The 57,671-nt window shown below is 46.7% G+C and carries 50 protein-coding genes and 1 pseudogene (2 of these 51 cut by a window edge); 24 read left to right on the plus strand and 27 right to left on the minus strand.

Going from position 1 to position 57,671, the window contains the following annotated elements:
* The 3 genes in view from ftsX to ftsY are tightly spaced (at most 2 nt apart) and all read right to left on the minus strand, a layout consistent with a single transcriptional unit that may run on beyond the window.
* Positions 1-265, minus strand: the start of a protein-coding gene (gene ftsX / locus FH968_RS10530) for a permease-like cell division protein FtsX (protein ID WP_139879151.1). The gene continues 791 nt to the left of window position 1, outside the view; only the first 265 of its 1,056 coding nucleotides appear in the window; the start codon lies at positions 263-265; the stop codon falls past the left edge of the window.
* Positions 258-926: a cell division ATP-binding protein FtsE gene (ftsE, locus tag FH968_RS10535; protein WP_139879153.1), complete on the minus strand. Its 669-nt coding sequence runs from the start codon at positions 924-926 to the stop codon at positions 258-260. Before ftsE ends, ftsX begins: the two co-directional genes overlap by 8 nt.
* 2 nt (positions 927-928) lie before the next feature.
* Positions 929-2,518, minus strand: a complete 1,590-nt coding sequence (gene ftsY, locus FH968_RS10540; RefSeq protein ID WP_139879155.1) for a signal recognition particle-docking protein FtsY — start codon at positions 2,516-2,518, stop codon at positions 929-931.
* Between the two features lie 160 nt (positions 2,519-2,678).
* Here ftsY and rsmD point away from each other — a divergent pair, with 160 nt between their 5' ends.
* Together rsmD and FH968_RS10550 are read left to right on the plus strand one after the other, a co-directional pair.
* A complete protein-coding gene (rsmD, locus tag FH968_RS10545; RefSeq protein WP_139879157.1) occupies positions 2,679-3,275 on the plus strand; it encodes a 16S rRNA (guanine(966)-N(2))-methyltransferase in 597 nt (198 codons plus the stop codon).
* Positions 3,265-3,534 carry a DUF1145 family protein gene (locus FH968_RS10550; RefSeq protein WP_139879159.1) on the plus strand — a complete coding sequence of 90 codons (270 nt, stop codon included), beginning with the start codon at positions 3,265-3,267 and terminating at the stop codon, positions 3,532-3,534. The genes rsmD and FH968_RS10550 overlap by 11 nt, the downstream gene beginning before the upstream one ends.
* Before the next feature lie 2 nt (positions 3,535-3,536).
* Here the strand turns inward: FH968_RS10550 and FH968_RS10555 are convergent, their stop codons facing one another.
* Complete coding sequence (locus FH968_RS10555; RefSeq protein ID WP_139879161.1) at positions 3,537-3,893, minus strand: DUF2500 domain-containing protein; 357 nt, start codon at positions 3,891-3,893, stop codon at positions 3,537-3,539.
* Between the two features lie 144 nt (positions 3,894-4,037).
* On the opposite strand from FH968_RS10555, the gene FH968_RS10560 reads away from it, so the two are divergent.
* Together FH968_RS10560 and zntA are read left to right on the plus strand one after the other, a co-directional pair.
* Positions 4,038-4,664, plus strand: a complete 627-nt coding sequence (locus FH968_RS10560) for a lysoplasmalogenase (RefSeq protein ID WP_139879164.1) — start codon at positions 4,038-4,040, stop codon at positions 4,662-4,664.
* A gap of 106 nt (positions 4,665-4,770) precedes the next feature.
* Complete coding sequence (gene zntA / locus FH968_RS10565) at positions 4,771-6,978, plus strand: Zn(II)/Cd(II)/Pb(II) translocating P-type ATPase ZntA (RefSeq protein ID WP_139879166.1); 2,208 nt, start codon at positions 4,771-4,773, stop codon at positions 6,976-6,978.
* 49 nt (positions 6,979-7,027) lie between these two features.
* On the opposite strand, the gene FH968_RS10570 is transcribed toward zntA, so the two are convergent.
* The 4 genes from FH968_RS10570 to tusA all read right to left on the minus strand — a co-directional run bounded on the left by FH968_RS10570 (position 7,028) and on the right by tusA (position 10,302).
* Entirely contained in the window at positions 7,028-8,317 is a 1,290-nt protein-coding gene (locus tag FH968_RS10570; protein WP_139879168.1) for a TRAP transporter large permease, read from the minus strand.
* A 14-nt stretch (positions 8,318-8,331) separates the two neighbouring features.
* Positions 8,332-8,841, minus strand: a complete 510-nt coding sequence (locus FH968_RS10575) for a TRAP transporter small permease (protein WP_139879170.1) — start codon at positions 8,839-8,841, stop codon at positions 8,332-8,334.
* A 31-nt stretch (positions 8,842-8,872) separates the two neighbouring features.
* On the minus strand, positions 8,873-9,856 hold the full coding sequence (locus tag FH968_RS10580) for a TRAP transporter substrate-binding protein (protein WP_139879173.1): 984 nt from the start codon (positions 9,854-9,856) through the stop codon (positions 8,873-8,875).
* Between the two features lie 200 nt (positions 9,857-10,056).
* Positions 10,057-10,302: a sulfurtransferase TusA gene (gene tusA / locus FH968_RS10585; protein ID WP_064514924.1), complete on the minus strand. Its 246-nt coding sequence runs from the start codon at positions 10,300-10,302 to the stop codon at positions 10,057-10,059.
* A 199-nt stretch (positions 10,303-10,501) separates the two neighbouring features.
* Here tusA and FH968_RS10590 point away from each other — a divergent pair, with 199 nt between their 5' ends.
* On the plus strand, positions 10,502-11,167 hold the full coding sequence (locus FH968_RS10590; RefSeq protein WP_139879175.1) for a 7-cyano-7-deazaguanine/7-aminomethyl-7-deazaguanine transporter: 666 nt from the start codon (positions 10,502-10,504) through the stop codon (positions 11,165-11,167).
* Between the two features lie 72 nt (positions 11,168-11,239).
* On the plus strand, positions 11,240-11,794 hold the full coding sequence (locus tag FH968_RS10595) for a DcrB family lipoprotein (protein WP_139879177.1): 555 nt from the start codon (positions 11,240-11,242) through the stop codon (positions 11,792-11,794).
* Here the strand turns inward: FH968_RS10595 and FH968_RS10600 are convergent, their stop codons facing one another.
* Positions 11,795-13,018 carry an MFS transporter gene (locus FH968_RS10600; protein WP_139879179.1) on the minus strand — a complete coding sequence of 408 codons (1,224 nt, stop codon included), beginning with the start codon at positions 13,016-13,018 and terminating at the stop codon, positions 11,795-11,797.
* A 142-nt stretch (positions 13,019-13,160) separates the two neighbouring features.
* On the opposite strand from FH968_RS10600, the gene FH968_RS10605 reads away from it, so the two are divergent.
* The gene (locus FH968_RS10605) at positions 13,161-14,210 is read left to right on the plus strand and encodes an AI-2E family transporter (protein WP_139879181.1); all 1,050 of its coding nucleotides are present in this window, start codon (positions 13,161-13,163) and stop codon (positions 14,208-14,210) included.
* A gap of 66 nt (positions 14,211-14,276) precedes the next feature.
* Positions 14,277-15,674, plus strand: a complete 1,398-nt coding sequence (locus FH968_RS10610; RefSeq protein WP_139879183.1) for a Xaa-Pro peptidase family protein — start codon at positions 14,277-14,279, stop codon at positions 15,672-15,674.
* A gap of 42 nt (positions 15,675-15,716) precedes the next feature.
* Here the strand turns inward: FH968_RS10610 and FH968_RS10615 are convergent, their stop codons facing one another.
* From FH968_RS10615 to FH968_RS10635, 5 genes are read right to left on the minus strand one after another with little or no spacing between them, the layout of a single operon-like run.
* Positions 15,717-16,064: a hypothetical protein gene (locus FH968_RS10615; RefSeq protein ID WP_139879185.1), complete on the minus strand. Its 348-nt coding sequence runs from the start codon at positions 16,062-16,064 to the stop codon at positions 15,717-15,719.
* A 16-nt stretch (positions 16,065-16,080) separates the two neighbouring features.
* Positions 16,081-17,034, minus strand: a complete 954-nt coding sequence (locus tag FH968_RS10620) for a fimbrial protein (RefSeq protein ID WP_139879187.1) — start codon at positions 17,032-17,034, stop codon at positions 16,081-16,083.
* Entirely contained in the window at positions 17,025-19,478 is a 2,454-nt protein-coding gene (locus FH968_RS10625; protein ID WP_139879189.1) for a fimbria/pilus outer membrane usher protein, read from the minus strand. Before FH968_RS10625 ends, FH968_RS10620 begins: the two co-directional genes overlap by 10 nt.
* A gap of 15 nt (positions 19,479-19,493) precedes the next feature.
* Positions 19,494-20,201, minus strand: a complete 708-nt coding sequence (locus tag FH968_RS10630; protein WP_139879191.1) for a molecular chaperone — start codon at positions 20,199-20,201, stop codon at positions 19,494-19,496.
* Positions 20,202-20,255: 54 nt separating this feature from the next.
* Positions 20,256-20,825, minus strand: a complete 570-nt coding sequence (locus tag FH968_RS10635) for a fimbrial protein (RefSeq protein ID WP_139879194.1) — start codon at positions 20,823-20,825, stop codon at positions 20,256-20,258.
* 434 nt (positions 20,826-21,259) lie between these two features.
* On the opposite strand from FH968_RS10635, the gene FH968_RS10640 reads away from it, so the two are divergent.
* A complete protein-coding gene (locus tag FH968_RS10640) occupies positions 21,260-21,895 on the plus strand; it encodes a LuxR C-terminal-related transcriptional regulator (RefSeq protein WP_139879196.1) in 636 nt (211 codons plus the stop codon).
* A gap of 210 nt (positions 21,896-22,105) precedes the next feature.
* On the plus strand, positions 22,106-22,960 hold the full coding sequence (locus FH968_RS10645) for an AraC family transcriptional regulator (RefSeq protein ID WP_139879198.1): 855 nt from the start codon (positions 22,106-22,108) through the stop codon (positions 22,958-22,960).
* 3 nt (positions 22,961-22,963) lie between these two features.
* Here FH968_RS10645 and FH968_RS10650 read toward each other — a convergent pair whose 3' ends face one another.
* Positions 22,964-24,208: an MFS transporter gene (locus tag FH968_RS10650; protein ID WP_139879201.1), complete on the minus strand. Its 1,245-nt coding sequence runs from the start codon at positions 24,206-24,208 to the stop codon at positions 22,964-22,966.
* 175 nt (positions 24,209-24,383) lie between these two features.
* Between FH968_RS10650 and FH968_RS23660 the strand changes: the two genes are divergently transcribed.
* The 7 genes and pseudogenes from FH968_RS23660 (at position 24,384) to FH968_RS10680 (ending at position 34,569) form a co-directional block, all read left to right on the plus strand.
* On the plus strand, positions 24,384-24,530 hold the full coding sequence (locus tag FH968_RS23660; protein WP_189389071.1) for a hypothetical protein: 147 nt from the start codon (positions 24,384-24,386) through the stop codon (positions 24,528-24,530).
* Between the two features lie 975 nt (positions 24,531-25,505).
* Entirely contained in the window at positions 25,506-27,692 is a 2,187-nt protein-coding gene (glgB, locus tag FH968_RS10655; protein WP_139879203.1) for a 1,4-alpha-glucan branching enzyme, read from the plus strand.
* Positions 27,693-27,745: 53 nt separating this feature from the next.
* Complete coding sequence (gene glgC / locus FH968_RS10660) at positions 27,746-29,029, plus strand: glucose-1-phosphate adenylyltransferase (RefSeq protein WP_139879290.1); 1,284 nt, start codon at positions 27,746-27,748, stop codon at positions 29,027-29,029.
* A 142-nt stretch (positions 29,030-29,171) separates the two neighbouring features.
* Entirely contained in the window at positions 29,172-31,619 is a 2,448-nt protein-coding gene (glgP, locus tag FH968_RS10665) for a glycogen phosphorylase (protein WP_139879206.1), read from the plus strand.
* A gap of 139 nt (positions 31,620-31,758) precedes the next feature.
* Complete coding sequence (locus FH968_RS10670; protein WP_189389074.1) at positions 31,759-32,610, plus strand: helix-turn-helix domain-containing protein; 852 nt, start codon at positions 31,759-31,761, stop codon at positions 32,608-32,610.
* A gap of 146 nt (positions 32,611-32,756) precedes the next feature.
* Positions 32,757-32,858 (plus strand): annotated as a pseudogene (locus tag FH968_RS23860) (IS5/IS1182 family transposase); the annotation flags it as partial.
* A 205-nt stretch (positions 32,859-33,063) separates the two neighbouring features.
* Entirely contained in the window at positions 33,064-34,569 is a 1,506-nt protein-coding gene (locus FH968_RS10680; RefSeq protein ID WP_189389078.1) for an EAL domain-containing protein, read from the plus strand.
* Here the strand turns inward: FH968_RS10680 and FH968_RS10685 are convergent.
* The 3 genes from FH968_RS10685 to FH968_RS10695 all read right to left on the minus strand — a co-directional run bounded on the left by FH968_RS10685 (position 34,543) and on the right by FH968_RS10695 (position 36,542).
* Positions 34,543-34,941, minus strand: coding sequence for a helix-turn-helix domain-containing protein (locus FH968_RS10685; RefSeq protein WP_189389081.1), 399 nt, complete (start codon positions 34,939-34,941; stop codon positions 34,543-34,545). The genes FH968_RS10680 and FH968_RS10685 overlap by 27 nt on opposite strands.
* A 28-nt stretch (positions 34,942-34,969) precedes the next feature.
* Entirely contained in the window at positions 34,970-36,106 is a 1,137-nt protein-coding gene (locus FH968_RS10690) for an HlyD family secretion protein (protein WP_139879215.1), read from the minus strand.
* Positions 36,107-36,230: 124 nt separating this feature from the next.
* The gene (locus FH968_RS10695; protein ID WP_139879217.1) at positions 36,231-36,542 is read right to left on the minus strand and encodes a DUF3302 domain-containing protein; all 312 of its coding nucleotides are present in this window, start codon (positions 36,540-36,542) and stop codon (positions 36,231-36,233) included.
* Positions 36,543-36,938: 396 nt separating this feature from the next.
* Here FH968_RS10695 and FH968_RS10700 point away from each other — a divergent pair, with 396 nt between their 5' ends.
* The 3 genes from FH968_RS10700 (at position 36,939) to FH968_RS10710 (ending at position 39,748) form a co-directional block, all read left to right on the plus strand.
* On the plus strand, positions 36,939-37,730 hold the full coding sequence (locus tag FH968_RS10700; protein ID WP_139879219.1) for a winged helix-turn-helix domain-containing protein: 792 nt from the start codon (positions 36,939-36,941) through the stop codon (positions 37,728-37,730).
* Positions 37,731-38,204 (plus strand): hypothetical protein, encoded by a 474-nt coding sequence (locus tag FH968_RS10705; RefSeq protein WP_139879222.1) that lies wholly within the window; start codon positions 37,731-37,733, stop codon positions 38,202-38,204.
* A 953-nt stretch (positions 38,205-39,157) separates the two neighbouring features.
* Entirely contained in the window at positions 39,158-39,748 is a 591-nt protein-coding gene (locus FH968_RS10710) for a LuxR C-terminal-related transcriptional regulator (RefSeq protein ID WP_139879224.1), read from the plus strand.
* Between the two features lie 416 nt (positions 39,749-40,164).
* Here FH968_RS10710 and FH968_RS10715 read toward each other — a convergent pair whose 3' ends face one another.
* Positions 40,165-41,358, minus strand: coding sequence for an NAD(P)/FAD-dependent oxidoreductase (locus tag FH968_RS10715; RefSeq protein ID WP_139879226.1), 1,194 nt, complete (start codon positions 41,356-41,358; stop codon positions 40,165-40,167).
* Between the two features lie 229 nt (positions 41,359-41,587).
* Here FH968_RS10715 and pitA point away from each other — a divergent pair, with 229 nt between their 5' ends.
* Positions 41,588-43,090 (plus strand): inorganic phosphate transporter PitA, encoded by a 1,503-nt coding sequence (gene pitA, locus FH968_RS10720; protein ID WP_139879229.1) that lies wholly within the window; start codon positions 41,588-41,590, stop codon positions 43,088-43,090.
* A 73-nt stretch (positions 43,091-43,163) separates the two neighbouring features.
* Here the strand turns inward: pitA and uspB are convergent, their stop codons facing one another.
* Positions 43,164-43,499 (minus strand): universal stress protein UspB, encoded by a 336-nt coding sequence (uspB, locus tag FH968_RS10725; protein ID WP_139879291.1) that lies wholly within the window; start codon positions 43,497-43,499, stop codon positions 43,164-43,166.
* A 365-nt stretch (positions 43,500-43,864) separates the two neighbouring features.
* Between uspB and uspA the strand changes: the two genes are divergently transcribed.
* Entirely contained in the window at positions 43,865-44,302 is a 438-nt protein-coding gene (uspA, locus tag FH968_RS10730; RefSeq protein ID WP_034460563.1) for a universal stress protein UspA, read from the plus strand.
* 159 nt (positions 44,303-44,461) lie between these two features.
* Here the strand turns inward: uspA and rsmJ are convergent, their stop codons facing one another.
* The 3 genes from rsmJ to FH968_RS10745 all read right to left on the minus strand — a co-directional run bounded on the left by rsmJ (position 44,462) and on the right by FH968_RS10745 (position 48,678).
* On the minus strand, positions 44,462-45,214 hold the full coding sequence (gene rsmJ, locus FH968_RS10735) for a 16S rRNA (guanine(1516)-N(2))-methyltransferase RsmJ (RefSeq protein WP_139879231.1): 753 nt from the start codon (positions 45,212-45,214) through the stop codon (positions 44,462-44,464).
* An 8-nt stretch (positions 45,215-45,222) separates the two neighbouring features.
* The gene (prlC, locus tag FH968_RS10740) at positions 45,223-47,265 is read right to left on the minus strand and encodes an oligopeptidase A (protein WP_139879233.1); all 2,043 of its coding nucleotides are present in this window, start codon (positions 47,263-47,265) and stop codon (positions 45,223-45,225) included.
* Positions 47,266-47,406: 141 nt separating this feature from the next.
* Positions 47,407-48,678: a phosphatase PAP2 family protein gene (locus FH968_RS10745; RefSeq protein ID WP_139879236.1), complete on the minus strand. Its 1,272-nt coding sequence runs from the start codon at positions 48,676-48,678 to the stop codon at positions 47,407-47,409.
* 172 nt (positions 48,679-48,850) lie between these two features.
* Here FH968_RS10745 and FH968_RS10750 point away from each other — a divergent pair, with 172 nt between their 5' ends.
* Together FH968_RS10750 and gorA are read left to right on the plus strand one after the other, a co-directional pair.
* Positions 48,851-49,693 (plus strand): 23S rRNA (adenine(2030)-N(6))-methyltransferase RlmJ, encoded by an 843-nt coding sequence (locus tag FH968_RS10750; RefSeq protein WP_139879238.1) that lies wholly within the window; start codon positions 48,851-48,853, stop codon positions 49,691-49,693.
* Positions 49,694-49,906: 213 nt separating this feature from the next.
* Positions 49,907-51,259: a glutathione-disulfide reductase gene (gene gorA / locus FH968_RS10755; RefSeq protein WP_139879241.1), complete on the plus strand. Its 1,353-nt coding sequence runs from the start codon at positions 49,907-49,909 to the stop codon at positions 51,257-51,259.
* Positions 51,260-51,629: 370 nt separating this feature from the next.
* Here gorA and FH968_RS10760 read toward each other — a convergent pair whose 3' ends face one another.
* The 4 genes from FH968_RS10760 to FH968_RS10775 all read right to left on the minus strand — a co-directional run.
* Complete coding sequence (locus FH968_RS10760; RefSeq protein WP_139879243.1) at positions 51,630-52,196, minus strand: LuxR C-terminal-related transcriptional regulator; 567 nt, start codon at positions 52,194-52,196, stop codon at positions 51,630-51,632.
* 110 nt (positions 52,197-52,306) lie between these two features.
* Complete coding sequence (locus FH968_RS10765; RefSeq protein WP_139879245.1) at positions 52,307-53,236, minus strand: hypothetical protein; 930 nt, start codon at positions 53,234-53,236, stop codon at positions 52,307-52,309.
* 9 nt (positions 53,237-53,245) lie between these two features.
* Positions 53,246-54,034 (minus strand): OmpA family protein, encoded by a 789-nt coding sequence (locus tag FH968_RS10770; protein ID WP_139879247.1) that lies wholly within the window; start codon positions 54,032-54,034, stop codon positions 53,246-53,248.
* Between the two features lie 81 nt (positions 54,035-54,115).
* Positions 54,116-57,671, minus strand: the 3' portion of a protein-coding gene (locus tag FH968_RS10775) for a YadA-like family protein (RefSeq protein ID WP_139879249.1). 923 nt of this gene lie beyond the right edge of the window; the window shows 3,556 of its 4,479 coding nt (coding positions 924-4,479); the start codon falls outside the window, past its right edge — the gene reads right to left on this strand; its stop codon occupies positions 54,116-54,118.

Raw genomic sequence — 57,671 nt, forward strand, 5'->3', positions numbered from 1 at the left:
CGCTTGGCAGCGTCAGTGAAATGGCGATAACCATCACCGTCAGAAACGTGGCTAAAGGTTTGCTGCGTAAGTCTTGTAAAGCGCCCTGCCAGGCATAGCGGAACTGCTCATTCACGCCGCCTTTAAGAGATTTGCTTTTTGATTGAGGCCCTTTGCTGCGTTTTTTCACCGAGCGGCCTAAATCTCCTAACTTATTCAGCGAGTTGATTTTATCCAGCTTATTGCTAAAACGCTTTATTTGATTGAGCGCGCTGCGTTTATTCACCTGCAAGGCCTCCATGCAAATGGCCGTCACTTAACGTCAACATGCGGTAATTACGGCGAGATATCAGCCCAATGTCATGCGTCGCCATCAGAACGGTTACACCAACGCGGTTAAATTCCTCAAACAGACGTAAAATCCCTTCCGAGAGCGCATCATCAAGGTTACCGGTTGGTTCATCCGCCAATAGTACAGCAGGTTTGTTCACCACCGCACGGGCAATACCTACACGTTGCTGCTCGCCGCCGGAGAGTTGAATCGGAAGATTCTTCGCTTTATCAAGCAGGCCTACTTTATCCAGTGCTGCTGACACACGGCGGCGAATATCTTCACCGCTGGCACCCGCAATGATCAGCGGGATTGCCACGTTGTCGTACACGGTTCTGTCCATCAACAAATGGTGATCCTGAAAGATCATTCCAATCTGGCGGCGCAAGAACGGCACTTCGCGGCTCTTGAGGCGGCTAATATCATGGCCGCCAAAAGCTATCTTCCCGGCACTTGGCCGTTCAATACCGCAGATAAGCTTGAGCAGGGTACTTTTCCCCGCGCCAGAGTGGCCGGTCAGAAAAGCCATCTCGCCAGGTTGCATGTGGAAGGTGACTCCCTGCAACGCTTGTCTCCCACCGAGATAGGCCTTACTAACGTGTTCAAAGCGAATCATGGTTAATCCTCTCGGGCAAAAAGTGCCTCAATAAAATCGCCCGCATTAAACGGACGCAAGTCCTCAATACGCTCGCCGACACCAATGTAACGGATCGGAATACCAAACTGATCGGCAACGGAGAAAATCACGCCGCCTTTGGCTGTACCATCCAGTTTGGTTAGCGTAATGCCTGTCAATCCAACGGCTTCATGGAACAATTTAGCCTGACTAATCGCATTCTGCCCGGTGCTGGCATCAAGAATGAGCATAATCTCATGCGGCGCATCCTCGTCCAATTTTTTCATGACACGGACGATTTTCTTCAACTCTTCCATCAGGTGCGCTTTGTTCTGCAAACGCCCAGCGGTATCAGCCAAAAGAACGTCGACATTGCGCGCTTTTGCCGCCTGAATAGCATCGAAAATCACCGATGCAGAATCAGCACCAGTATGCTGAGCCACAACAGGAATATTGTTGCGCTGCCCCCATACCTGCAATTGTTCTACCGCTGCGGCACGGAACGTATCGCCCGCGGCCAGCATCACAGATTTACCTTCTTGCTGGAACTGGCGAGCCAGCTTGCCAATGGTGGTGGTTTTACCCACGCCATTAACGCCAACCATCAAGATGACGAACGGTGTTTTGCCTTCAACTTTCAGTGGCTCATCTACTTTAGCCAGAATTTCGCCCATATCTTCTTTCAGCAGACCGTACAACGCTTCCGCGTCACGTAACTCTTTACGGCTCGCGCCTTCTGTCAGATTAGTGATGATTTTACGCGTTGTTTCAACACCAACATCCGCGATAAGCAGCTGCTCTTCCAGCTCTTCAAAGAGATCATCGTCGATTTTCTTGCCACGGAAAAGACTGATAAATCCGGAACCGAGGTTTTGTTTAGTCTTAATTAAGCTGCGTTTAAGACGCGCAAAGAAACCTTCTTTGGTTGGTCTCTCCTGTTCTTGCTGAGTTTCTTCGGCTCGAGATTCTTCGACGGCTTCTTCAGGTTCCAGCTCTTCGTGCGTTTCTTCAACGACAGCGGCTGCAACAGGTACGTCTTCAGCAATCACTTCTTCGACAGCAACGTCTTCAACAATTACGTCTTCAACTACAATTTCTTCAACCGGAACAACAGCGACTTCTTCGGGTTCAATGACCGTTTCAGTCTCAATTTCGGCGACAACAGGTTCTTGTTCTGGCTGCCATTCTTCTGGCTGCTGTACCTGTACATCGTCTGGAATGATATCTTCAGGAACAGACAATTCTTCATGTTCAACGGCAACTTGCGCAGTGACTTCTGGCTCAGGCTCCGGCTCTGGAATAATTTCTGGCTCAGCCACCACTTCGCTTTCAGCGAGTTTTTCACTCACTTCCACGATGTCGTCTGCGAAAACTTCAGGTTCATCACGCTTTTCAAGCGCAACAGGTTCAGCTTCTGGCTCTACAGTTTCTTCCGTTGTCTCCGGTTGTTGAACGTCAATAGTTTGCTCAACAACTTCTTCCACAACCGGTTGTTCTTCTGCTGGTTTTTGTTCTGATTCTTGTTCAGAAGCCTGTTCTTTCTGGCCAAAGCCTAACCATGAAAAAAAGCCACGTTTTTTCTCTTTCGCCATTTGCGAACACACCCCTCGCTGTTAATTCATGGCACAGGCCCGATTGAGCTTGCCACGGGCACTGAAAATAATTATCGAATGAATACGTTAGTCTATCACTTTCCCCGCTTTACACACACCGTTACACTAGGCGGCAAGAAATTGCATCGCAGTGAGTCTCATGAAAAAACCGCAATCTACTGGCACCGGCCAGATCCGTATTATTGGTGGCCAATGGCGCGGCCGTAAACTACCCGTTCCTGACAGCCCGGGTCTGCGTCCTACCACAGACAGAGTTCGTGAAACTCTGTTTAACTGGCTGGCCCCGTCAATGGTTAATGCAACTGTGCTGGATTGCTTTGCAGGAAGCGGTGCCCTGGGGCTCGAAGCCTTATCGCGTTATGCAGCCAGCGCCACATTGTTGGAGATGGATCGCAACGTCTCGCAGCAGTTGCAAAAAAATCTCGTCACCCTGAAAGCAACTAATGCAAAAGTGGTGAACGCCAACACGCTGAATTTTTTGGCACAACCCGGCGCGCCGCACACCATCGTGTTTGTTGACCCGCCATTCCGCAAAGGGTTGCTGGACGAAACATTAGCACTGCTGGAACGCAACGGTTGGCTGGCAGATGAAGCACTGATTTACGTCGAAAGCGAAGTTGAAAATGGAATGCCTGCGGTACCGGCAAGCTGGTCACTGCATCGTGAAAAAGTCGCAGGCCAGGCCGCTTACCGTTTATTTAGCCGTGAATTTAAGGAGCTACACAATGCTGATTAATATAGGCCGTTTGCTGATGCTCGGCGTGTGGGCATTTTTGTTACTGAATATTTTCCAGCCGTTCCCGCGCCCGCTGAATATCTTCATTAACGTGGCGCTGATTTTCACCGTGTTGATGCACGGAATGCAGTTAGCATTGCTGAAATCGACCCAACCGAAAGATAGCCCACCGTTGAGCCGTTCTCAGCAAATTAAGATTTTTATCTTTGGGGTGTTTGAACTATTGGTCTGGCAGAAAAAACTGCGTCAGGGCAAATAAAATCACTCGGGGATGAAGCCGACAAAGCGCGTCCCCTTGTACTGCAACATCCCTTTATCCCCAACGGTCATTGAGTGATATTGCTGCGCCGTTACCCGCATTTTCAGCTCCAGCCCACCACTTTGTGGCCGAAACCAAATCTCATAACGCATCGTATCTTCGACGGGTGTCACCTGCCGTTGCCGTGACCGACGATCGTTGGTTGGCGTTTCACGTTTTGTCGCCACCAGCACGTTTCGTTGCATCACTGGTGCCGCATCATTTTCCGCATTCTGACGACGTTGCTGAACAAAGCGAAACGACGCTGCCACGACGATTATCGCAACGATGGCAATGAAGAAAAGTGGCATTTTACTCATGGATTTATCTCGATTTGTCAGGCACTTTTAAGAATACCCTGCCGTTCAGGACGTTGTCATCAGACTCTGTTGACCACTAGACTGAAACGAGGCTCCGTATTTCTGGAGTCTGCAGCAGATTAACTAATAGAAAAGGGACACGCCATGCTTTGGTCATTTATCGCCGTATTCTTTTCCGGATGGCTCTACGTTGACGCCTCTTATCGTGGGCCAACCTGGCAACGCTGGGTCTTCAAACCCGTCACACTTCTGCTTTTATTACTACTGGCCTGGCAGGCGCCCATGTTTAACGCGACTGGCTATTTGATTGTCGCAGGCCTGCTGGCAACACTACTCGGTGATGCACTAACCCTGCTTCCAACCCAGCGCATGCTGTACGCCATCGGTGCATTTTTCCTGTCGCATTTGCTCTACACCCTCTATTTTGCCAGCCAGATGACATTTAGTTTCTTCTGGCCATTGCCGCTAATTCTGTTGGTTGTTGGCGCATTACTGACAGCCGTAATTTGGACGCGCCTCGAAACTTTCCGCTGGCCGATTCTGACCTTTATCGGCATTACGCTGGTGATGGTATGGCTTGCCGGTGAGCTTTATTTCTTCCTGCCGACGCGTCCAAGTTTCTCGGCCTTTATCGGCGCAATGCTGCTGCTTTTAGGCAATATTGTCTGGTTAGGAAGCCATTACCGCCGTCGCTTTACGGGTGACAGCGCCATCGCCGCAGCCTGCTATTTTGCCGGGCACTTTATGATTGTCCGAGCGCTGTATATCTGACCGTCCGGGCGGTATTTACCGCCCACCCAACTTCCCTCTTGACTCTGGAGTCAACTCCAGAGAGTAACATGGGCAATGAGAACATTATCATTACCCCGGAGGGCGCATGCTCAACTCCCCAAAATCACCTCAGTTTGCTAAAGCCAAACTAAGCCCGTTGCCAGCCAAGGCTGGCTCCTGTCGCAGTAATGATTGTTGTCGTGATGACGTTTTAACGCCTGAAACTGAAAGCATTCCGGATACCGGTGAGCGCTATAGCTGGCTGATAGACGGTATGGATTGCGCAGCCTGCGCACGCAAAGTCGAAAATGCAGTGAAACAAGTTGCTGATGTGCAACGTGTTCAGGTGCTGTTCACCACACAAAAACTTCTGGTCACTGCCAGTAACGATATTCGCCTGGACGTTGAAAAAGCCGTTAAAGCTGCCGGATATAATCTGAGAAGCAGTACGGCTCCGGCCCCAAAAACTTCCAGCCTAAGTGAAAACTTACCGCTCATTTTACTGATAATAATGATGGCCCTGAGCTGGGGTCTTGAGCAATTTAACCATCCATTTGGCAACTTGGCGTTTATCGCCACCACGCTGGTTGGCCTGTGGCCCATAGCCCGTCAGGCCGTTCGTTTGATGCGCAGCGGTAACTGGTTTGCCATCGAAACGTTGATGAGCGTGGCGGCAATTGGCGCACTGTTTATCGGTGCAACAGCCGAAGCCGCGATGGTGCTGTTGCTGTTCTTAATTGGCGAGCGGCTAGAATCTTACGCAGCTAATCGTGCCCGCCGCAGCGTAAGTGCATTGATGGCACTGAAACCTGAAGTTGCTACACGCATTCGTAATGGCGAACGCGAATCCATCGCCCTTTCTGACTTACGCCCAGGCGACGTTATAGAAGTCGCTGCCGGTGGGCGTTTACCCGCAGATGGCCGATTGTTAACGCCTTTCGCCAGCTTCGATGAAAGTGCATTAACCGGCGAGTCCATTCCGGTCGAACGCCAGCAGGATGAAAAAGTTCCGGCGGGAAGTACCAGCGTCGACAGACTGGTCCAGCTTGAGGTGATTTCAGAACCCGGCGACAGCGCTATAGACCGCATTCTGCGTTTAATCGAAGAAGCAGATGAACGCCGTGCACCGATTGAACGCTTTATCGACCGTTTCAGCCAGATTTATACGCCGATTATTATGGCCATTGCACTGCTCGCGGCGGTTGTTCCTCCGCTTTTATTCGGGCAAAGCTGGAGCGAATGGATTTATAAAGGATTGGCGCTATTACTGATTGGTTGTCCGTGTGCACTGGTGATTTCTACCCCAGCGGCAATTACATCGGGGCTTGCTGCGGCGGCGCGACGTGGCGCTTTGATTAAAGGTGGCGCAGCACTCGAACGCCTTGGAAAAATTCAGCACATCGCTTTTGATAAAACCGGCACATTAACCGCAGGCAAACCGCAGGTTACGGCCATTGAATTCAATAATGAGCTTAATGAAAATGCACTGCTGGCACTGGCCGCAGCCGCTGAAATAGGCTCTTCACACCCACTAGCACAAGCAATTGTACGTGAAGCTCAGACCCGAGAACTGACATTACCCACCACCAGCGCACATCGGGCACTGGCAGGTATCGGAGTGGAAGCGACAATAAACGACGAAACGCTGCTATTGAGCGCGCCTGGCAAACTTGCGGATAACGTACTGGATGCAACCTGGCAGCAGCGTATCACCAAGCTAGAAGCCGAAGGCCAAACAGTCATTGCGGTTGTGCTGCAAGGTCAGTTGCTCGGCGTTATTGCTCTGCGAGATACCTTGCGCAGCGATGCAAAAATGGCGGTTGTGGCACTGAAAAATATCGGTGTTCAAAGCGTGATGTTAACTGGCGACAACCCACGGGCGGCGGCGGCTATCGCCCAAGAATTGGGAATGGATTATCGAGCCAGCTTGCTTCCTGGCGACAAAGTTAACGCTGTGAACGAACTCAACGCTGGCGCTCCACTTGCGATGGTGGGTGATGGCATCAACGATGCACCAGCGATGAAAGCAGCAACTATCGGTATCGCCATGGGAAGTGGCACTGATGTCGCGCTCGAAACCGCAGATGCCGCGCTGACGCACAACCGCCTGACAGAACTTGCCAGCATGATAGGCCTGGCGCGCGCCACGCATAATAATATTCGCCAGAACATTACTATCGCATTAGGTTTGAAGGGGATATTTCTAATAACTACGTTGCTTGGTATCACCGGTTTGTGGCTTGCGGTATTAGCCGATTCTGGCGCGACAGCATTGGTCACGGCAAATGCTTTGCGATTGCTGAAAAGAGAATAAATATTTACTCTGCCCATCCTTACTTTTCGGCAAGGATGGGTCAAACGGATTAACTCGTCATACCCAGAATATGTGGCAGCCACAGCGAAACGGCCGGAATGTAGGTCACCATTGCCAGCACCACCAGCAACATGGCGTAGAACGGTAGCATAGCGCGAACCACCACTTCGATTTTCTGCTTACTGACTGCACTGGCGACAAACAGCACCGAACCTACCGGAGGGGTAATCAAACCAATACCGAGGTTCACCATCATGATCATGCCGAAATGAACCGGATCGATGCCCAGCGAATTGGTCACCGGCAGCAGTACCGGCGTCAGGATCAAAATGATCGGTGCCATGTCCATCAGAGTGCCAATCAGCAGTAACATAACGTTCAGGTACATCAGGATCACGTACTTGTTGTCTGACAGCGAAGTGAAGAACTCGGTGATACGCGACGGCAATTGCATGTATGTCATTACTGCGCCAAACGCCGCCGCAAAACCAATTAAAATCATTACGATAGAAACAGTTTTTACAGTGCGGAACATCAGCTTCGGCAATTCATTCCACTTGTAGTCACGGTAGATAAACATGGTGACGAAGAACGCCCAAACGCAAGCCACGGCCGCAGATTCCGTCGCGGTAAACACGCCGGTAAGAATCCCACCGAGAATAATAACCACCGTCATTAAACCCCAAAGCGCATCGAAGAAAATTTTGACCGCTTGTTTGAAGGGAATGCGTTCTCCTTTCGGATAGCCACGTTTATGAGCAAATGCCAGACACATCACCATCAAACTGAAGCCCAGCAAAAGACCGGGCAATACTCCGGCAATAAACAGTGTTGCGATAGAAACGCTGCCGCCTGCCGCTAACGAGTAAATCACTGAGTTATGGCTTGGTGGGATCAAAATCGCCTGCACAGATCCACTGGCTGTAACCGCCGCTGCGTACTCACGTGGATAGCCCTTTTTCTCCATTTCGGGGATCATCACGCTACCGATTGATGCCGTATCCGCGACCGACGATCCTGAAATCGCACCGAAGAACGTGGACGCCACAATATTGACCAGCGACAAGCCGCCGCGAATAAACCCGACAAAGATATAGGCAAAATTAACCAGGCGACGGGCGATACCGCCTTCCGCCATGATGGCCCCAGCCAGGATGAAGAATGGAATCGCCAGCAAGGTGAATTTGTTCACCCCACTGGTAATTTGAATCATGATCGCTTCCAGCGGCAAATCTATCCATAGCGCGCCCACAATTGCGCTAAGCCCAACGGCAAAAGCCACAGGCATGCCCACCGCGAGCAACACCGCAAGTGTTGCTAATAAAATAAATGCGTCCATGTTATCCCCTGGTCTTAACCGTGATTACCAAGCAGCACTATTGGGCGGTTCTCTTGGGAGCCAAACAGCAATCGCTCAACAACAAACAGGATCAATAAAATCGAGCCTACAGGCAGCGGAAGATAGGTTTGGCCGGAAGTGAGAATGGGGAATTCGGCAACGGGCTGTTCCCATAAATCGGCGCACAAGTAGAAGCTGTAATAAAACATCACTGCCGAAATGAGCAGCATTAGCAGGTCGACGATACGTGCACAGACCCTCTGCCACGCAAGCGGCAGACGGTCTGTCAACATGTTCACAGCGATGTGTGAACCGGCGCGGTAACTCACCGCCGCGCCGATGAACGTGAAGGTCACCATGCAGATTATCGCCACCGGTTCCGGCCAGGATTCTCCACGGTTAAGGACATAGCGCGAGAAAATCCCAATCGGAATAATGATTGTCATCACCAATAAAGACAGCCCTGCAACAATCATCGCCAGCAAATAAGCTTTATCCATCAATTCTGAATAGCGTTGGGACATATGCCCTCCACGAAAGCGTTAGCAATAAAAATTACTGAACATCAGCAATGGCTTTCATCAGATCCTGATGCTTATCGCCATACTCTTTACGAACAGGTTCAGTCGCTTTCACAAACCAGGCTTTGTCGATTTCATGGAACTGAACGCCACCAGCTTTCATTTTTTCTAATGATTGAGTGTTATACGCATTCCACAATTGGCGTTGCTCCATTTGAGCGTCACGTGCCAGTTTCAGGATTTTTTGCTGTTGGTCAGGTGTTAGTTTGTCCCACTTCACTTTTGAATAAAGCAGCATTTCTGGCGTGATAAAGTGGCCACTCAGCGTGTAGTTTTTGGCAACCGGCATATAGTTTTGAGAAATAAACGTTGGCGGGTTATTTTCCGCACCATCAATCACTCCGGTTTGCATCCCGCTATACACTTCGCTCACACCCATTGCGACTGAGTTAGCACCCATGTCTTTAAGCGTGGCTAATGCCACAGGGCTCCCCTGAACGCGGATTTTCATTCCCTGGAGATCTTCCGGCTTTAAGACCGGTTTTTTAGTGATCAGGTTACGTGTGCCAGAGTCCATCCAGCCGAGGAACACCAGCCGAGATTTCGGATTATTGGTCAGCTTGTCACCAATCTGTTTACCCAGATCACCGTCGATCACTTTGTGCATATGATCTTCATCGCGGAAGACATACGGCAGAGTGAAGACTTCAACATCAGGGAGGATCGCAGCAACCGGAGCCATCGAAACACGGATCATATCGATTGCCCCCATCTGCGCTTGTTCAATCATCTGTTTTTCATCGCCCAATACGCCACTTGGGAAGACTTTAATTTCTAAATCACCGTTGGTTTCTTGCTTAAGTTTTTCACCCATGTGCTGCACGGCGACCACATTCGGATAGCCTTCCGGATGAACATCGGCTGCTTTAATCACTTGCGCGAAAGCAGATTGGGCAAACAGGACTGATGCAGTGGACAGACATAAACCAGCAAAAGCAGGTAGAAAGGTCTTCTTCATTATTGTGTCGCTCCAGCAGAGGTATCGATGTGAGGTAAGAAGTAAAACAATGTTTTATTTTGTAGGATAAAAACTAGTCTATGTGGAAAAAAGCGTGGGTGAAGCACTTCACAAAAAGCGACAAAAAATGAAATTGGGGTTCAACGGGGATGCAAAGAGGGTTCAGAAGCCCAAAGCGGGGAGCAAAGGGCTAGTACGGCTTACTGGCCTTTACGCAGCAAGTACTGGTAAGGCAATGATTCTACTTGCTTAGCAAGCAATTCATGTTCCATAAAAATGCAAAAACCGGGGATATCACGCGTCGTTGCGGGGTCGTCGGCAATCACCAACAACGTTTCACCAGCCTGCATATTGCGGACTGTTTTGCGTACCATCATTACGGGTTCCGGGCAGCGTAGGCCTAGAGCATCAAGCGTGTGGTCAGGATTAGAAAAAAGATCGGTCATCAGCGGTCTCGCATTTAACAAACCGCGATAGTTTACGCCGGGTAAATTATCACGCAAGTCACGTGAACGATTGCGCTAAAATTAACCATTGCAATGTGGGGTTAAAGCAGTATCATCGCCCCGTTTTAAAATACCAGGAGCGTATATTCCTGGAGCAATTTTGGGTTCCCTCACCCCATTCCAATAAAAAGGCTACAAAATGACGCAGTTCAATTCAACTGAGCGCACTAAAGCGCTGTTCTGGCTATCGCTATTCCATTTGCTGGTGATCACCTCCAGCAATTATCTGGTGCAACTACCGGTTTCGGTTTTTGGTTTCCACACCACCTGGGGCGCGTTTAGTTTTCCGTTTATCTTCCTGGCAACCGATCTGACAGTACGCATTTTTGGCGCGCCTTTGGCACGACGAATTATTTTTGCCGTGATGCTGCCCGCCCTGATCATCTCCTACGCCATCTCTGCGCTATTTTATATGGGCACCTGGCAAGGATTCGATGCGCTGTTGCACTTCAACCTGTTTGTGGCTCGTATCGCTATCGCCAGTTTCATGGCTTACGCTCTCGGGCAGATTCTGGATGTGCGTGTATTTAACCGCCTGCGCCAGAGCCGCTACTGGTGGCTGGCACCAACGGCATCTACGCTGTTTGGAAACATCAGCGACACGCTGTCATTCTTCTTTATCGCTTTCTGGCGCAGCCCAGATGCTTTTATGGCACAGCATTGGGTCGAAATCGCCATCGTGGATTACTGCTTCAAAGTGCTTATCAGCATCGTATTCTTCTTGCCGATGTACGGCGTTCTACTGAATATGTTGTTGAAACGGCTGGCAGATAAATCTGAAAGCTCGGCGTTACAGCCAGGTTGACGGTGGTTGAATTATCTTGTGATAAGATGCTGAGATCGGCCGCAAAGGCTTACTAATGTAAAGGAAGAAGTCATGGGTAACCTGGTAAAATATGTCGGTATCGGCCTGCTGGTATTAGGCCTGGCCGCTTGCGATAACAACGACAGCAAAACAGCTACCACACCAGCGGCGGAAAGTAGCTCAGCCAGCCAGCCGGTAAGCTTGCTGGACGGAAAAATCAGCTTTGCACTGCCTGCCGATATGACCGACCAGAGCGGTAAATTAGGCACTCAGGCAAATAACATGCACGTTTATTCTGATGCTACCGGCCAGAAAGCAGTGATTGTGATTGTGGGTGAAAACACCCCAGAAGATCTGGCAGCATTAGCAAAACGTCTTGAAGATCAGCAGCGTATTCGTGACCCACAATTGCAAGTTGTCACTAACAAAGCTGTTGAGATTAAAGGCCATACACTTCAACAGCTAGACAGCATTATCTCGGCAAAAGGCCAGACAGCTTACTCATCTGTTATCTTGGGTAAAGTGGATGACCAACTGCTCACCATGCAGATAACACTGCCTGCGGATAATCAGCAACAGGCGCAAACTGCCGCTGAGAACATCATTAATACCATCACCATCAAGTAACTATTGATGTGATGATGACACGGCCCCCGGTTGCTCAACCGGGGGCCGTTTTTTTAGTAGCCACGCCATGATAAGCGCGATCCAAACCAGAACTGCCGCGGCAAGATAAATCACTGATACACCGGAGTAAGCCATCACTAACCCGGCTAACGGCCCAGTGACCCCCAATGATAAATCCATAAATACGGTATAGGTCGCCAACGCACTACCCTGGTTTTGCTGTGGCACCATTTTCACCGCCACCACGCCCAGTGCCGGGAACACAAGTGAGAAACCAGCGCCGGTCAGGAAAGTGCCTGCTTTTGCCATCCACGGTTCAACTGCAAAGCCGACTAACAGCAAACCTATAATCTCGACTGAGAAACAAATCATCGCCACGTTCAGGCCACCAAGTCGGTTAATACCGTTCGGGAAAAGTAAGCGAGTGCCCACAAACGCACAGCTAAAGAGTGTCAATGCGAAGGCCGCGCCATCCCAGCCTTTAGCGTCATAAAATAGCGTAATGAATGTTGCGATAACGCCAAAACCTGCGGATGCCAGCGCAAGTGCCATACCATAAGGCCAGACGCGGCCAAGAACAGCGCGAAACGGCAGCGGTTTGCCTTTACTGGCTTTCACCGCCGGACGAGGAAGTGCCAGTAGCACTGCTATCAATGCCACTGCCATAATAATTCCCGCTAATAATTTGAGCCCGCCCAAGTGATAGAACAGCACACCCAGCGGAGCGCCCATAGCCATCGCGCCATAAGTCACAATACCATTCCAGGAAATTACCCGCCCGATGTGCAGTGAACCCACCACACCCACTCCCCAAAGCGTTGAACCGGTGCCCGCAAAACTTTGCCCAATTCCCAAAATAACCCGCCCAAGGCAGAGTAAAACCAAACTCACCAGCGGCCAGGCACTACCGAAGGCGGCCAGCATGTAACTTGCGCCACTGAGGAAACAACCGCACAAGCCAAAGACAACGATTTTTTTCGGGCCAAGAATATCCGCATAGCGCCCCGCGTGAGGACGGCTTAATAGCGTGGCGAAATACTGAAGGCTAATCACTAGCCCCGCCCAAAACGCGCTGTATCCCATAACGTCGTGGACATAGCCCGGCAATACCGCGAGCGGCAGGCCAATCGTCATATAGCTGGCAAAATTGAACATCACTACGGAGACAATCTGTAGATTGAGACGGAAACTACTTATTGCGGGGACTGGTGTAAGGTCAGGCATAGTTATTCACTTATAAAACAGCGTTCCCAAGTATAAACAATTCGCAATCAGAATTTCAGCAACTGACTTTCAGACTTGCCCTGCGCATGAGAAATAAACGAGACGCTACACTAAGAAGATCCCTCGTACACAGGATCTTTTCATGGTTTATCCAGAACCCGATAAAGCCGGGCTACATATTCTTCTAAAACTTTCTGCGCTGGTGATTATTCTCGCCGGCATTCATGCTGCGGCGGATATTATCGTCCAGCTATTGTTGGCGGTCTTTTTTGCCATTGTGCTTAATCCACTGGTGACCTGGCTTATTCGTCGAGGGATAAACCGCCCGCTGGCAATCTCCATGGTCGTATTTGCAATGCTTATTGTGCTGACCATGCTGGTCGGCGTGCTGGCGGCATCGATGAGTGATTTCATCGATATGATGCCAAAATACAACAAGATGCTGACGAAAAAGGTGTACGACATCGAACAAATGCTGCCGTTTATGCATTTGCGATTATCACCAGAACGCATGTTGCAGCGAATGGATTCCGAAAAAGTCATGTCTTATGCCACCACGCTGATGACCGGACTTTCCGGCGCGATGGCCAGCATTCTGCTGTTGGTCATGACCGTGGTTTTTATGCTTTTCGAAGTGCGCCACGTTCCCTATAAACTACGTTTCGCCCTTGCCAACCCGAAAGTTCACATTGCTAGCCTGCACCGCGCACTCAAAGGCGTGACGCATTACCTGGCGTTAAAAACGCTAATTAGTTTGTGGACTGGCCTAATTATCTGGCTTGGGCTGGAACTATTAAACATACAGTTTGCGCTGATGTGGGGCGTGCTGGGTTTCTTGCTCAATTACATCCCCAATATCGGCTCGGTGATTTCTGCCATTCCCCCGATGATTCAAGCGTTTCTCTTCAACGGTACCTACGAAATGATTCTGGTCGGCGTACTGTTCCTGGCGGTGCATATGGTGCTGGGGAATATCGTGGAGCCACGAATGATGGGGCGCGGCCTTGGGATGTCGACGTTTGTGGTTTTCCTCTCCTTGCTGTTCTGGGGCTGGTTGCTCGGCCCGGTGGGTATGTTGCTTTCCGTCCCTCTCACCAGCGTGTGTAAAATTTTTATGGAAACCACAAAAGGCGGATCCAAACTAGCCGTTTTACTTGGCCCTGGGCGGCCCAAAACCAGGTTGCCGGGATAGGCTCAAGAATCACCAAGTGGTAAGTTAAGGTTCATCCTGGGAAAAAGAAAAAGGAGTTACAGACCCATGCCGCACCCCCATTCAACGATTACGCTTGCAACCATCAAACAGCCGGAAATTTACCCCGGCATCCCGAGCGTTGTATTAAATGACCAGACAATTCAGCAACGCCACAGCAAGATTTTGCAAGGAATGGCGCAGCAGAATCTTGATTCGTTAGTCGTCTACGCCGACAAAGAACATGGCGGAAATTTTGAATATTTGACTGGGTTTATCCCGCGATTTGAAGAAGGATTGCTGGTATTACATAAAAACGGCGAGGCGGTGCTGGTTCTCGGTAATGAAAACCTCAAACTCGCGCAGTATTCGAGAGTTTCGGCTAACGTGGTACACGCTCCCTGGTTTTCTCTGCCAAACCAGCCGATGGACACCACGCTTTCGTTAAGCGAAGTGCTGCAACAGGCCGGACTTAACGGGCAGCAGCGTGTCGGCGTTGCGGGCTGGAAGCTGTTCACGGGCAGCCACGATAACAACAAATCGCTATTTGATATCCCCACCTTTATCTTTCAGGCACTTCAAACGACACTCACGTCCACGTGTGAGCTACTCAATGCCACAGATCTGTTTATTTCACCCCGCGATGGCGCCCGTATCATCAATAACGCCAATGAAATCGCCCATTACGAATACGGCGCAAATCTGGCGTCAAGTGCAGCGCTGGCCGCGCTGAATGCGATTGAAGTGGGTAAAACAGAAAAAACAATTGCCGCATTGCTGGCAGCCGAAGGACAAGCCAATAACGTCGTCACTATTGCCGCCACGGGTGAACGCTTTGAAAATGCCAATTTGTATCCGTCGGATAAGCGCATTCAGGCAGGTGATAAATTCTCGTTAACCGTCAGCTACAAAGGCGGTTTATCCAGTCGAGCGGCGTATGTTGTTAATCAGGCCGATGAGCTACCTGATGAAGTAAAAGATTATCTCGACGTGGTCGCCATCCCCTATTATCGCGCCGTAGTTAGCTGGCTTGAGCATATACGTGTCGGTGTGAAAGGCCATGAAATATATGACCTTATTGAGCGTGTGCTGCCAAAAGCTGAATACCACTGGCATCTGAATCCCGGCCATTTGGTTGCCGATGAAGAGTGGCTGTGCTCCCCAGTTTATCCGGCATCAAATATACCTTTAGCCAGCGGAATGTTGCTGCAAATCGACATAATCCCCTCGCGCAAAGGTTACGCCGGAGCCAGTATCGAAGACACCATCGCGCTTGCCGATAAGTCTTTGCGCCTGCAATTAGCCACGCTTTACCCAGAGTTGTGGCAGCGTATTTGCACACGCAGGAAATACATCCATGACGTGCTCAATATTGAGTTACACGAGGATGTACTGCCTTTATCCAACACAGTGGGTTATTTACGGCCTTATCTATTGAATAAAGATTTGGCGTTGGTTTGCCAGTAACCCTGAAACTCCTGCACAGATGATATTTTCTGCGCAGGAATATTAAAAATCACGCGGGCATTCAATCTGGTGGGCAAGGTCTGGTGTCCAGTGATATTCAACCGCATATCCATCTGGGCCTTTTACTGAAATATGCAGCTGCGCAAACTCGCCTGACTGAAGGGTAAAGAAAAGCTGCGTCAGTGAATACGGATAACCTGCACGATAGGAAACAAACATTTTTTGCCGTGTTCGCTGAGAACCTCTTTGCGTATTAATGACTAATTCAATTATCATATGCCCAGAAATATCTCGTTCAAATAAAGCATGGGCCGTGAGATATTGATGGCCAAACTGATTGTTATACGACACCCATATCTGATCTTTGGTTTTAACAAGCATTGTATGCATAGTTTATCTCACTCATTTATTGATAATCAATATTGAAATACAAAGTAGCGTGGACTTTCCCAGGTCGCACATTTTCATCAATTTGATAATATTGTGAATAAAATCTAATGGAATATTTGTCCGACTGCGCGTTACGCAATTCAACCTTTTTCAATTCCTGAAAGTTAAGTGGGTTATTTTCATCGTCCAGCACCTGAACCCCAATCCCCGTAGCCGCAGAATGGCCAGTAGCAGAGTTTCTTAGTACCCCGTCAGAGCCTGATTGCCTGGCAAACTGGCCATTCCATTTCAAATAAACAGCAGAATTGATTTCATTAGTAGCAGTACAGGTTAAATGAATATCGAAGGGTTTTCTCCCGGCAACAGCCCCCAAGGATTTAAACCTATCTAGCAAGACACCAGGTAAAGTCACATTCCGTGTTTTATCACCATATATTTGGCAAGAGCGACTCTGAACCGTAACAAATCCAGAAGGAATATAAATATCCACCAGTGGCGAAGCCTGTAATAGGTTATTAATTTCAAAGTGCATCCCCTCTGAACTATTCCTGGAGGATATATCATTATCAACTTTAATCAGTTCCATAATTATTTTAGAACCTGATAATTCTGACAAACTTGCAGAAAATTTAGCAGGCCAGGTGATTTCTCGTCCACTTGAGGTGACCAATGTAAATTTTACCCCAACACCTTTGGCATTTGTTTGGTAAACACCCAAAGTGCTTACTTTCGATGCACCACCGGGAACATCGACACTAAATTGAATAATCTGGTCGCAATCTGCATTTTGGGGAGTATGGATCGCAAAAGAACTCTTTTTTAGTACGGCACCTGAAGACGAATTGTTCCTGCTCATCAATGTTTCTGGTGATACCGTAATTTTCTGCGTTTTTACACTACATGCCGCCTGAATATCAAAACCTACCGCCAGCAGCACTAACAGTGATAAACCTGCACGAATTAACGACATGTTACCTCCTGGCTTTCAATATCAACGATGCATGTTTCTTTTTCCGATGAAATACTGACTGTTGGCGATTGGGTTTGATCTATATAAAGAAGCCCTCCCTGGCCAACATAACCAATATGATTGTTTTCCTGATCTTTGATCATTGCCCCAAAAGGCAGTGTTTTCTGCTTAAGTAATTTAGGATGAATAATGGTCTGCTTATTTATCTTTGTTTCAAAAGCTACGTGAACCACATTCCCCTCAAACGGAACCACTTTCCTTTGTGTCTGCTGGAAATTTAATGCGCCGTCTGCACCTTTGGGGTTAATAACCACTTCGTTAACGCGCCATGCCCGTAACCATGGCATTACAGCGTAGCCATTTGAATCAAAACGAGTTCCAGGCGCACCTTCAAGCCGGGCGCCCTGAGCGTCTTCAGCGTAAACCAGTGCTACCGTGTCGCTACGTTCAGGTGAAAAAGTCACTCCACGACGGTGAGCAATCAATGAACCACTCAAGCCCGCACTGGCCTGGTGCCAGTCATTACCCTGGCTTAATGTCGTGCTCAGAGTGCTGTAAGGTGAACGATAAGAACCGTTCATTCCCCAGTCCATTTCTCCTCCACGGCCATAACCTGCGTTCATGCCTAACGTAGTATTATTTTCTTCATCCATCGAGGTTGAGAACCCGATACGTGTATTGCTGGCTTTGCCGTTGCTGCTATAACTGTCCGAATAGATTTGTGTATATCCAGAGTCTGAGCGAGGCAGGTAATAATTGAAGTTAAGAGCTATCTGATCATCTTTCATAACCTTGCCAATTTCATCTTCATTCCATAAGCGCTGTACTGAGAGGGTCCAGTTTAAGTTTCCCCAGCTATTACTGTAGCCGACAGAATATTGTCGATAGCTGTCCTGTTTTCCCCAGTATTTATTGATGGAACCAGAGACATTTAATGCCCCCCATTCTTCCAGGAGAGGTTGACTCAGGTTTAATGAATACGATTGTTTTTCACGTAATACCTTGTATTCCGTACCGTTGTCTTGTTGTTCAAAAGCATCACGCTGACCGTAATAATGCTGCGTATTGAATTTCCCTTCTAACCATAATGATGTCTGTGAAAAAGGTATCGTTCGGTTATAGGTTAAGCGATAACCTTGCCCGTGGTTTTCCTGAGCATCGAAATTAAAGCGTGACTGCGTAATATCGAGTGCAAATGCGCCAAAAAAGGTATTCAACCCTGAGCCAATCAAGACTGCCTGATAATGATCAAACCCCGTGGCTCCCGAATAAAGTGACACATAGTTATTTAACCCATATTGCCATGTCGCCTGGGCTGCAAAAGGGGCATCATCGCTATCTTGCTCATCTATTTTCCCGGCAGAAAGGTTATAGCGGCTCACTCCCGGCTTTAATAATTGCGGCACTGACGAATATGGAACAGAAAAGCGCCGAATACGGCCATCGGACTCCTGGATTGTGACGAGTAAATCAGCACCGGTATTTGCCGGTAAAATAGATTCGATAGAGAATGGCCCAGCAGGAACAGACGTTTGATGGATTATCCTTCCATCCTGTGTAACAGTGACTCGCGCATTTGTTTCAGCAATACCCCTGATGTTTGGTGCCCAGCTCAGTGTGTTATCGGGGTGCATTTGATCGTGTGATTCAAGCGATGCTCCCAAAATACTCAAACCGTCAAACAGCTTATTATCAGTATAAAACTGACCTGCGCTGAGCATAGACTTCCAACCAATCAGCGGTTTTTTTAACGTTGTTCTGTTACTCGAATAATGCTTTCCACTGTCGTTATTCCAGTCCAGGCTACCAAAATGTTCCAGCAACCAACCTGAAGCGGAAGCTCTGATATCAAGCCCAAGCCAGGCGCTGTCTGAACTAGTACGGTTATCACCTCGCTGTTGCATGGAATAGTAGTCGCCCATATAACCGAGATTGATTGCAGGAATACCTTTTTGCCATTGTTCAGGCTGAACATAATTACTGTCGGTATTATCAAGATAAGCCTGTGGAACGCTCATGCGTAACTCAAGCTGCCCGGCATTAAACGTTTCCACTGCATTACCATAAACGTCCCATTTATTAATTGTGCCGCAGTAATTTTTATCCTCTGCGAAGGTTTTATTCATCCGTATAGAATTAATCCCGATAGAATCGAGAAAGTAAGCAGAGTGACATGTTGCCAGGTCTCCACTTTTATCCTTGCTTAAGAGAATTTCATGGCGGCCACGCCAGTAATCATTAACATAAATATCAACACTGTAACTGCCTGGCGGTAGTGACTTTACATCAAAACTGCTGAGGTCGTTTCCTTGCGCATTACCCATCAGAATTGCATTATTAAATGTATAGCGCGTATCATCTTCTGCATATACTGACATAGGTAGTAACGATATATGAGCCAGAACTAAAAATGGAGTAACACTCGTTTTCTTATTAAAATCCATCTTGTTATTCCCTTACTATCCATGTGTGGTTATTTTTGTTTCAACCATTCCGCCATAGTCGTTAACACTCTGGACAACTAAATCCTTCCCAGCTGGTATTTTTTCTTTTATTTTCAATTTCGCTTTGCTTTTAGGAGCAACCATCTCTCCTTCTTCTAAAAGACCTTTATCTGAATCCGTTTTGATATCTACAATAGTAATAAAGAAAGGTGATGGATTGTAAATGGTAATATTATTACCGGAAACGAATAGCTCCAGTTTACTTTCAGCATCTACCCTGTCACCTAAGCCTGCTGGCCGCCAGATAAATTTAAACCTGGAACGGATCGCCATGTTTAATGTTCCGGCACCATCTTTCATTTCATTGTTATCTATTGCAGGAACGTCCAGAATATTTAACCACCAAAGTGATTCTCTATCGCTAATAGAAATATCCTGCCCTTCCTGCTTTTTAATGCGTATTGACTGGCCATTTTGAGAGTCAATACGTGCAATAGGGGGTGATATGATAAACGGGGTAGAAATTCTCTCGGGCAATACGTCAGGGTCACCTTCATCCAGCCAGATTTGCGCCAGTGATGGCGTGCTAGCCATATTTGTCATCTGGATAGTGATTTCAGAGGAACCCGCCGGATAAATAAATCGCGTGCCATTAACAATAATATTATCAGCATAGGATAATGGCGTTATTGCCATGGACAAATAAAAAAATATGAACCTCATAGCGACCCTCATGTGAGTAATACCATGGACATAAATGCCCATGGTATTACTATCTTACAGATACGTTATACGATAATAGGCTTGTGCCAATACAGGGCCGACAGTCGTAGATGCTTTGTATTCGTTATTGAGTTTTATATAACCTACATGGAATTTGTAGGAGCGCGCATTACCATCAGATTGTTCAATACTAGTTGCAGCCTCATGATACGTCGTCGTGCGAAGATCAATAGCTTTTCTGTTATTGTCCATTAACAGCAAAGCTATATTTTCTGGCCCGTTGCCAGTATTTTTAAGATATCCATCTTTTGTCGCATTACTGCTATTACGATCCAAAGCAATCACAGGGGCTCGGTTTGCAATTGCATTACAGCCATGAAGTGTTATCGTAAAGGGTATAGCGATATTTCTTTCCACACCTTCCTGTACATCAGAATATCTAACAGCGGGGAGGCTGATAGTTTTATTCTTATCAGCATTCGATATCTGGCATGAGCTGTCATATACAAAGCCATCAAATGCTACAGTGCCAAACCACTTATCAAGCATTGAATCGCCCGCAGCCATTGCCGAAGGAATAGCTGTAATACATGTCAATAAAGCAAGAGTTGATACCTTATTCATAATGTTTTCCTTTTGTCAGAAATACAATAGTTCTGTATCTATCAAGAGGTGCTTACCTCACATATATTATGAATAAGCAGACTAATAAGTATCTACGATCATTATCTCATTTGAATGAGGCTTACAGCTTGTAGATAATAAATAAACATTAGAATATTAATAGCGTCATTACGAGTATACTTTCACTTATTAGTGACACGCATAAATAAAAACAACGGCTTTTTATCAGTCATAATAACAATGATTAAAGCGTTAAATATCAAAGCACAAGAGACTTATAATAAAAACACCGAATTAATAGCTCGGAAAAAACGACCCAATATTATGCACATTAAGCTAAATATCATTAGTACCAACCCATTATCTTTGCTCTGATCAGTCGATGAAGGTGAGTTTTTATCACCCAAAAAATCATTTCGGACGGAGGACGTAAAATGCTAACACAAACAATAGAGCAAAAATTGTTCTTAGTGACCAGGCCATCTGTACAAAGCCATCTTCTTCTGGAACATCTTAACCAAGAGATTAATATCCCGGTGGTCGTTCTCAATGTGAAGAAGCCGATGATGTTTTATTCATCTGAAAAATCTATATTTGTTTACGATACTGAAGCTGCCAGTAATAAATCCAACAAAATTTGGCCAAAATTGCTGACCGAAAGTCAGTCCAGAATGAGGATATGCTTACTTAATTGTTCAAGAGCATTATCCGTTTATGAGAAATCCGTCTGGCATCATTTCGACACAGTCGTACCTGATGAAGCAACCCCAGATAGCCTCGTTAAGACCATTAGAAATATGGTTCTAAATAAATTGGATGAAAGAGCAAACGGTTGCCATAAAATGGTACCAGAGCAACCGTTTTATGGAAAAAGTTCGGGGAATTTGACCGAACGAGAATATGAAATACTGCATGAATTATGTAAGGGTGAATCTAATGCACGTATTGCCAGTTCTTTTTTCATCAGTGAAAACACCGTCAGGACGCATCTCTATAATATTTTCAAGAAAATCTCAGTAACTAACCGGATCCAGGCTGTGAATTGGATTAATAATCAAATGGTTAGCTAGGCGCATTAACTTCTATTAAAATTTATAATCACAGCATTTATTATACATGCCATTATTATTACAAATGTAACGCTGCTAGTCGCGATTATATGCACCAAGCAATATTACACTGCACATGGTTTCACACGTAACTGAAAAATAAATTATCTGATTTTGTTTATTGACTCACAAATATACTATGTGTAAGTCTGACAAGGAGTTTTCGCATTCATGGATGTTGCGCCTATGCCCAAAGAAAAAATAGTACAGGAAGTATTAGATTACATTGAAAAACATATTGAAGTGAATATTAACATTGATGATATATCGATACTCGCAGGTTACAGTCGCAGGCATATTCAATCTATTTTTAAACACTATGTGAAAATATCCCTTGGTCTATATATTCGCAAGCGTCGAGTCACTCGTGCATCAATATACCTACGGCTAACCAACATGAATGTCATTGATATTTCATCAAAATTTGGTTACGACTCACAACAAACATTTTGCCGGGAGTTTAAAAAAGCAACAGGTATAACGCCACTTCAGTATCGCAGAAGCCACTATTGGGATTTTGCGCCACTATTGGCAGAATTTAAGTTCCGACCTATTAATGTCGGTAATTTACACCTGTGTACATTACCTGGGGGGTATGTTTCTGGAAATATTTCTCATCATGAGATATCTGTTATAACAGGTGATACTTCTATAGAGGCTCGGTGGAAAAAAATAATCAATAGCCTGAATAATAAAAAGCAAAACATTTGGTCATTATCAGAATATGAGGCACATAAAAAGCACTCCATGCGAATAAAAGTAAGTTCAGTCTTTGGTATACACAAAAATAATCACAGCGAATGCAGTAATGATTATGAATACCCTTCCGGTCTCTACGCTCGATTTTCATTCAGATGTAGCAAAGAGGAATATCGTACATACTCGAAACACATCTATCTTAATGTTTTCCCAAAGCATAAATTAAAACGCAGAACTGCACCTGATATCGAGGTCTTTACTTATAATGGTTATACCACCCACGATAATACTTTAGATTGTGAATATTATATTCCAGTCGAAGTATGACAACTAACTATGCTGTCTGGCCTGTGCTGCATTATTAAGTCTTCTAACTGATGGAGTGAAACTGACAACAATTGTCGCCACCACAACGGCCACTGCTGATGCTAGCAGAACCTTTGTAGTGCCGTAATGCATAGCAAGCGGGCCGGCAGCAAGTTCACCAATCGGAATTGCCACAAAAGACCCCAATGCATCATATGCATAAACACGTGCAAGTTTTTCAGGCGGAATATGGGTTTGCAGAGAATGCGCCCAGACGACGCCAAAGAGCCCAAAACCTACACCGGCGATAAAAAATGTAGCCATCAGACTCGGTATTGACGGTATCAATCCCAGCACTGCAATCGGCCCTGCGCAAAATATCACCAGCATAGTACCAATTAATAAATCACGCCGTGGCCGCCAGCGAAGTGCAATAAAAGAACCCGCAATCAAGCCAATACTTTGCGCGGCGATTGCCATTCCCCAGCCAGCCCGGCCAAATGTGGAATCCGCCACGACGGGGCCGAGCACCATCATCACACCGCTAAATGCTGCATTGACGATGGTAAATTGCACGACGATAGCCCAAACCCAGGAGCGCGAAATGAATTCAGCCCAACCTTCTTTTAAGTCCTGCAAGATATTAGATTGTGATTCCAGGGGATGTGCAAAGCTGGTGCGAATCATTAGATAAAGAGGTGCCGATGCAGCAAACCCTAAAGCATCAATAGCCAGGCCCCATCCAGGCCCCGTCACGCTGGTAAGAACGCCGCCAAGGGATGCGCCTATTACCGTACCACCGTAAATCCCCAACTGAATAAAGGCATTGGCTTCCCGTAGGCAGTGCACCGGTACGGTTTGTGGAACCATGGCTTGCGAAGCTGGAAGTGAGGTACCCGCAGCAGCTCCATTTATTGCCCCCAGTAGCGCGAGCAAAGTGATCGTTGCAGAACCATCCAATACTAAACAGGCAACAATGCCCTGAGATATGGCGGCGATAACGGATGAATACAGCAATACTTTGCTTCGGGAATAACGATCGGCAAGCACACCGCCAATCAGCAAGAAAGCCACATTGAAGATAGAACGAGCCGCGATAACAATGCCCAAATCGGCGACAGTGCCTCCCATATCGAGAACGGCAAAAGCCAGTGCAATCGGTGCAATTCCATTTCCCAGAACGGTTAGCAAGCGGGCGAAGAACAGACGACGAAACGGAACATAGTGAAATGCCCGTTTTGAAGATAATGCTGTTGGATCGTGGCTCACATATTATCCCTGAAATGGTGTTATGTCTTAGCTGCTCACTGCAGGAGCGAAAGCGTTATCTACAGCATGACTCTGAAGTGCCGGCCAAAAGTGCCTACCAAACTTTTGGTGATCCAGTGTATTAGTTCAGGCACTACCTGACAATTGCCGGGTTTCCCCTGCAGAAACTGGCTGCATGGGCGAGTTCTGTCATTTACGCCAGATAACCGACCTTGCACCTCGCCCTCCAGAAGCTGTTTGTAAAACAGCAACTGAACGTGGCGGCCTCAATGCAATTGCGGTGGGCTGGGCGAGTTGCCAATGTGCTGTGGATGATGTTTGAAGACGAGAAAGTTTATAACGCTACTCCTTAAAATTAAGCGTACGGGCTTGGCGGTGGTATTAAATTTAGTGGTATAACGTCAATCACACAAAACACTTAGCGATACGGCTTTTTATTAGCGCACCGCTGGCCTACCCCCACAATTACACACAACGGTCACTGAATAATGTCGGTTTGTTCAATGCTCAACTCCCCCGTTTCGCCAGTCCGCTGTAAATTCAGACGGTGTCAGATAATTCATCACAGAAGTTTACGGATTGCCCGAAGAATTCACTGACAGTGAGGACTTTTTAACTAAATCAGAACACGTTACCTGTAGATCACCATATAGAATACATGACCGAGGTGTACGTAAAAAGCTAAGTTTTTACACATCCAGGTGGGTAATATTAGTTTTATGAGGCTAATGTTCTCAACGGAAGTGATTATCCAGATAAGCCAAATGCAAATAATGGCAGCCATGACCACTACAGTGTCGTAGGATACATTTATTTTCGTAAAAAAATAAAACATATGAACTAATACATGCCTCATTATTTACTGTTCATTTTTTGTTTTTTATAAAAAAGTATATGTATTCCACCTCTTAACACTGATATTGCTGAGCGATGAATTTTATTATTTTCAATAGAATATTAATTTTGTCATTAGTTATTTTAAATCATTAATGCGACCTGACGTGCCTCATTTGATAATAAATAGGGTTCATCGTCAGTCCCCAGTGTTGGATCAGCATACTCCATTTTTCACCACATCCAGGATTGCCAGATATTACGTCGATTCAAGTGGCTAAATGCACTCTGCCACTACACGTACCATTAATTGTGCAATCCGAATGATTTTTGTTGAGTTTTATAAAGGTAGGACGGAGCAAAGAGTATACCCATTATGCTGCCCCGTTTAGGTCAAAAACGTGTCGCCATCTGATGTCGAAAGTGCTCTGGGAGGGGGACACCACAAAACAGGATGACAACCATGGCTGATTATGTCGATAAAGACGTGATTAATGCCCTCATTGCAGGTCATTTTTCGGATCCTTTTTCCGTACTAGGAATGCACCAAACTCAATTTGGGTTGGAAGTCCGCGCCCTCTTGCCCGACGCCAGCGAGGTGTGGGTAACAGACTCTAAAACCGGACGTAAGGTCGGCAAGCTGGAGTGCCTGGACTCACGCGGTTTTTTCTGCGGAATTTTGCCCCGCCGAAAGAACGTATTTCGCTATCAGCTTGCCGTTATCTGGCAGGGGCAACAGTACCTGATCGATGATCCCTATCGTTTTGGCCACCTGATAAAAGAGATGGATACCTGGTTGTTATCTGAAGGTACCCACCTGCGTCCTTATGAAACGATGGGGGCACATGCGGAGACAATCGATGGTGTGGCCGGAGTCCGGTTCTCCGTCTGGGCACCCAATGCTCAACGCGTTTCTGTGGTCGGCGAATTCAACTTTTGGGATGGCCGCCGCCATCCTATGCGCTTGCGCAAAGAGTGTGGCATCTGGGAATTGTTTATTCCTGCCGTGAAATTCGGTCAGCTGTATAAATACGAGATAATTGACGCAAACGGTAATTTGCGGCTCAAAGCCGACCCGTACGCTTTTGAAGCGCAACTGCGCCCGCAAACAGCTTCGCTAATCTGTGGATTACCAGAAAAAGTAGTGCAAACCGAGGAGCGCATAAAAGCGAACCAGTTCGATGCACCGATTTCCATCTATGAAGTGCACCTTGGTTCGTGGCGTCGTCATGCCGACGACCACTCCTGGCTTAGCTACCGCGAACTGGCGGATCAGTTGGTTCAATATGCTAAATGGATGGGCTTTACCCACCTCGAACTGATGCCGATTAATGAACACCCGTTTGATGGCAGCTGGGGTTACCAGCCGACAGGACTGTACGCTCCGACTCGCCGTTTTGGCACGCGCGATGACTTCCGCTATTTTGTCGACGCCGCTCATCAGGCTGGTCTGAACGTCATCCTGGATTGGGTGCCGGGACACTTCCCGGCAGACGACTTTGCACTTGCAGAGTTTGACGGCACCCAACTCTACGAGCACAGCGACCCTCGCGAAGGCTACCACCAGGACTGGAATACGCTGATTTACAACTATGGACGCCGCGAAGTCGGGAACTTTCTGATGGGCAACGCCCTGTACTGGGTTGAACGTTTTGGCATTGATGCACTGCGCGTGGATGCTGTGGCATCGATGATCTATCGCGATTACAGCCGCAAAGAAGGTGAGTGGATCCCTAATGAGTTTGGTGGGAGGGAAAATCTCGAATCCATTGAATTCTTACGTAATACCAACCGTATTCTCGGCGAACAAGTTCCGGGCGCGATAAGCATGGCAGAGGAGTCTACAGACTTTGCCGGGGTGACGCGGCCACCTTCAATGGGGGGGCTGGGTTTCTGGTACAAGTGGAACCTGGGTTGGATGCACGACACGTTGAACTACATGAAGCTGGATCCGATTTATCGCAAATATCATCACGATATGATGACTTTCGGCATGCTTTACAACCACACCGAAAACTTTGTCTTGCCACTGTCGCATGACGAAGTTGTACATGGCAAAAAGTCGATTCTCGATCGTATGCCGGGAGATGCATGGCAGAAGTTTGCCAATCTGCGCGCCTATTACGCCTGGATGTGGGCATTCCCCGGTAAGAAATTGCTGTTTATGGGTAACGAGTTTGCTCAGGGTCGGGAATGGAATCACGAGACCAGCCTCGACTGGCATTTACTGGAAGGAGATGACAACTGGCACCACGGCGTACAGCGATTAGTTCGTGACCTTAACCATATCTACCGTCAATACAAAGCGCTGCATGAGCTTGACTTCGATTCTTACGGTTTCGAATGGTTAGTTGTCGATGACAACGAGTGTTCGGTGCTGGTTTTTGTGCGTCGCGACAAAGATGGCAACGAAATTATCGTCGCGAGCAATTTTACCTCAGTGCCGCGTCATGGATACCGCTTCGGTGTTAATCAACCGGGCTATTGGCGTGAAATCCTCAATACCGACTCCAGGTATTACCACGGTAGCAATACCGGTAATGGTGGAGCGGTACACAGTGATGAGATTGCCAGCCACGGTCGCCAGCACTCACTGAGTCTCACACTTCCACCGCTGGCGACTATCTGGCTGATTCGGGAGAAGGCGTGACGGGGGTTTGCACACAGACTGCGTGTGTTTCAGATCTGATAAAAAAGGAGCCAATAATGAGTTTAAATAATAACGATCGCATGATGTTGGCACGCCAGTTGCCATTGAAGTCAGTTGCCTTGATCCTGGCCGGTGGTCGTGGCACCCGCCTGAAAGATTTAACTAATAAGCGTGCAAAACCTGCGGTGCACTTTGGCGGCAAGTTCCGAATTATTGATTTTGCATTATCCAACTGCATTAACTCAGGAATTCGACAAATTGGCGTGCTTACGCAATATCAGTCTCATTCTCTGGTGCAGCATATTCAGCGCGGTTGGTCGTTCCTTAATAGAGAGATGAACGAGTTCGTCGACCTGCTACCTGCCCAGCAAAGAATGCGGGGAGAAAACTGGTATCGAGGTACGGCAGATGCCGTGACTCAGAACCTGGACATCATCCGTCGCTACAACGCGGAATATATAGTGATCCTCGCAGGCGACCATATTTACAAACAGGACTACTCGCGGATGCTTCTCGACCACGTCGAGAAAGGTGCTCGCTGTACTGTTGCTTGTATACCAGTGCCAATTGAAGAGGCGAGCGCGTTTGGTGTTATGGCGGTTGACGAAAACGACAAAATCATCGAATTCGTCGAAAAACCAGCAAAACCTCCATCCATGCCAAACGATACAACCAAATCTCTGGCCAGTATGGGGATCTATATTTTTGACGCCGATTACCTCTACGAGCTACTCGAAGAAGACGACAAAGATGACTCTTCAAGTCATGACTTCGGTAAAAATATCATTCCGAAAATTACCCAGGCTGGCATGGCTTATGCGCATCCGTTCCCACTGTCCTGCGTGCAGTCTGATCAGCAAGCTGAGTCATACTGGCGTGATGTCGGTACGCTGGAAGCTTACTGGAAAGCCAACCTCGATTTGGTAGCGACGACGCCTGAGCTGAACATATATGACCATAACTGGCCTATTCGGACATATGTGGAACCGTTGCCGCCAGCAAAATTTGTGCAGGATCTATCAGGCAAACACGGAATGACGCGCAATTCACTGGTTTCTGGCGGATGTATTATCTCAGGCTCGGTGGTGGAGCAGTCGGTGTTATTCCCACGTGTCCGGGTGAATTCATTCAGCAACATTGATTCGACGGTATTATTGCCTGATGTGACCGTTGGAAGCTCTTGTCGTTTGCGTCGCTGCATCATTGATCGTGGCTGTGTCATTCCTGACGGCATGGTGATTGGTGAAAACGCGCAAGAAGATGCACGTCGCTTCTATCGGTCAGAGGAAGGGATTGTGTTAGTGACACCTGAAATGCTGCGTAACTTGCCAGGTTAAGCAGTAAAAGGATTGGCCCACGCGTGGTACGTGCCACGCGTTGCCACTTTATCGTTCGGTGCTTGAACCTTAACCGCAGTTGCAGCGCAATCTTATCGTGACCTTTATCAACGCTTGATTTAATTATCCAGGATTCATTGATATGAACGCACCCTTTCCCTATGCCTCACCGACGCTTAGCGTCGAGGCACTTAAACATTCTATTGCCTACAAGCTGATGTTTACGATTGGTAAAGACCCGGCTATTGCCAACAAGCATGACTGGCTAAATGCCACGCTATTTGCCGTGCGCGATGGTCTCGTGGAACGTTGGCTGCGCTCTAATCGTGCTCAATTGTCGCAGGAAACCCGTCAGGTCTACTATCTGTCAATGGAGTTCCTGATTGGCCGAACCCTTTCCAATACACTGTTATCGTTAGGGGTTCATGACGTGGTTAAAGACGCGCTGGACGCGATGGGGTTAGATCTCGAAGAACTGATCGATGAAGAAAACGATCCCGGTCTCGGCAACGGTGGTCTGGGGCGTCTGGCGGCTTGCTTCCTCGATTCGATGGCGACGTTAGGCTTGCCTGGGTGTGGATACGGTATCCGCTACGATTACGGTATGTTCCAGCAGAACATCGTTGACGGTCAGCAGAAAGAGTCTCCAGATTACTGGCTGGAATACGGAAACCCATGGGAATTCAAGCGCCATAACACGCGCTACAAAGTACTCTTTGGCGGCCGTGTTCAGCAGGAAGGAGAAAAAACTCGCTGGGTTGAAACCGAAGAGATCCTGGCGGTGGCTTACGACCAGATTATCCCAGGGTATGAGTCTGATGTCGCCAACACACTGCGTTTATGGAGCGCTCAGGCCAGTAACGAAATTAACCTCGGTAAGTTTAATCAGGGTGACTACTTCGCGGCGGTGGAAGATAAAAACCACTCGGAAAATGTATCGCGTGTACTTTACCCCGATGACTCGACCTATTCCGGGCGTGAATTACGTTTGCGTCAGGAGTATTTCCTGGTATCCGCAACGATACAGGACATCCTGAACCGCCATTACCTGGTGTACAAAACTTACAATAACCTGGCGGACAAAATCTCCATTCACCTCAATGACACCCATCCCGTGCTATCGATTCCTGAACTCATGCGCTTGTTAATCGACGAGCACAAATTCAGTTGGGAAGATGCCTTTGAGGTTACCTGTCAGGTGTTCTCCTATACCAACCATACGTTGATGAGCGAGGCGCTGGAAACCTGGCCGGTCGACATGCTCGGAAAAATTCTGCCGCGCCATCTGCAAATCATCTTTGAGATTAACGATTACTTCCTGAAAACCCTTCAGGAGCAGTATCCGAACGATTCTGGTCTACTGAAGCGAGCGTCGATCATCGACGAGTCCAATGGTCGTTGTGTGCGCATGGCTTGGTTGGCCGTGGTGGTTTGCTATAAGGTCAATGGGGTTTCTAAGCTGCACTCCAATCTGATGGTGCAGTCGCTGTTTGCTGATTTTGCGAAGATATTCCCAACCCGTTTTTGTAATGTCACCAACGGCGTAACACCAAGGCGCTGGCTGGCGCTGGCGAATCCGCATTTATCCAACGTGCTGGATAAAAGCATTGGTCGCTGTTGGCGCACTGACCTGAGCCAGTTGAGTGAGCTTAAGCAGTACTTTGATTTCCCGCGGATGAACCATGCTGTGCAGCAGGCAAAGTTTGAAAATAAAAAGCGTCTTGCAAAATTCCTTGCCCTGCAACTGAACGTCATGGTGAATCCGAAAGCACTGTTTGATGTGCAGATTAAACGTATTCATGAGTACAAACGTCAGCTGATGAATGTGCTACACGTGATAACCCGCTACAACCGCATCAAAGCTGATCCTGATGCCGCTTGGGTGCCACGAGTGATTATCTTTGCCGGAAAGGCGGCTTCGGCCTATTACATGGCAAAACACATTATCCGCCTGATAAACGACGTGGCTAAGGTCGTCAATAACGATCCGCAGATTGGGGATAAGCTGAAGGTCGTGTTTATCCCCAACTACAGTGTCAGCCTGGCACAGTTGATTATTCCTGCGGCTGACCTGTCTGAGCAGATTTCACTGGCGGGCACGGAAGCATCCGGCACCAGTAACATGAAATTTGCTCTCAATGGTGCATTAACCATTGGCACGCTGGACGGTGCCAACATTGAGATACGAGAGCATGTGGGGAAGGAAAATATCTTTATCTTTGGCAACACGGCGAAAGAGGTAGAAGCACTGCGCAGGCAGGGTTACCAACCTCGCGAATATTATGAAAACGATGAAGAGCTGCATCAGGCCCTGACGCAAATTGGCAGTGGGGTGTTCAATCCGGAAGATCCGGGACGCTACCGTAACCTGGTGGATTCGCTGATTAATTTTGGCGACCACTATCAGGTGCTGGCGGATTATCGTAGCTATGTTGATTGCCAGGACAAGGTGGACGAACTGTTTGCTTGTCCGGAAGAGTGGACCGCGAAAACGATGCTCAACATTGCCAATATGGGCTATTTTTCCTCTGATAGAACTATCAAGGAGTACGTCGAGTCCATCTGGCATATTGATTCGGTGCGCTTGTAAATGAAGAGACCCGGTAGTGCCTGCACTTGCCGGGTCTCTTAAGCCGCTAACGCTAATCCTGATTTTCAAGAATTTTTAGATGTCGCCCTGGATATATGAGATAAATGTTATCAAAGGATATGATTTTCAGGGCCGACTAATGAAAAAAATGACCGTTAAAGCAATAGTTGAGTGGATTGAAGATAACGTCTCATCTGGCATCTCTATTGATGACATCGTAAAAGTTTCTGGATATTCACGGCGATATATTGAGAAAATTTTCAAAGAACATGTTGGTATGCCTCTGGGCAAATATATACGGCATCGTAGATTATCAATGGCAGCCATTAGGTTAAGACTGACATCACAATCTGCAACTGATATAGCACATCATTTAAATTTTGACTCCCAGCAGTCTTTTTCCAGAGAATTTAAAAAACTATTTAACCTTTCCCCTCGTGAATATAGAAAAAAAGAATGCTGGGATCTGGCAAACTTAAAGTCACCATTTAATTTCGAATCAACTTCTTTACCAGTAATAAATTTAGTGGAACTTCAGGAAATGGAGATTGTTGGCCATGAATTAAATTATAGCGAATCTATTATAGATAAACCTATAAACAGTAATCCACTCAGGATGGATGCTATAGTGACGAATTTAAACTATTACAAAGAGGATATTTATCTGTTATCGAGTTTTGAACCAACAGGAAAAGCAGGAAATAGTCTGAATATAATGACTTTCATTGGCATCAAGGCTCAGAAGAATAAAAAATACGGAACGGCGAAGAGTCAGCGTTTGGCTGCGGGTCTGTATGCAGGGTTTAATTTTCGGGGGCGGTGGGAGGATTACGAATCACTATCAAGGCGAACTTATATGGAAACACTGTCAAAGTGTCACCTTAAAAGAAGAAAAGGAACTGATGTTGAACATTTCCGATTTGTAGCAGATATCTCCACTGAAGAAGACTTCTTATTTGAATCTGAATATTACATCCCAGTTACGCATTAAATTTCATTGTGCACAAATAGATGTTGAGGGGTCAGAATTATTAACTGGTGGTGTTTTTGTGCATTCATTGCAGAAGTTGATTTACAAAACCGTTCACTCATCATCCTGGCTACACCGAATGCCATGCGGCAAAGCAAAAGTTCAGAATCACCAACTTGAAAAACCACCATCAGGCTCTCATCAATAGCGGCTCCATGACTTTCTGGCTCGATGAATTAGCCATTCAGGGATGGTATGAGGAAGTCACTGAGAGAGGGGTTTTTATCTAAATCTGATTTATTCAACACAGCCACTCCACGGTTACTCTTATAGATAAAACAGGTGAGAATGAGAAAGTGTAAAATAATAATTTACGCTTTAACAATTTTTGTTAAACATTCTTATTACAATTATATATACTTTAAGTACATTACTAAAACCAACAATATATTATTACACGTATCAGGGAATATAATGCGTGAATCATTTATCGCCTCAATCTGTGGCCTGCTGTTTTTTATTACTGGTGTGTTGGCATTGAATTGGCAACTCTGGCATTCAGAGATTGCTGTGAGAAAACAGGAAGCACAGTTATCAGCCTCACTGGTTGATGACATGATTGATGAGGCTAGAAAAGCAACTGATGCCGTTCGCACAATAACAACAGGTCTTTGTACACCTGATGCCCAGAGGTTATTAAATCGTGAAGCTGCGATGGGTCCACATCTGCGCTATGTGGTTTTGATCAGAAATAGCGAGGTATGGTGCTCATCGTTACTCGGGAATAAAAGTCTGAGAATACAGGGAAGTACTTCCGCCACCACAAATCTTACGCTTTACCCAGGTGATGAGATTTCTGGGGGGAGTCCAGTACTGTTTTATCAAACTCCGGGGTATTCTGGTTATATTGGTGCAAGTATTGGTTTTTCCCACATAAATATTGCCCTCAAGACAGCATCAGATAAAATATTATTTACGCTTGTCGTGGGTAAAAATATGTTACCTTATAATAGCGTGGTCAAACCTCTTGCCCATGGAAAACTCTCTTTACATTCAATTCATTATCCATTCAGTATAGATTACGAACCACCGCCTTTTTTTAATTGGGAACGGTTAATCACTCAGGGGAATTTCCTGATGATGATTCTCGCAATTATGTCATCTATTATAGCCTGGTTCATTCTTCGTTATCTGAATCAATATATTACACCGGAAGAAAATTTACGTAGAGCAATAGCCCGTGGTGAGATAGTTCCGTTCTATCAACCTATCGTAAATAGCGCTAGTGGTAAAATTAGTGGTTTCGAAATTCTTGCAAGATGGAAGCAACCGGACTCTGGTTTTATTTCACCTGATATTTTTATCCCAGTGGCAGAAAAATCGGGTCAGATTATTGAGTTGACGCATGTGCTAATGATGCGTGTGATTGAAGATTTGCGTACTGTAGCGCTATATATGCCAGAGGGGTTGCATATTGGTATTAACATCAGCGCCGCCCATGAGCACAGTGAGGAATTTGAGTATGATTGTCTGCAATTGCTGGAAATCTTTGCTGACAAAAAGATAACGTTGGTATTGGAAATCACAGAACGGGAACCGCTAGCGTTGACTCCAAAAGGTAAGGCTATGTTCGCCCGGCTGCGTAGTCACGGTGTGCTGCTGGCGCTGGATGATTTTGGTACTGGTTATTCAGGTATTTCTTATCTCAATGATTTTTGTATTGATTATTTAAAAATTGATAAAAGTTTCGTCAGAAGAATCAGCCCTTCTCCTGATTCTACTCTGTTAGTAGACTGCGTCATCGACATGGCGAAAAACCTGTCATTAAGCCTGATCGCCGAAGGCGTCGAGACACAGTATCAAGCTGACTATCTGAATACGAAGGGTATTCAATTTCTGCAAGGATATTACTTCTGGCGCCCAGTGCCGTTTACCAGACTAGCCCCTGCGTTATTATTGAGTAGCCGCAGGGTGACATGATAGCGCGCTATGCACTATTGGAAATTGGGCACTTGCGCGCGACCAAACCTTTGCTGTTTTCCTGAAAGTACCTGGTGTCATCGCAAATTCACGCTTGAATGCCCTGGTAAATGACTGCTGGCAATCGAAATGGTATTTTAGTGCTATATCTAATATTGAGTGATCGCCAGACTGTAATTCACGCGCGGCTTCAGTCAAACGTCGTGTGCGAACATAACTACCTAGCGACACCCCTTGTACTTGTTTAAAAACCAATTGTAGATACCATTTAGAATAACCTGATTTAATGGTAATGGTATCTAATGTTAATCTTTCATCCAGATTCTCATCAATCCAGGAAATTAAATCCTTCACATAGGATATTTTTTCCATCATACACCCTTATATAAACAGAAATTATTTAATGATCTAAATAGAGATAGTGCATCCAACTGGTCATTCGCAGCAAAACCTTTCTCATTATTGAAACATGAGAAAAATGATCAGAGTAAATTGCTACCTGAGCATAAATACCATCGGGTAATGATTCGATATCAGCATTAGGTTCAAGTTCAACCATCGCCATTACTCCATCACCATTAGGTTGAATATTTAATGTTTGCAGTGTTCCTGATGCCTGATAAGCACCTGTAGGTACTACGGGGATCACTGACTTTAACTTTGCAGCGTAGACTTTCCCTGGCAGGGCATTAAATACGACTTCCGCTTCATCGCCAGGTTTAAGACGCAATAAAGCATTTTGACGGAACGTTGCAATAATTTGACGTGTTTGCTCCGGAATAAATACCATTACGGGGCGCAAAGGTAGTGCCGCAGCGAAAGTACCCGGACGAATGAGGACCTGCGTGACATAGCCGTTGCTGGGAGCCCGAACAATAGTTTGCTCAAGGTCATATTGCGCTTCTTTAATTTGCGAATTCAGGCTGACTACCTGCGAATTTTCGCCATGTATTTGGCTATCCAGTTGTGCCTGAATCTGCGCTTCCCCTGCCTGAGATGCCTTATAATTTGCTTCTTGCGCCAGGTATGCCTGCCGCGATGTATCAATATCCCTCTCCGAGAATGGATTTACTTTTGCCTGGCTACCTTGAAGATAACGCTGATAATTTTTATAACTATTATCTCGTTCCGCACGGGCTTGGTCTGCTAGCGCGTGTGCTTGTTGCAGGCTTGCTTTTAAACTATCAACAGCATGTTCCGTCGTTGTTTTGTCAGCCAGCAGTTTGTCCAGCCGTGCCTGAAAACGTGTAGGATCAAGCTTAAAAAGGACTTCGCCTTTCGTAACCCTTTGATTCGTTCTATCAGTCACTTCTGTCACAATACCTGTGACCTGAGGAACGATCGGTATGGATACCACTGCTTTCTGTGCGGTAAAAGTATATGGATGATTATAATTCATCACCAAAACTAGTCCGCTGACTAATATTATTCCACCAAGTGCGGCGGTTGGTACGCTCCATTTATTAACAGGTATTTTAAAAATCTTGAATATTAACCAAGACAGTGCAATGTAAGTTAAAATAATCAATAAATCCATGTGGACACACCTTTACTTCATGATACCAATAACATTAAAATACTAAGCGATGCCTTAAAACTTAAAATCAATAAAGCACAATACAAAATAATAAACACCAATGTAATATTTATAAGGTGCATTTTTACTTTCTTTCCAGTTTGTTAATTTTCATTTCCAGGTCTTCAAGTCGTTTTTTTATTTCTAGTGCGTCTGTATTTCTCTCCATTCCCCACCCATGATCTTGACGATAAAGCGTTGCCCATATCCAGAGGAAAGGCCATATTACATGCAGTGTGAAAAGGCTGACCCAACCTGCAACATGTATTGCATCTTCATGTGGGTGGTTTCTGCGTTTTGCTATTTCATAAGGGATGTCATGAATAATAATTATTCCATAGAACAACACGAGAAAAACGACAATAAGCACAGCTAAAGCAAAATAATCAAGCATGATATTTACCCCTGAGTATTTTCATTTATCTAGACCTTGCCATTGACATGGTGATTAAACATATGTTTTATTCTCTTAACCATAAGAATGAATTTGCACTACCAGAATCGTTACAATAATAACAAATGAAATATAAATAAAAACAAGAATAAACTTATTAAAATTATTTTTATTCCTGTAAGTTAAAAAGATAATGGGTAGTTAACACTGAGTGAGTCTGTAGTGGATTTTTTTTTGCAAATTACATACAAAACAAATAGTTATAAGGTTATGGGAAAAAGTGCTGAGTATGCAAAGTGTTACGATTAGGTTAGTGAAAACATTATCTTAATAGTTTACTATAGTTGTTAAGAAGTTTATTAAACATCTTAATAGAGTTTAGTTTTAAGGCGAGCCGGTATGCACTCAAGAATTCACCTCAACGGCAATGTCATTTTTGATAGCCACAATAATACACTTACAGTTACAAGTGAGAATGATCGCATTGTTAAACTTAACGCCCCGGTAAGTCGTTGCCTGTTACTTTTATTAGAAAAGTATCCAGAAGCGGTGACACAAGCCGATTTATTTCAGTTTATTTGGGGGAGTGAAGCGAGCCAGATTCCACTCAACGCACTGTATCAAAACATTTCACTTTTGCGCAGAAGCCTTAAGAATGCCTCGAATGGGTTATCTGATATGGTGATAACTGTTCCCAGAACAGGGTTTCGGCTAAGCAGTGAATTGAAAGTTAGTTTTGAAGAAGCAGATGTCAGCCATTTAAAAGAAAAGGCTAATAGAAAACCATCACAGGTAAGTATGCCGGATGCATTTTCTCCTCCACTGCGTAAATTTCTTGCGAATACCGTATATTTAAAGCCCATGCTTTTTGTTGCCATTGCTTTATTTAGCGCAGGCCTTTTTTGGCTGGGTTTTTCATCTCAGAAAAATGAGAGAACAATTATATTTGATAGCTATACACTTGCTACTGAACACGGTGGTTGCAATGTTTTTACCTATCCAGATTTTGCACAAAATAATACTTCTGAGTTAAATGGTTACTTTAATAAATTTAATATTACATGCAATGTATTAACAAATGCATATCTTTCGGTAAATACTGCGCGTACTCGTGTTTCTGTTATGTATTGCGATAAGCCTGTCCTTGAGGCAAAAACCTGCGTAACGAAAATTTACTGGAATGATAATTAAATGAAAAAATCATTAGTGTATACATTGGTTGGTTTCACCATGCTGGTAATGATAACTCTAATTACTACATGGTATAAGACGAATACCGCAAATATTAACTGCCAGGCAAGAACGGTGTTACATGACAGAGACAATACGCTTAATATAAAAACGATTTTACATATGAGCCCGGGTGATAACTTTTTCGAATTATTCATGACCTTCACAACCCCACCGTTGTTGCCGGAAAAATTTCATCGGGTGGTCAATTTTAGTTACGACAAAGATGGTGATGTCTATAAAATGTTTTCCGATGCTACAAATGATAATGCGCTACCGCCTGCTGTGCGTAATTCTTTGAATGATTTAGTGCCTGATTTTTATTTGATGCCACAGCGCGGCATACGCATTAAAATTGATAAGACCAAAAATGGTAACTATCTTATTCTAAATGACAGGTTACCAGTGTTTCTCTGTGTGCCAATTGCAAGCTGAAATATGCCAACTTGCCTTGATAATGCAGATGTTATGTTCGAATAACGCTTTTCTGCAACGAGCTACTGGGAAGTACCGGCACTTTATTTAATAATCTTCGGGGAGGAGCATCAGGGTTTTATTACATTAAACAATCGAAACTAACCACAGATGGGTTGTTGAAGTTTTATGCAACCAAAAGATAAAACTGTTCTACCGGGGCTTTTCATCCTCGGGTGGATGTTGATAGCGTCCTTTGCATATCAGTTAAAAACCAACCAGAATACCTTGCTCATTAACTTTATCTTCATTTGATGCCCAAAGTGATCCCTCTCTACAAGATGGTTCAGGTATTTTCTTCATCTATATGATGCATGACCGTACTCCATAAAAATGAAAACCCTTAAGATGCTTAATAAAATCCTTATTATGCAATAAATCATTAATACAATTTCGGTTTAACCTAATTGCAACACTTTGCAATTGTTATACCCTCACGTTTAGTTGTGCGTAATCGATTGTTTTAATTTAATATTCCATAATGAATCGTAGCCGATGAAAGCAATGTCACTTATCCACATATTTGTTAATGCGTAATATTTTTAATAAGATACTTTTAGTTTTCATTTATTTCTTCCTGCCGTATATTATCAACACTCTGATGAATGCAACTCTGAATACTTTATCGCGGATGATATGGAGGCCAGAAAAATAAAATACATGTTCAATCAATTCGTGCTTTGTACTTATTATTGCTTTACTGGCTTATTGTTTTCTCATGATGGCGTTGTTCTCTATTGGATTGCTACCCATGAATTTGTTATTACAGAGAAATAACAAATAAATTAGCCACATATAGGCAGAGTACATGTTACCGGTTGAGTTAATTTTTTACTCACATACAAGTGTCGAATGTTAATTTCAGTGGCTTTCACTATATTCAAGTGTGAGCTACATTTAATTTGGTTATTATTATGCAACAAAATTTTATCGACATAAATATATGCAGCAATGATACCTATTTTAAGGCCGGTTTGCAGGTTCTTTTAGAAAGGCTACATTTGGCTTCCATTGTTAGCACCGCCAGGATAGTTTTTGTTGACCTTGTCTCTCCTGGTGAAAATAGTGAAATAAGCGATCTTGAATCCTGTCACGTTTTTTTTGCAAGCAGCGCAGGTTGTACAAGTAGCATATTTAATTTTACAGATCCGGTAAAATTTGATGTTAATACCTATTTCTTTGACAGAAGGATTAACATTCGTAAACTCTATGCAAAACTAAGCCGGGTTCTTAGAAAAATAAAGCTCGGCGAGTGCAATTCGGGGGTTCATAACCCTATGCCATGCTTTGATAAATTAACGCTAACGCAATACCAAATAATCACACATGTCTTGAATGAAATGTCAACCAGTGACATTTCAAGAAACATGTCTATAAATAAAAAAATAGTTAGCCAACATAAAATAAATGCATTAACGAAATTGAATGTCAAAAATGTGTGTGATTTAATTAACATTGAACGTCAATCACAAAATGTAAAAACATTCTATTCTTATTATAAATAACATTTTAGGAAAGTATCTCTCAGCACAAACTAATCTTAGAGGCGCATTGTGCTTAGTAGTTTATGTTGCATCGTGTAAATCGATACCACAATACTAACTGATAGCAGAGTAATATCGTTTCAGATAAATATATCGCCACACCACCTGGATGATGGTTGTAAAATTAAAAACAACCGCTTTCAATAGTAGAGAGAAAATGATGCTTACGCCGGGCTAAAGCCAAAATTACGAACGGTTACCGTTTAATTGAACATCCTGGGTCGGAAGCAAAGGTTAATAATTTTCACCATAACCTATACCGCCGCCCTCTACTCATGATTGTAATCCCGGCGATGCATGGTATTAACCCTTGCACCAACAACAATATTCAGCATGAAAAATAGAGCCACGCTCTATTTAAGCATGCAACTTTATTGTCACTCGCCAGCTAAATCCTGAGCACAAGCCCAGGCAGAACTCCATGCCCATTGGAAATTATACCCACCTAACCAACCGGTAACGTCCATCACTTCGCCAATGAAATAAAGGCCGGGCACATTACGTGCTTCCATAGTGCGTGAGCTGAGCTCATTGGTATCCACGCCGCCAAGCGTCACTTCTGCGGTGCGATAACCTTCTGTACCGTTAGGTTGTACTTGCCAGGCTTGCAGTGTTTCTATCAATTCACTTTGTTGACGGGAGTTGAGTTGTTTTAGCGTGACGTCTGGAATTTGGCCAAGCAGTTGCAGACATTCCACCAGGCGCTTTGGTAGCACCATCCCCAAAGTATTTTTCAAGCTTTGATTCGGATGAGCGTCGCGCTGCTCATTGAGAAACTCATCCAGATCGGTATCAGGAAGTAAGTTAACACTCACATACTCACCTGGCTGCCAATAACTGGAAAGCTGTAATACTGCTGGGCCAGATAAGCCGCGGTGGGTAAACAGTAAATTCTCGCGGAAGCTAACACCATTCTCTGCTGTGATTACCGATGGCACGGAAACGCCAGATAGCACCTGTAACTGCTCAAGCAATGGTTTATGTAGAGTAAACGGCACCAGACCGGCACGAGTCGGTAAAACTTTCAGACCAAACTGTTCAGCAATTTTGTAACCAAACGGCGTTGCACCCAAGCCTGGCATTGAAAGCCCACCGGTTGCGATGACCAATTTTGCCGCTTGTACACTGTCGCCATTTAATTGGATGGTATAGCCGTTTTCATCACGTTCGATACTCAACACTTCACTGCGTAGGCGCGTGGTGACTTGTCCTTTTTCACATTCGGCAACCAGCATATCCACAATCTGCTGCGCTGATTCGTCGCAAAAAAGTTGGCCCAAGGTCTTCTCATGCCATGCAATACCGTGCTTACCGACCATGTCGATAAAATCCCACTGGGTATAACGCGCAAGAGCAGATTTACAAAAATGAGGGTTTTGGCTTAGATACGCAGCAGGTTCGATATAAAGATTAGTAAAGTTGCAGCGCCCTCCTCCTGACATGAGGATTTTACGCCCTGGCTTTTTACCGTTATCGATAAGCAACACTCGACTGCCTGCTTGCCCAGCCATAGCTGCACAGAACATTCCTGCGGCCCCCGCACCAATAATAACGGTATCAAACTTTCCCACGACCTACTCCCGACTATGCTTAATGCAAGGAATTGTAAAGATAGCGGCTTGGTCGCACCAGCTAAAAGCGGCTTAACAATTGCAGGTGATTGAAAATAAATATGTAAATCTTTTCGATGTTTGACGGTTAACGGACAAACATCAAGAAAAGTCCATATTTCTGTTGGCGCATTACGGAGTTGTCTTACATAATGCGCCGCGTTCATGTCCTCAAAATGGCGTAACGTCTATGGAATTTCTGTTTAATGGCCTGGATATGCATACCGGGCTTTTGTTATTACTTGCTCTGGCGTTTGTTCTCTTCTATGAAGCGATCAATGGCTTTCACGACACTGCTAACGCAGTGGCAACTGTTATCTATACCCGTGCAATGCGATCGCAACTCGCGGTGGCAATGGCGGCGTTGTTTAACTTCCTCGGCGTTCTGCTCGGTGGATTGAGTGTTGCGTATGCAATTGTGCATATGTTACCAACCGATCTACTGTTGAACGTAGGGTCTGCTCATGGCCTCGCCATGGTGTTCTCTATGTTGCTAGCCGCTATCATTTGGAACCTTGGCACCTGGTACTTTGGTTTGCCGGCTTCCAGCTCCCATACGCTTATCGGTGCCATCATTGGTATTGGTTTGACGAATGCATTGATGACCGGTACCTCGGTAGTTGATGCGCTGAACATCCCGAAAGTCATTGGGATTTTCATGTCGTTGATCCTGTCGCCATTGGTCGGTCTGGTGATTGCGGGCGGGCTTATCTTTTTGTTACGTCGCTACTGGAGCGGCACCAAAAAGCGCCGCCGTATCCACCTCACACCTGCTGAGCGCGAGAAACAAGACGGCAAGAAAAAGCCACCATTCTGGACACGTATCGCCCTGATTCTTTCCGCCATTGGCGTGAGTTTCTCTCATGGTGCGAACGATGGTCAGAAAGGCATCGGCTTGATCATGCTGGTGCTGATTGGTGTGGCCCCTGCGGGCTTCGTGGTGAACATGAATGCATCCGGTTACGACATAGCTCGTACTCGCGACGCCATCACACACCTTGAGCAATACTATGCGCAACATGGTGATGCGATTAAGCACGTGATTGATCTCAACCCGGCTATCCCGACCCCTGATGAAGTACAGGGCCAGGATAAACCTGCTGAGTTCCATTGCGATGCCAGCCGCGCCATGATTGCCGTGCAGCGTGCGAAAGAGTTGCTGGGCAATATTGACAGCTACGACAAGCTTAGCGTTGAACAGCGCAGCCATATGCGCCGCCTGCTGCTTTGCATCTCTGACACCGCTGAGAAAGCTGCAAATCTGCCGGAAACAAAACCGGACGATAAGCGCTTCCTGAAAGAATTGAAAACTGACCTGCTGTATACCATTGAGTATGCCCCAATCTGGATAATCATGGCGGTCGCTCTGGCGCTCGGCATCGGTACTATGATTGGCTGGCGTCGTGTGGCGACAACTATCGGTGAGAAGATCGGTAAAAAAGGTATGACGTATGCGCAGGGCATGTCCGCGCAGCTGACAGCCGCCGTCTCCATTGGTGTTGCAAGCTATACGGGTATGCCGGTTTCCACCACACACGTACTTTCGTCTTCCGTTGCGGGGACAATGATTGTTGATGGTGGCGGTTTACAACGTAAAACGGTGACGAACATCCTGATGGCGTGGGTGTTTACTTTGCCAGTGTCGATTCTGCTTTCCGGTGGTTTGTACTGGATTTCACTGCACTTCATCTAAGCATGATGCAGTGATCGCAAGACGACAAAAAGCGGGTCAGGAAACTGGCCCGCTTTTTTATGCGCTGAAACTGCTAATGCCAAATCATCAGTCCAACGAGACTTATCACCACTAGCCCACACAACGCGCTGGTCAAAATAAACTGGCGCCGTAGACGTTCACAGCGGCGGATAAACTCATCGTCGTGATGGTCCAGATAACGTTGAGCGTAGATATAACTCACCAGCCGAATCTGTTTGCTAGGCTGCCCGTGAGAGGTAAAAAAACCGCCTCCATCGACATACTGATACAGCAACGGATCGCATCCGCGCAGTACCACCAGCAGTGCACGCAAAGATGAGTAATAGCGCGCCATATTCACAACACAAACTACACAAAGCGCCCAAAATAGCGCGACGGTGCTGATCATCATATTTTCCCCCCCGGTGAAGCCCCAGTACATCACTCCAGGGCAACTACTCACCCCGAAAACCAGAAAGACCGTTCAGCGAGCCCAAAAAGCCGATCCGGTTCACATTACTATTCCGGAACGGCTTATTTAATAGTGTAGGAGATCCGTTAATTTTTTTGCCACATCGTTAATCTTTATCAAGGCGATAAAACTCATTTTTGGCTTCAATGTATACAGCGGTGGCACATTGACGATTTCTATCATTCGCTATAGGGTAGAAATATCATCTACAATTTAGGTCTTTACACGCGGATGGCACAGATGCAGAGCATCGTGTTATCCGACCAGGCTGGTCATCGACAACTTATGGAAGGAGTAAAATTATGGCTTACAAACACATTCTGATCGCGGTAGACCTCTCCCCGGAGAGCAAAGTACTGGTGGAAAAAGCAGTTTCTATGGCTCGCCCATACAACGCTAAGGTTTCCCTGATTCATGTCGATGTAAATTACTCCGATCTCTATACCGGATTGATTGATGTAAATCTGGGCGATATGCAGAAACGCATTTCTGAAGAAACTCACCACGCGCTGAGCGAACTGTCTACTGGCGCAGGTTATCCGATTACTGAAACCCTGAGCGGTAGCGGCGATTTGGGCCAGGTACTGGTGGATGCCATTAAGAAGTACGATATGGATTTAGTGGTCTGCGGGCACCACCAGGATTTCTGGAGCAAGCTGATGTCTTCCGCACGCCAACTTATCAACACCGTTCACGTTGATATGTTGATTGTTCCACTGCGTGACGAAGATGAAGATTAATTTACCCTTCGTCTTTCACGCTACAGGTGCGTTGGCTGCGTTCACTCACCCGAATCACTTAGTTCACTAAGCTCATCGGGATTCGTTCTCTTGCCGCCTTCCTGCAACGTAAAAGACATTGGGTATAAATGCTTTGAAGCCCCGCGATGCGGGGCTTTTTCATTCTGGTGTACCTGGATAAATGTCAAAGCGGTGGCCTTTAGTCACCACAGCATTATGCGTTTCCACACCGCCGAGCGGTGGTGCGTAATCCGGGCGTTTCACAACAACGCGTTTTTTCGCTAACTGTTGCGCGGGTAACAGCAAACCATCGGCATCTTCATCCGGCCCCACCAGTGACTGAAACACACGCATCTCTTTCTTCACCAGTGCACTTTTTTGCTTGTGCGGAAACATAGGGTCGAGATAAACCACTTCCGGGCGTGGCGTAATGTCGCTTAATGCGGTCAGGCTCGAGGCGTGGATAAGCTGCAAACGTTCCTGTAACCAGCCACCGATTTCGCCATCCTGATAGCCACGGCGCAAACCGTCATCCAGCAATGCTGCAACCACTGGGTTACGCTCTAACATTCGCACTCGACAGCCCACAGACGCCAGTACAAATGCATCGCGCCCAAGCCCCGCAGTCGCATCGACAACATCAGGTAAATAACCGCTTTTGATACCAACGGCTTTCGCCACCGCTTCACCGCGCCCACCGCCAAACTTACGGCGATGCGCCATCGCACCCGAGACAAAATCGACAAAAATGCCGCCCAACTTTGGCTCATCACGCTTGCGCAGTTCGAGATGTTCCGGTGTTAAAACCAGCGCCATCAGTGCATCTTCGTCGTGTGTCAGACCCCAACGCTCACTCAAAAGAGATAAGGCGCCGGTGTCGGCGCCTGATTCAGTTAATAAACAGATTTTCACAGAATGAATTAGCCCTTGATACCGTAATGAGCCAGCATCGCATCGAGCTGCGGTTCACGGCCACGGAAGCGTTTGAACAGCTCCATTGGCTCTTCAGAACCACCACGGGTCAGGATGTTATCAAGGAAAGACTGCCCGGTTACACGGTTGAAAATACCTTCTTCTTCAAAGCGTGAGAATGCGTCCGCCGCAAGCACATCAGCCCATAGATAGCTGTAATAACCCGCAGCATAACCACCCGCAAAGATGTGGCTGAAAGCATGTGGGAAACGGCCCCATTTTGGTGAAGGCACAACAGCAACCAGCTTCTTGATTTCATACAGAGTTTCCAGCACTTTCGCACCAAGCTCTGGGTTGAATTCAGCATGCAGACGGAAGTCAAACAGGCCGAACTCCAGCTGGCGAAGGATAAATAGCGCAGCCTGGTAGTTCTTCGCCGCCAGCATTTTATCCAGTAATTCTTTTGGCAGCGGTTCACCTGTTTCGTAATGGCCAGAGATAAACGCCAGCGCATCAGGCTCCCAGCACCAGTTTTCCATAAACTGACTTGGCAGCTCGACAGCATCCCACGGCACGCCGTTGATACCGGAAACGCCCGCCGTTTCGACTTTGGTCAGCATATGATGCAATCCGTGGCCGAACTCATGGAACAAGGTGATCACTTCGTCATGGGTAAACAGCGCCGGTTTGCCGTTGACTGGACGGTTAAAGTTGCAGGTCAGATAAGCGACCGGTTTTTGCAGCGAACCGTCTGCCTTGCGCATCTGGCCCACGCAATCATCCATCCACGCCCCGCCACGTTTGTTTTCACGGGCATACAGGTCGAGATAGAAGCTGCCGCGCAGTTCACCTTTTTCGTCATACAGTTCGAAGAAACGTACATCTGAATGCCAGACATCGATGTCTTTACGCTCTTTTGCGGTTATACCGTAAATGCGTTTCACCACTTCAAACAGGCCGTTAACCGCGCGATCTTCAGGGAAGTACGGGCGCAGTTGTTCATCGCTGATGCTATACAGATGTTGTTTCTGTTTTTCGCTGTAATAGGTGATATCCCACGGTTCCAGCTCCGTGACATTAAATTCTTTTTTCGTAAACTCACGCAGTTGCGCCAGTTCAGCTTCACCCTGTGGGCGCGCACGCTTAGCGAGGTCGGTTAAGAACTCCAGAACCTGCTGCGGGTTTTCAGCCATTTTAGTGGCCAGCGATTTTTCCGCGTAGTTACCAAAGCCCAGTAATTCTGCCAGTTCATGGCGTAGCGCCAGAATCTCTTCCATTACTGGTGTGTTATCCCACTTGCCTGCATTCGGCCCTTGATCGGAAGCACGAGTGGCATAGGCGCGGTACATTTCTTCACGCAGTTCGCGGTTGTCGCAGTAAGTAAGTACTGGCAAGTAGCTTGGAATATCCAGCGTCAGCAACCAGCCGTCCTGGTCTTTCGCTTCGGCCTGGGCACGTGCTGCCGCCATTGCGCTTTCCGGCATACCGGAAAGTTCGCCGTCATCAGTAATCAGTTTCGTCCAGCCCTGAGTCGCGTCCAGCACGTTATTGCTGTAGGTGGAACCCAGTTCAGACAAGCGCGCAGCAATCTCGCCATAACGCTTCTGTTTCTCTTCCGGTAAACCGATACCAGAAAGTTCGAAATCACGCAGCGCGTTATCAACAGCTTTTTTCTCTGCCAGGCTGAGATCGGCGTAATTCGCACCGTCACGCAGGTTGCGGTAAGCCTGATATAGCCCTTCGTGCTGGCCCACCCAAGTGCTGTATTCAGACAGCAACGGAAGCGTTTGTTCGTAGGCTTCGCGCAATTCCGGGCTGTTTTTCACAGAATTCAAATGGCTCACTGGTGAGAAAATACGTCCCAGACGGTCATCAACTTCAGCCAGCGGCTGGCAAAGGTTTTCCCAGCTATAAGGCGCACCCTGTGCCACCACACTTTCGACTTTCGCACGACAATCATCCAGTGCTTGCTGCACGGCAGGGACAATATGTTCAGGTTTTAAGGCGGAAAACGGCGGCAGCTCGAAAGGTGTTAACAATGGATTAGTCATAAGCGCGGTTCCTGATATCTGAGAAATGGAGCGCACGATGCGCGCTACAAAAGCAATCTTATTAAGATGAGGCTTAGTGTAGCTAATTTCAATGCCAGGCGGGGACGAAGCGGGGCAAGCTGGTTGCCCCAGAGTCTAAAATCAGTGAATTTTTTGCGCCATTGAGTATGCAGCAGGCAAATTCAAACGCTGCCAAAACTGTTGTTCAGCGGTTGTGCCTGAGGGCGGATAGCCCGCAGGTATTGCGGTTTTGACCATCAATGCACGGCGCTGAGCGGCAGAAATGTGCGGTAAAGCGGTTTCCAGCAGCACTTCAGCCCCCTCAGGCACCTGAATCTGTTGTTTCTCACCCTTCTGCTGCGGCAAATCGTAAGTCATGGTGAAGCGGTAGAACGTATTCATTGCCGGGTCACGATACGGGTCGTCTTTGCCGGTGCTTTTTGCGCATTCAGCAAGCGGCATTCCACACTCTTTTTCTAACGCGGTGCGTAACTGGTCTCGCGCTTCGTTGAACAATGCGCGGTACTTACCGTCATTAAGATAGTGAGCGACATTGCGTTCGGCTACCATCCGCGATCCCATCACATCTAGCGGATAATGCACGCCAAGCACAATACGCGAGTAACCGTAGCGGGCACCTCGTATAACCAGTGCGTCAAAACGTTCCGGGAGCATCTGCGCCATCAACAGTGCATCGGTATAACCGGTGTTTGTATGGCCACTAGGGAATGAGCCACCGTCAGCCGTGTATGGCTTTTTGTCCTGAATAATCACATCGTCCGGTACCAGGTGAACGGTATTCCCTTCGACCAGAAAAGGACGCGGGTAGTTGAAGTGTTTTTTTGCAGCGCCCGTGCTGACTTCGCTGGCTTTTATCAGTGCCGCCGCTTTGCTTAGCTCGCCTTTGTCATAGGCGGCGAGAAAGGCTTTACCAAGGCGTGGCCCCATTGCGCCACTCAGAAAGTAGAGAAAACTGATGCCTTCGGCGTCAGCAAGGGCCTGATGCCGGGTAGTTTGCGTGGCGTCCCGGTTGATGGCGGCCACGGTATCACGATTGGCCTGCAATACTGAATCCGGCAGTGTGCTAAATGCAGAGAGCAACTCCATGCCCGCCTGCTGATTAACTTTGCTCTGGAAATCATAACCGCTTGCTTTAAGCCAGGCGGTATCAGCCTGGTTTGCGCTCTGTGTAGCTTTTGCCAGTTGGTCACGTTTTAAGGTAGTGGCGCTGCCTTTAAGGGCATGACGTAACGCCGCAAGCGATTGGCTTTCCAGCGCATTAAACGCCGGGCTACTCGAGGCTTGTGTAACACTGCCTGCAATGGCATCCGCCAGGGCTAACGGAACATTCTGCGCCAGCGCTGGCAGTGTTGCCGCCATCATGGCGAGTAACATCGAAAGACGAGTTTTCATTATTTTTCCTTTTACTCAAACAATTACCTTGCCTGAATACGACGCTAGCGTAGCAAATTGATACTTTTATGACAGGCCCTTCGAAACAGCCAGCCAGCCTCTGCGGTAATCTGGCGCAATCTGCGGTAAACTGTGTGAAATTTGTTTTCTCATTTCCGGAATTCCTGCATCCATGCTCAGTTATCGCCACAGCTTTCACGCCGGCAACCATGCCGACGTACTAAAACATACCGTTCAATCCTTAATCATCGAATCGTTAAAAGAGAAAGAGAAACCTTTCCTTTATCTCGATACACATGCGGGAGCTGGCCGATACAAGCTGAGTAGTGAGCATGCCGAACGAACCGGTGAATATCTGGAAGGGATCGGTCGCATCTGGCAGCACGATGATCTACCAGCCGAACTTGAACCCTATATCAATGCAGTTAAAGCCTATAACCACAGCGGCCAACTGCGTTATTACCCGGGCTCCCCGCTGATTGCACGCCAGCTTCTGCGCGAGCAAGACAGCCTGCAACTGACTGAACTGCACCCGTCAGACTTCCCGTTGCTGCGCAACGAGTTCCAGAAAGACAATCGTGCCCGTGTTGAACGCGCTGACGGTTATACCCAGCTGAAATCTAAACTGCCGCCGGTATCGCGCCGTGGTCTGATTCTTATCGACCCGCCATATGAAATTAAAACCGACTACCAGGCTGTCGTCACGGGTATCAACGAAGGTTACAAACGTTTTGCGACGGGTACTTACGCGCTGTGGTATCCAGTCGTTATGCGCCAGCAAATCAAACGTATGCTGCGTGAACTGGAAGAAACAGGTATCCGCCGCATTCTGCAAATTGAACTTGCCGTGCTCCCGGACAGCGACCGCCGTGGCATGACAGCTTCCGGCATGATTGTTGTCAATCCACCGTGGAAACTCGAGCAGCAAATGGCTACTGTACTGCCGTGGTTGCATAAAACCCTGGTTCCTTCAGGTAATGGTTCCACCACGTTAAGCTGGGTCGTACCGGAATAAATCCACCACTAAATGATTCGAGTTGCAGGTAGGCGGCAAGGGAGTGAGTCCCCTGGAGCTTACTTTAGTAAGTGACTGGGGTGAAGGAGTGCAGCCAACACCCCTGCGGCTTGAATTATGACGTGGCTATTGCAGCCATCGGTGGAACCTTGCTTCTAAACACTCGCGAAGCGTTACAATCGCGCATATTTTTCGACTCAATAGGGAAACATCATGACCAAACATTATGACTACCTCGCCATTGGCGGCGGCAGCGGCGGGATTGCCTCCATTAACCGTGCGGCAATGTATGGGAAGAAGTGCGCACTGATTGAGGCGAAAGAGCTGGGCGGCACCTGCGTAAACGTGGGTTGTGTACCGAAAAAGGTGATGTGGCATGCGGCACAAATCGCAGAAGCCATTCATAACTACGGCCCGGACTACGGCTTTGACACCACGGTGAATAAATTCGACTGGGACAAACTGGTCGCCAACCGCACCGCGTATATTGACCGCATCCACACCTCTTACGACAACGTGCTGGGTAAAAACAACGTAGATGTGATTCGTGGCTTTGCCAAATTTGTCGATGCGCACACCGTAGAAGTAAACGGTGAAACCATCACCGCTGACCACATTCTGATTGCGACCGGTGGCCGCCCAAGCCGCCCGTCTATTCCAGGCGCTGAATACGGTATTGATTCCGACGGTTTCTTCGCACTGTCTGCGCTACCAAAACGTGTTGCAGTAGTGGGCGCAGGTTATATCGCAGTTGAAATCGCAGGTGTGGTTAACGCGCTGGGTTCAGAAGCGCATCTGTTTGTGCGTAAACACGCACCGCTGCGTACTTTTGATCCGCTGATTGTTGAAACGCTGCTGGAAGTGATTAATACCGAAGGCCCAACGCTGCATACGCAAGCCGTGCCAAAAGCAGTTGAGAAAAATGCCGATGGCAGCCTGACCCTGCACCTTGAGGATGGCCGTTCAGAAACTGTAGATTGCCTGATTTGGGCGATTGGCCGTGAACCAGCAACGGACAGTTTTAATCTGGCTGTTACCGGTGTGAAAACCAACGCTCGCGGTTATATCGAAGTCGATAAATTCCAGAACACCAACGTGCCGGGCATTTATGCCGTGGGCGATAACACCGGTGCTGTGGAACTGACTCCTGTGGCGGTTGCCGCTGGGCGTCGCTTGTCAGAACGCCTGTTTAACAACAAGCCAGACGAACATTTGGATTACAGCAATGTGCCAACCGTCGTGTTCAGCCACCCACCAATCGGTACGGTCGGTTTAACCGAGCCACAAGCGCGGGAGCAGTACGGCGACGATAACGTGAAGGTATATAAATCTTCCTTTACTGCGATGTACACCGCAGTGACATCTCACCGCCAGCCATGCCGCATGAAGCTAGTATGCGCGGGCCCAGATGAGAAGATTGTCGGTATTCACGGTATTGGTTACGGCATGGATGAAATGCTGCAAGGCTTTGCGGTCGCACTGAAAATGGGCGCAACCAAGAAAGACTTCGACAACACCGTGGCGATTCACCCAACTGGGTCGGAAGAATTCGTTACTATGCGCTGAAAGTTCTAGTGTAGAAAATGAATCTGCACACCTTTGTCATTCTGAAAACTGGCTGTAACAAGCCAGTTTTTTTATGCCCATTTTTAATGATTGTGATTCTGATATTACATTCATGCCTGCATCAAATATCGAACGTGTTGCCGCATCTTGTGAATCTGGTGTTTAAATCGCATCAGCACTGGTGACAAGGAAAACTGCAGTTCCACTCATCATCTGAAGTGAATATTCCGCAGTTGTTTCCTGTCACGCTTGAGACTGATACAGGATTTCAAGCAATGACCCCGCTTCCTACGGGGACGGAAATCTGGATTATTGCCGGTACTACCTACATGCTAAACGGCTTCAATATCCGTGGCGATTCAGTGTTAGCCTAATGATAAGTGCATAAATAGCTGATGAGATTATCTGGCAACTGAAATATATTACAGGCTCGCTGAATCCCTATTTTTTTTAATGCATTGCGTTGATGTTGATATGCCGTCTTGATGCATATATCTAAACTCCGGCTCATGCTACTGATTGAGATTCCTTTAACAGTAAAGAGCAATATATCTTTTTCTCTTCCTGTAAGCTTAGGTATATTGGCAACCTTAGCCTCCGAATATTTAAAATGAATAGCTTGTAGTAAATCACTAAGGTAGAACTTCTTCGGAATTAACTGATACTGAAATATGAGACCCAAAATAGACGTGCTTTCAGTTTTTGTTATAATGACCGACGCCTTGCTATTATTAAGCCCAAGCAACACATCAAAGCTCAGCTTATAAAAATCAGGCAACAACACAAAAACATCCTCTTTTGAAGCACAAAAAAATAAAAATGCATTATACGGAGATGATGGATCAACCTGCACGCAATTATAGGCAAGCCTATCAGACAGCGCATGCTTAATTCCATTAAACATATAAAAATCGTTCGTTAAGATGAAAATATTCATATTAATGAGTCCAGAGATATCGAGTTAAAAATCACAGGGGAATAGCGATAACAAAACCCTTATTTCACTTAATAAACAAGACCAAGGGTACAAGCCTGGCATCATTGTTATTATTTGCTTTTATTCTTATTTTTATTCTGCGATTGTGATTTCTGTATGTTCTCTTGTGGTTGAGATGCAATAATCGCCACATCAGAGAAATATTCCTTCCCAAGGATGCGCCCATTACCAAACCAATCCACACCGCGAGCACGTAAACGGACACTATTTTTGGTTTGTATCAACTCATTCCCATTATCATCAGCGACGGCAAACCCATCCTGAGTTAACGCATTTATCTGAAGGTGGCTGGCATTATTACCGTAGAATTTTTTTAGTGTACGGAAATACTCCGGCGCATAATTCATAACAGCGCTCATAATGCGTTTTTGCAATTCACTTACAGAGATGTTTTTGTCAGCACCCATGTTCTTTGCGATGACTGCATACAATTGTCCAGTTGACTGAGCGATAGCCATTTTCACTCTGGCGTCTTCCATAAAACCAACCTGGTCGAATGATTTCTCCTCTAATGTTTTAGTATCACCAGTGGTGTTTTTCTTCTCCTTCACTGTATTTTTATCGGTACTCGCGACTTTAGTTTTAAAATATGCAGAGCTGTCTGTTGTATAAAATAGTGATGATGATAAATAAGAAACACAAGCCATCTGCTGTTGAGCCAGATTCCCATTAACCAGCATGGAGAACACAGCGCCTTGCTGAGGTATTTTAGTTGCATCAATATTATTTTTTTGCAGCATAGTATTCACTTCCTGCTGCGTTTTATCACCTCTAGCCAAATCGCAAACCTGCTGCATCAGAAACTCATTTCGTTTGCCGTCTAATTTCGGTGTTGCCGAAATTAAGGTATCCGTAATGATATTCCATGATGGAACACTGATTGACTTGACGGTTAAATCTTGTGGTGCAGACATGGCTAACGCTGATGCCTGGAGAATAAGACCGCCAATGGCGGTCTTGATTAATTTACGCTTGAGCATATTACTGACTTATCCTGCGTTGATATCAACGGTCATACGGCGGTTTGGAGCCAGGCAATCAATGACTGCGGCAGATTGTTTACCCGGGCAAAAAACCTGAGGATTACTGTCGCCCATACCGCGCGTTTCAATGCTTTGGGCAGGGATGCCATTTGTCACGAGCAGCTGCTTCACTGAATCAGCGCGAGCCTGTGACAACCGTTGGTTTTGAGCAGGATTACCAATTCTGTCGGTATAGCCGGTAACAACAATATGTTTGCCCGTAAGAGACTCAGATTTCAGCTCAGAGGCCAGCAGCTTTACGTGCTTAACACCTTCCGCAGACAGTGATGCACTGCCAAAAGCAAACAGGCTTGAAGCACTCAATTCTTTATGAACAGGAGCGACTGGGGCTGCTTTTAATTGAGACAGGCAGTTTTCCGGAAGGAAATAGAAGCTCTGTGCTTTCATGTCAGTATCAAATAACACTTTATACTGGCAGGTCAGTACGGATTTATCTTCCTTGGTAAAGTGGAAAATATAGTTCCACTCTTTCACTTTCATGACGCCTTCACTGAAATGCGGAACACCCAGCAGTTCATAAATTTGCGCTTTAGTCATACCGGCACGAACCTGCTCCAGGTTGGCCACATTAACGAAGCTACCTTCCGTTCTGACAGCGCTTGCCGCATCCGGGAATACCGGGTTATCGGTTTTACCCTGTGAATCGACATTACTGGTAGAGCGAGTACAGCCAGAGAGCAGAAGCAGAGCACCAACAACCATCACTAAACGGTTAGGTTTGGATTTAGTAAACATATTTAATTCTCACTTAATAATTTTGGGATGAGTCCCCGGCAAGCGCCGGGGACGATAAAGCACACTATTGAAATCTGCGTGTTACCACTGGTAACCCACACCGACTGCCGCACCCAGGTCACCCTGAGAGGTGCTGGTACCGGACAGTTTAGTGACCCATTTTCCATTGTCGGAAATGGTAGACACGCCCAGTGCGACGGCAGACTGACCCTGATAGGTGCCTCCACCCATGCTGACCATGCTTGCACCTGGAGCGTAAGGCTGAGGCAAACTTGCCATTGCCATCGCACCCGAAATACCGGCACTTAACTTGTCGTTCTGGTCATCAACCATATTTTTCAGTGAGTTAAATTTGTTATCTGTGTACTGATTAGCGTTAGTGACCCCTTGTTTCAACTGGCTGACGTTAACCGCATCAGTACCCTGGGTACCCGCGGCCACATTTGCAATTTGACGCTCAGAACCTGCAGCACCGACAGACACGGTATTTGCACGGTCAGCAACAGAGTTTGCACCCAGCGCTACGCTGTTATCCGCTGAAGCAACAGCACCAGCACCACCGGCAGTTGAATCTTTGCCCGTTGGTTTAGGTTTCGGCAGATTACTGGTGTTGTTCACCTGGAACATGCCATCTGTGCCTTCTGCAATGTTGGTCACTTGGTTTGCCACGGTAGTCAGCTGCGAGTAGTTCACCGCATCGCTAGGTTGTGTGCCGTCTGCGAGGTTGGTAATCGTCGTCGGATTTCCTTCAAGCGTAATCTTGTCGTGGTTAACAGTGCCATCTGGATTGTGATCGTACTTCACAGCTTCCCCATCAAGCCCGTTCTGACCCGCACTCAGTTTATTAATTGCATCTACTGTTGCGTACAACTGAGAACCGTTAATCGCATCGGTACTGGTGGAATTAACTTGACCTGCCGCCACGTTAGTAATGGTACGTTCTGCATTTTCATCACCAACACTAACGGTACCGACTGGGTTTTTGCCCTGAACTTCGTAGTCAACACCACGGATAGTCATATGATCCAGGCCGATTGCCGTCTTAGTTTTAGCTCCATCGCCAAGGGCGACGCTGCTGGCCGTAACAGCCTGAGCACCAGTACCAATCGCAATTGAATTTGATGCCGTTGCAGTCGACCCGGTACCCACAGCTACCGCGTTGTTACCTGAAGCAGCAGCACTTACACCTGCGGCCATAGAGTTCGAACCGGTGGCCCCATCGTTGTTGTAGTTACTTCCAGTCGATCGGTTGGCGCTGCTCATGCTGTAGTAGTGCGTTTGGGAAGCCTCAGCACCGGCTTGTACGGCCTTAAGCTGGCTAACGTTCACCGCATCGGTATCGGATGCACCTGCCGCAACATTAGTAATACGACGCTCTTGGCCCGCAGAACCAATGGACACTTCACCCACCGGGCCCAGACCCGCGATAACTGCGGTTGTGCTTGGGTTGTAACCTGCCAATGAAAGGTTTGCCAGCGTGGTGCTGTTCGCACCCAGCGCTACGCTGTTATTAGCTGTTGCACTGGAATCACGGCCCATTGCCAGGCTGTTCAGGCCAGAAGACTGTGCCTTGTAACCCAATGCGGTGCTGCCCTGCCCCATTGCATATGAATCAAGCTCTTCCAATCCCGCTTCGTTGGTACGTGCATAACGAATGCCCACACCATACTCATCGGTGTACTCATTTGTCGTGTTACCAGCGATTTTGTACAGCTGGCTACCGTTGATGGCATCAGAACTTGTTGAGTTAACATCCCCATTAGCCACGTTGGTGATCTTGTTCTTCGCTACAGTACCGTGTTTAGCACTAAACGCGTTCGCACTCGGGTCCCACAACAGGGCGTCCTGAGACAGTCCATCAATCGCATCAAATGCGGTATAAAGCTGCGAGCCGTTAACCGCATCAGTGCTGTCCGCTGTTACATGTCCTGCCGCTACGTTCGTGATAAGGCGCTTATTATCTGTGTTGCCTACGCTAACCTGGCTTGTTGGGCTAGCACCTGCAAAGTCACCAAAAGTATGACCATTTACTGTTACGCTGCTGGTACCTTCAGTTGTGCCTGTGACAGAACCGGAACCCAGGGCTACATCTCCTGCATTCAGAGCTTTTGCACCATAACCCATTGCTACAGAATCAACACCTGATGCAGCAGCCCGTGCGCCTGCGGCCATCGCATTTGCACCGGTTGCACCGTCATTGTTGTAGTTGCTACCTTCAATGTTTTCAGTACTGTTCACACTGTAATAGTGAGTTTTCACTGCATCTGCTGAGGTTTTAAGCTGGGATACGTTTACGGCATCAGTATCGTCAACACCTGCTGTCACATTGATAATTTTCTTACTGCCTGCATCAATACCGGTTACCAGTACTTTCGGCCCGTTAGTCAGCGTCAGGCCGTTGTCATTCAGTAAGCTGTTACCGATGGTCATGCTACCGGTTGAAGTCAAATCCAGGTTCTTATTCAATGCAAAGTTCATAACACCCGCATCATCAGCACCACTCTGGGTGACAGCGATGTTGTTATCAGCACTCTGGAAGATCACCTTACCTTTCGGGCCAATGTTTGCACTAGTGCCACTAGCATCAGTCACATCCCAACCTGCATTAGCCATTTCAGCAACGGACGACAGCTGTGCCACGTTCACTGCATCACTGCCTGCCGTACCCGCTGCAACACCCGTAATTTGACGGAAGTTACCTGTTGAAGCATCGCCCACAGACAGCGCTGCCAATGTACTCGTTGTTGCATTAATTGCTGTTTGAGCAGCAGCCGAGACACCTGCTGGTACATAGCCTGCATGTCCAAAATCAGTAGAAGCAACTGAACCTGCACCCAGTGCTATACCTTTTGCCACGGTAGCGCTAGCACCGGTACCAAGAGCTAATGAAGACTCCCCATCAGCTTTTGAACCCTGGCCCAAAGCCATGCTAGAAAGACCAGCAGACAGGGAGCCGATACCCATAGCTACAGAGTTTTGACCTGCGCTACGTGCACCGATACCCACAGCCACTGAATCCAGACCGGTTGCACCATCGTTCGCATAGTTGGCTTTGTTCACGCCACCATCATTTACGCTGTAGTAGTGAGTTTTTGATGCATCCAGGTCCGCTGCAACGGCATACAATTGTGAACCATTGATAGCATCAGTGCTGTTTGATTCCAGGCGGCCCGCGGCCACGTTGGTGATAGTACGTTCTGCACCGGCTGCACCTACGCTCATCGCAGCTACAGGTGTAGCACCAGCGAAAGTAAAGGTGCTGTCGCCAATAGTTTTGCTCGCAGTACCTACAGCTGCCGCAATAGTTGAGTTATTACCCAGAACGATGGAATCATTCAGGCCGGTACCAACATTGACGTTACTGCCGACAACAAAGACGTTATCGGAGTCGATGAGGTTGCTATTACCCAGTGAGTAGCTGCCGGTACCATTAATAATGCTTGGGTCACCAATCGCTGCGGAATTATTACCGTTAACGATATTGCCGGTACCGATGCTGATGGAGTTGGTGCCGTTAGCTTGGGATTTGGTACCCATAGCCACACCATTGATGCCTACGGCTTTAGTATGATCGCCAATAGCTACGGAGTCAGTTCCACTCGCCACAGCCCAGAAACCATGTGCTAGTGAGTAGTCA

This window comes from Buttiauxella sp. B2 (genome assembly GCF_006376615.1).
Classification (GTDB): Bacteria; Pseudomonadota; Gammaproteobacteria; order Enterobacterales; family Enterobacteriaceae; genus Buttiauxella.

Bases quoted from the DNA above. Each gene is read 5' to 3' on its own strand.
- ftsE (WP_139879153.1), bottom strand. From the start codon at position 926: ATGATTCGCTTTGAACACGTTAGTAAGGCCTATCTCGGTGGGAGACAA.
- ftsY (WP_139879155.1), bottom strand. From the start codon at position 2,518: ATGGCGAAAGAGAAAAAACGTGGCTTTTTTTCATGGTTAGGCTTTGGC.
- rsmD (WP_139879157.1), top strand. From the start codon at position 2,679: ATGAAAAAACCGCAATCTACTGGCACCGGCCAGATCCGTATTATTGGT.
- FH968_RS10550 (WP_139879159.1), top strand. From the start codon at position 3,265: ATGCTGATTAATATAGGCCGTTTGCTGATGCTCGGCGTGTGGGCATTT.
- FH968_RS10555 (WP_139879161.1), bottom strand. From the start codon at position 3,893: ATGAGTAAAATGCCACTTTTCTTCATTGCCATCGTTGCGATAATCGTC.
- FH968_RS10560 (WP_139879164.1), top strand. From the start codon at position 4,038: ATGCTTTGGTCATTTATCGCCGTATTCTTTTCCGGATGGCTCTACGTT.
- zntA (WP_139879166.1), top strand. From the start codon at position 4,771: ATGCTCAACTCCCCAAAATCACCTCAGTTTGCTAAAGCCAAACTAAGC.
- FH968_RS10570 (WP_139879168.1), bottom strand. From the start codon at position 8,317: ATGGACGCATTTATTTTATTAGCAACACTTGCGGTGTTGCTCGCGGTG.
- FH968_RS10575 (WP_139879170.1), bottom strand. From the start codon at position 8,841: ATGTCCCAACGCTATTCAGAATTGATGGATAAAGCTTATTTGCTGGCG.
- FH968_RS10580 (WP_139879173.1), bottom strand. From the start codon at position 9,856: ATGAAGAAGACCTTTCTACCTGCTTTTGCTGGTTTATGTCTGTCCACT.
- tusA (WP_064514924.1), bottom strand. From the start codon at position 10,302: ATGACCGATCTTTTTTCTAATCCTGACCACACGCTTGATGCTCTAGGC.
- FH968_RS10590 (WP_139879175.1), top strand. From the start codon at position 10,502: ATGACGCAGTTCAATTCAACTGAGCGCACTAAAGCGCTGTTCTGGCTA.
- FH968_RS10595 (WP_139879177.1), top strand. From the start codon at position 11,240: ATGGGTAACCTGGTAAAATATGTCGGTATCGGCCTGCTGGTATTAGGC.
- FH968_RS10600 (WP_139879179.1), bottom strand. From the start codon at position 13,018: ATGCCTGACCTTACACCAGTCCCCGCAATAAGTAGTTTCCGTCTCAAT.
- FH968_RS10605 (WP_139879181.1), top strand. From the start codon at position 13,161: ATGGTTTATCCAGAACCCGATAAAGCCGGGCTACATATTCTTCTAAAA.
- FH968_RS10610 (WP_139879183.1), top strand. From the start codon at position 14,277: ATGCCGCACCCCCATTCAACGATTACGCTTGCAACCATCAAACAGCCG.
- FH968_RS10615 (WP_139879185.1), bottom strand. From the start codon at position 16,064: ATGCATACAATGCTTGTTAAAACCAAAGATCAGATATGGGTGTCGTAT.
- FH968_RS10620 (WP_139879187.1), bottom strand. From the start codon at position 17,034: ATGTCGTTAATTCGTGCAGGTTTATCACTGTTAGTGCTGCTGGCGGTA.
- FH968_RS10625 (WP_139879189.1), bottom strand. From the start codon at position 19,478: ATGGATTTTAATAAGAAAACGAGTGTTACTCCATTTTTAGTTCTGGCT.
- FH968_RS10630 (WP_139879191.1), bottom strand. From the start codon at position 20,201: ATGAGGTTCATATTTTTTTATTTGTCCATGGCAATAACGCCATTATCC.
- FH968_RS10635 (WP_139879194.1), bottom strand. From the start codon at position 20,825: ATGAATAAGGTATCAACTCTTGCTTTATTGACATGTATTACAGCTATT.
- FH968_RS10640 (WP_139879196.1), top strand. From the start codon at position 21,260: ATGCTAACACAAACAATAGAGCAAAAATTGTTCTTAGTGACCAGGCCA.
- FH968_RS10645 (WP_139879198.1), top strand. From the start codon at position 22,106: ATGGATGTTGCGCCTATGCCCAAAGAAAAAATAGTACAGGAAGTATTA.
- FH968_RS23660 (WP_189389071.1), top strand. From the start codon at position 24,384: ATGGGCGAGTTCTGTCATTTACGCCAGATAACCGACCTTGCACCTCGC.
- glgB (WP_139879203.1), top strand. From the start codon at position 25,506: ATGGCTGATTATGTCGATAAAGACGTGATTAATGCCCTCATTGCAGGT.
- glgP (WP_139879206.1), top strand. From the start codon at position 29,172: ATGAACGCACCCTTTCCCTATGCCTCACCGACGCTTAGCGTCGAGGCA.
- FH968_RS10670 (WP_189389074.1), top strand. From the start codon at position 31,759: ATGAAAAAAATGACCGTTAAAGCAATAGTTGAGTGGATTGAAGATAAC.
- FH968_RS10680 (WP_189389078.1), top strand. From the start codon at position 33,064: ATGCGTGAATCATTTATCGCCTCAATCTGTGGCCTGCTGTTTTTTATT.
- FH968_RS10685 (WP_189389081.1), bottom strand. From the start codon at position 34,941: ATGGAAAAAATATCCTATGTGAAGGATTTAATTTCCTGGATTGATGAG.
- FH968_RS10690 (WP_139879215.1), bottom strand. From the start codon at position 36,106: ATGGATTTATTGATTATTTTAACTTACATTGCACTGTCTTGGTTAATA.
- FH968_RS10700 (WP_139879219.1), top strand. From the start codon at position 36,939: ATGCACTCAAGAATTCACCTCAACGGCAATGTCATTTTTGATAGCCAC.
- FH968_RS10705 (WP_139879222.1), top strand. From the start codon at position 37,731: ATGAAAAAATCATTAGTGTATACATTGGTTGGTTTCACCATGCTGGTA.
- FH968_RS10710 (WP_139879224.1), top strand. From the start codon at position 39,158: ATGCAACAAAATTTTATCGACATAAATATATGCAGCAATGATACCTAT.
- pitA (WP_139879229.1), top strand. From the start codon at position 41,588: ATGGAATTTCTGTTTAATGGCCTGGATATGCATACCGGGCTTTTGTTA.
- uspB (WP_139879291.1), bottom strand. From the start codon at position 43,499: ATGATCAGCACCGTCGCGCTATTTTGGGCGCTTTGTGTAGTTTGTGTT.
- uspA (WP_034460563.1), top strand. From the start codon at position 43,865: ATGGCTTACAAACACATTCTGATCGCGGTAGACCTCTCCCCGGAGAGC.
- prlC (WP_139879233.1), bottom strand. From the start codon at position 47,265: ATGACTAATCCATTGTTAACACCTTTCGAGCTGCCGCCGTTTTCCGCC.
- FH968_RS10745 (WP_139879236.1), bottom strand. From the start codon at position 48,678: ATGAAAACTCGTCTTTCGATGTTACTCGCCATGATGGCGGCAACACTG.
- FH968_RS10750 (WP_139879238.1), top strand. From the start codon at position 48,851: ATGCTCAGTTATCGCCACAGCTTTCACGCCGGCAACCATGCCGACGTA.
- gorA (WP_139879241.1), top strand. From the start codon at position 49,907: ATGACCAAACATTATGACTACCTCGCCATTGGCGGCGGCAGCGGCGGG.
- FH968_RS10760 (WP_139879243.1), bottom strand. From the start codon at position 52,196: ATGAATATTTTCATCTTAACGAACGATTTTTATATGTTTAATGGAATT.
- FH968_RS10765 (WP_139879245.1), bottom strand. From the start codon at position 53,236: ATGCTCAAGCGTAAATTAATCAAGACCGCCATTGGCGGTCTTATTCTC.
- FH968_RS10770 (WP_139879247.1), bottom strand. From the start codon at position 54,034: ATGTTTACTAAATCCAAACCTAACCGTTTAGTGATGGTTGTTGGTGCT.